The following is a 47029-nucleotide window of genomic DNA, read 5'->3' as shown; positions in this document are numbered from 1 at the left end:
GCACAAGTTGCTCTATGCTCCCATCGACGAGCGGGGCTGGCCCATCGATGTGCGGGTGGGGCGTCATTCCTCGACCTTCCAGAAGATGCTTGAATTCTATTCACTGGAAGCTCCTGACCGCGCTGTCATTATCTCAGGGGTGCCGGGATATACGGAGGTTATAGAGAACACATTGGGGACATATTTCCATGATCCAAAGCAAGCTCCGCCTGAGAAGGTCTTCTACGATTAGTGAAAAGATAATTGGTTTTCGGAATGGCACCACTACTAAACAAGGAGGGAAAGAGTATGAATTCCAGGATGCTCAGGATAGTAACAACTGTGGTCCTTGCTATTTTCCTCACCAGTACACTGGCGTCTGCATGCACCACCATTATGGTGGGGAAAAAAGCATCTGTTGACGGATCTGTCATGGTAACTCATACGTGCGACGGCTGGTATGATAACCGTGTCAGGGTCATCCCCGGCGAAACTCATAAAGCAGGAGAAATGACTCCTGTCTATAAAGAAATATGCCATGGAACCCGACCAGACAAACCCCTGGTCGAGGTTGGAGAAATTCCTCAGCTCGAAGAAACGTACACCTATTTCCACGTAGGGTATCCCTTCATGAATGAACATCAGCTCATCATAGGCGAAGATACCTGGAGCGGACGGGATGAGAACTTCTGTGACGCTGGCTGGATGATGATCGAGCAGCTTGAGGTCTTCGCACTTCAGCGCGCCAAAACAGCCCGGGAAGCGATCCAGGTTATGGGCGATCTTGCTGAAAAGTACGGCTATGGCGATGGCGGCGAGACTTTGACCGTTATCGACAAAAATGAAGCCTGGATGTTCGATATTTGCGGCCCCGGTCCCCTTTGGACCCCTGAAAGCGGCAAGCCCGGCGCCATATGGGTTGCCCAGCGCGTGCCCGATGATTGTTTCACCGTAACAGCAAACCGTTCCCGAATTGGCGAAATCCACTGGGATGATAAAGAAAACTTCATATATTCTTCCAGTGTAAAAGATTTCGCGAAAGAAATGGGCTGGTGGAAAGAGGGCGAAAAATTTGTTTTCCACAAAATATACAATCCTGTCCCCTATGGGACTCCTTATTACCAGCAGCGCCGCGAGTGGAGAGTCATCAGCCTTCTTGCCCCCTCCCTCAAGATCGAAGAAGATGCGGCTGAAATGTATCCTCTAATGATAAAACCTGACAAGAAGATTTCTGTAAGGGACCTTATGGCTGTGAAGCGGGATTACCTCGAGGGGACTCGCTTTGATCTCACCCAGGGAATGGCAGCCGGCCCCTTCGGAAACCCCAACCGCTACCCAACTCCTAGTAGTGTACGACCAGAAGACAAACAGAACGTTGACTGGACCCGGGCTATATCTATGTTCCGCTGCTCCTACAGCTTCGTAGCTCAAGCACGGGACTGGCTGCCCGATGCTATTGGCGGCATATTGTGGTTCGGAGAAGACGCTCCTCATTCCACAGTGTACATGCCTATTTACGCTGGCGTAACATCCCTACCAAAGAGCATTACTGAGGGGAAACGGGCAGAATTCGATAGGAACTCCGCATGGTGGGCATTCAACTTTGTTTCCAATTGGGCTGATCTCAAGTTCAGCTATATGATCAAGGATATTAAAGAAGCCCAGAAGGCTTACGAAGACGAGTTCTTCATGTACCAGACAGTTGTAGATGAAGAAGCTGCAGCCCTCTACAAAGAGAGTCCTGAAAAGGCCAAGGCCTACCTCACGAAATACACGAACGACAGCATCAACAAGGTGGTTGACGGCTGGTGGAAATTGAGCTGGAAGCTCGTCGGCAAATATTCTGACGGATATATTACCTACCCCGACGGGAAGCAGGATTCTGTAGGATACCCTACAGAGTGGCTTAAGGCTGTTGGTTTCGGAATAGAGGAATCCGAACCCAAGAAATAGGTTTCTACAGATCAAAAAGGGGCTGCAGGAATGTTCAGCAGTCCCTTTTTGATTCCCCAAATATTATTTCGCTAATTTCACTATTACCCCCAAGGGGGTAGGGAAAGGTTCTTCAGGAGAAGGACCTACAGCCTCTCTGGTTTCGTCGAATTCCATTTCATAGAGAAGGCGGCTGATCTCAAGATCCAATGGATCATCGGTTTCGTAGGGAATAGCGAAGCGCAAATACCCAAACTGTTCGGCAAAATAGCTGAAACTCAGATTGCCTTTTTCTTTCATCATGGCCGCAATCAATTTTGCCAAAAACTCCTCGTCATCGAAAAAAGGAGTGGAACTGGCAAGAACAATCGCTTTAAAGCTGCCTAAAAGCATGGACCTGTTCCTGAAATTGCAAAGAGACACCCCTGCCCGAATGGCAAAATCTCCTTCTGTTTGACGGGCTACAAGATCCTCCATGGATTGAGAATAACCGAACACTGCCGTAAATCCTAAAGACAATCCTTTTCCCCGCCCTGGAATGATCATACAATCCCGAAGGAATGGCCCGGCAAAGCCAATGCGTGGGCTGGAGAGGCAAAAAAGTTCACTTCCAAGGGACAAGGAAAGAGATGCCAGAGCAACAAGTTCACCGCTATAAAGATGGTTCACCGATACGGGCCGATAATCCATCCCCATTGGCAGCCACGACGCGATATCCAAATCAAGATTAACGTTCCAGTATGGAAGGTTCTTCATCGTTCACATACCCCCTTCCCGAGAAACAATTTGTATAATATAACGCACTAGCCTTGTCTCCACAAGCGCTGAATTACTGGTCTGCTATACTTAAAAAAATCTTTTGAAATAGGAGGACCTAGATGGCTTACGAATCATCTTTTCTTGAGAAAGAATCTGTTATTCGACTGATTCCGAAGCTATCTTTCCCCGCCATGGCAGGAATGATCGCCCAGGCTCTTTATAATGTCGTGGATGCGATCTTCGTTGGGCGGGGCGTTGGGATGCTGGCCGTTGCCGGAATATCCATCGCTTTCCCCATTCAAATGATCATTATGGCAACAGCTCAAGTTATTGGAGTTGGCAGTGCCTCTATTATCTCACGAAGTCTCGGTGAAAAAAATAGGGACAAAGCAGAAAAAACTTTAGGGAATCTTATGGGCGCAACACTAGTTTTTAGTGCTATAGTGGCAACTCTTGGACTTTATTTTCTGGAACCGGTCCTTCGGATTTTCGGAGCTACAGATGCTATTCTGCCCTTTGCAGCCGCTTATATGAAAATATTGTTTCTGGGATCTGTCTTTTTTGCCTTTTCCATAGCCTGCAACAATGCTGTTCGCGCTGAAGGTAAAGCTTCCTTCGCCATGATAACCATGCTCATTTCCGCAGGGGTTAACATTGTTCTTGATCCCATATTCATCTTCGGGTTTGGAATGGGCATTCAAGGAGCCGCTATTGCTACTGTCATCGCTCAGACATCTTCTGCCCTATGGCTAGGCTGGTATTACATTAGAGGGAAAAGCGAAGTTCCCTTCCTGTTCAAAAACATGCGGCCTAACTATAAGATTCTATACGAAGTGACAGCAATAGGCCTGTCCGCATTCCTCAGACAGGGAGCCGCAAGTATCTCACTGGTGGTCATCAACCGCCAGCTTGTCTTCTGGGGTGGCGATGCTGCCATAGCTGCCATGGGGATACTCCTTCGAATAACCCAGTTTGCTGTCATGCCTGTTTTCGGCCTTGTCCAAGGGCTTCTTCCCATAGTAGGGTACAACTACGGCGCAAGACTTTTTTGCAGGGTTACTACAGCCATGAAGCTTTCTATTGCTATCTCATCAGCCATCTGTACCCTAACGGGATCTCTTCTCTTTTTTGCTCCCCAGCTACTGATCCCTCTATTCACTAACAATCGGGAGGTTCTGCCTCTTGGAATCAGCGCTTCCAGATATATGGCCATCGGCTTTCCCCTTATAGGGTTTCAGGTCATGGCTTCAGGTTTGTACCAGGCCATTGGCAAGACTGTTCCCGCCCTCTTTTTATCCTTGCTTCGGCAAGTATTGATCCTTATCCCCCTCGTTCTTTTCCTTCCGTATTTTTACGGATTGCTTGGGATATGGACAGCTTTTCCCATTTCTGACATACTAGCCGCTATAATAACGCTGGTTCTTTACAGAAAGGATATAAAAAGGCTTTCAACTCTCTGCGCGGAAAAGGCACAGCTGAATAAAGGAGAATAGATTCCATGCTTGAAGCTGCAGTAACATGGCTTGTAATAACAATTGGCAAACTCGGATATTTAGGCATAGTTTGCCTCATGTTCCTTGAGTCTTCCTTTTTTCCCTTCCCCAGTGAAGTCGTAATCCCCCCTGCCGGGTATTTAGCCTTTCTAGGGGAAATGAACCTTTTTCTTGTAATTTTTATGGGAATTCTGGGAAGCATTCTCGGGGCGCTCTTTAATTACTGGATTTCTCTCCGATTTGGACGGCCATTCTTTCAGAAGTATGGACGATATTTCTTTATCAGCGAATCAACCCTGGATAAGGCTGATGGGTTTTTTGCCCAACATGGCCACATCAGCACTCTTATCGGCCGCCTGCTGCCGGGGATACGACAGTATATATCCCTCCCCGCAGGTCTTTCTCGTATGCCCCTTTTTCCTTTTTGCCTTTTCACAGCCATTGGCTCTGGCCTTTGGGTTGCTGTTCTCGCCTTTGTAGGATATTGGGTTGGGAATAATAAAGAGCTAGTCTCCCAATATCTTCATAATGTCACTATTCTGGCTATTATTCTCTGCCTTCTATTGGGGGGGCTTTATGTCTTCCGTGTGAAGCAGAAAAAATCCCGGTAGGCAAGAATACGCCCCAGTACAGGGACTACTCGTCACTTAATGCAAGAGTTGCCACAAGAAGATGAGTATACATCGCAGGAACCTGTTGAACGCTTTGAGCAAAAGCTTCGCCTATACCACGAGCCATTTCATAATATTCTTTATTGCCCGTTCTCTTATTGAAGCGCAACAGATTCATCATGGCAACGGAATTTCCTGAAACCATAACGCCATCTTCCCCACTCCACGGTCTGAAGAAAAGAAGCTCATCTAAGCCCGAGTTCATAAAATATCCGCCCCGTTTCGGGTCGTAAAAAATATCATTCATGGAACGAAGAAGCCTCATCCCTTTCTCACCATAGCCCTCCTCCCCTGTTGCTTCTTCCAGCTCTAAAAGAGCTCTGATGAAGAAGGCATAATCGTTGAGCAACCCCGGAATATGGCCTTTGCCGCCAGCCACAGAGTGGTAAACTTCTTTTTCTTGATAAACAGCCTTTTCCAGAAGAAAATCAACTGCAATTCGGGCAGCTTCTATGAATTGCCTTTCTTCAAAGATCCGCCCAGCAAAGGCCAGGGCCTCAATCATCAAGGCGTTCCAGTCCGTTAGAATCTTTCTGTCACAGTGAGGCCGTACTCGCCTGTTTCTCGCTTCAAAGAGCAGGGCTCGGGATTTTTGTAGGCTTTGATCCAGTTTTTGAAGCTCAATATTATATGTGGCGGCAAGTTCTTCAAGTGAAGCCGAGAGAGCCAGGACATTGCCTTCCCCATGAATGTCATAGGCCTGTAAAAAAAGCTGACGGTCCTCTGAAGGCACCAGCCTGCGGATCTCCTCTTCTGTCCACACATAAAAACGTCCTTCCACTCCTTCACTATCGGCATCCTCCGCTGCAAAGAACACTCCTTCCGGGGATCGCAGGTCTCGCAGAACATAAGCGGCTATTTCAAAGGCTATTTTCTTGTATATATCCCTGCCTGTCATTTCCCAGGCCGCTGTATAGGCCTTGAGAAGAAGAGCCTGATCGTAAAGCATTTTCTCGAAATGGGGAATCTTCCACTCTCTATCTGTAGAATATCGGGCAAATCCGCCTCCCACATGATCCCGTATGCCCCCCACAGCCATACAGTCAAGTGTTTTCTCAACCATTTTGATGGCCTTTTCCTCTTTAAAAATCTTGCCGTATTCAAGTAAGAAAAGAAGAACGGGGGGCATTGGAAACTTTGGAGCTTTCGAAAAACCACCCCACAAAGGATCAAAGTTTCGGCTCAATTCCTGAAAAGCCTTCTTTGCTGAGTTTCTGTCAGGGCATGTCCCCTTTTGATTAGCCATCCCTTTTTCAAGGGCATTCATAATGCTTTCCGCAGACGTAAGCACATCCTCTTTTTGCATCAGCCAGAGCCATTTGACCCGGGGAACCATGTCCATAAGGCCGGGGATCCGGCCCGAAGTTTCTTTAGGGATATAACTTGCGGCAAAGAAAGGTTTCCCATTGGGTGTGAGAAAAAGGTTCAATGGCCAGCCGCCGCTCCCGTTCATAATCAGGCTTACTGCCATACAGACATGGTCAATATCAGGGCGTTCTTCCCTATCGACCTTTATGGAAACGCAGGCATCATTCAGAAGCTGAGCCACTTCTTCATCGCTGAAGCACTCTTTTTCCATCACGTGACACCAATGGCAGGTGGAATATCCTATGCTGAGGAAAATAGGCTTATTTTCTTCCAGTGCCTTTGCAAAAGCCTCTTTACCCCAGGGATGCCAATCTACAGGATTATGGGCATGTTGGAGAAGGTATGGGCTTTTTTCAGTAATTAATCTGTTCTCCTTATTTTTCATCACAACACCTCTATTGGTTCAACAAACGACAAGACTACTGTCAAAATAAGCTCAACGTCACGTATGCGGCAAAAATAGCCGCAAGGACTGACAGAATCAATCCTCCTCGAAACCACGAAAAAAGGGCTGCCGTACCAATGCCCGCTAACGTAGGCATCATCATTTCAGAAGATGATTCTACTATTCCCCTCACAATAAGGACACCGAGGGCCGTGTAGGGAATAGCGAAGAGAATTTTTCTCATAAAAGGGGATACCCTCTTTTCAGAAAGGGCCAAAAAGGGGCACAGCCTGGGAATATAGGTCACCAAAAGCATCCCGGCAATAAGAGGCAAAGAACTTTTCATATCTTATCTCCTTCACAGGAGTCTTTTAAAAGGAAAGGCCCTGCAGTGGAGCCTATGATGATGGCTGTAATAAGTTTCCAGCCATCTGGAAAAAACTTCAAAGCGTCAAGGGCAATATAAGTGAAACCAGATAGGGCAGCGAGAGTAAGGGCTGCCATTGACTTTTTGATTTCTGGCGTAAGTATGGCTGTGAACATGGCATAGAGACCAACTCCAAGGCTGATTTGGACTGTTTCGGGCAAAATTGTTCCCACCACATAGCCTGTCGCTGTTCCCCCTATCCACGCTCCGTGGGAAATTCCATTTAACGCCAGCAAAAATGCAGAGGTAAGCTTGCCCTCTTGCAAAGACGCTACCGAAAATGTTTCATCTGTAATGCCAAAGGCTATAATGGGCAGCCATTTCTTATTTATATTATTGAGACGGGCAGCCAGGGAGGCGCTCATCACCATATGACGCAGATTCAAAAGAAATGTGGCTAAAACAATGTCTCCTGTGGCTATGCCTGCCCTCAGTAGATCAAGAGCCATAAACTGGCTCGCTCCAGCAAACACGAGGATGGAAAAGAGGCAGTTCTCCCCAAAAGGCACCCCTACATTACGGGCTAAAAGCCCAAAGGCCATGCCGATAGGAAAGTATCCTATCACGATAGGGAATCCTGCCTTAAGCCCATCATAAAGGCCTTTTTCTTGTAGTTTGTTCATCTCAAGGAGCCTCTAAAAAAGAGAGAGGATGTCCTCTATTTTGTCGAAGGTGCGCCATGCCCCTGAGATTTCAAGTTCACGAGCTGAGAAATTACCCGTTGTCAAACCTATACCCCGTACTCCTGCGGCCACTGATGTCATCATGTCGAGGTCAGTATCCCCTACATAGAACACTTCTTCGGCTCCTGCGCCTAGAAGTTCCATGCTCTTGTTCAAGATGTCCGGAGCAGGCTTTGGATGTTCCACATCCTGAATGCCTATAATATGCTCAAAAAAAGCATCCAGCTTCTGAGACTCTACTACCGGACGGGCATTCTGACGATTCGATGCCACTGCGAGGCGGATTCCTTTATCACGCAGGGATTCTAAAAGAGGGAACGTGCCAGGGAAGACCCGAATTCCAGCATATTCCTGCTCAACAAAAAAACTTCGGTACTCTGTAAGCCATTCCTCTTTAAACTCACCCCAGAGGTGTAACCATGAATCTCGAATGGGCATCCCTATGGTCTTCAAGACTTCTTCTCTCGTAACATTACGCAACCCATGTTCCCTTGCAAGACGATTCGTGCTATTGGTAATGGCATAGCTGCTGTCTGCCAGGGTCATATCGAAGTCAAAAATAACAGCTTTTACCACGTTCATTCCACCTTACGTTAAAGAATTCTTTTACATAACATAAGAAATCTTTTTGATTTCAGAGCATACTACCCTAACCTAAGGGAAAAATCAAAAATTTTCTTTATCTCTCAGACTTTGTTTACTATTATAGGCTTAAGTTTTCTATAAGGGGGGACTTCTAATGTCATACAAAAAAATAAAACCATTAAGAGCACTTTTTATAGGATTTGGCCATGTGGGCCAGCAAATTGCCAGAATCCTCACCAGAGAAAGGGATAATTTTCCAGGTCTTGCCTCCCTTGACCTCAAGACCATCGCCATTATTGGGAGGTCGAAAGGCAACCTGGTCAATGAAAAAGGAGGAGTGGACCTCCGAAAAGCCCTCGACGAAGTTGAAGAGATGAAAACATTTTCCTCGTCGAACCCTGACAGAAGAGACATTTCCGCACTAGAAGCCGCACGCTCCCTTGACTATGACGTTCTCATCGAGCTTTCCAACCTCTCAATCGAAAACCGGGGGGAACCGGCAATAAGCCATATTCGATCAGCGCTGGAAAGAGGGCGCCATGCTATAACGGCCAACAAGGGACCTGTGGCCTTTGCCTACAGCGAACTCAAGGGTCTTGCGGAAAAAATGGAAACTTCACTCCTTTACGAAACTACAGTTATGGATGGAGCTCCAGTCTTTAACATGGCACGTTGCTGCCTGAAAGGGTGCACTGTCAAAGGAATTGAAGGGATTCTTAATTCTACTACTAATTTTGTTCTTTCCAGGATGGAAGAGGGACAATGCATGGATGATGCCGTAAAAGAAGCTCAGAAGATAGGCATAGCGGAAGCTGATCCAAATTACGATCTGGAAGGATGGGATTCGTCAGCAAAGATCTCAATTCTTGCCAACGCCCTCATGGGAGCATCCATATCCCCCTTCCACGTAGACAGAAAAGGCATTGCTGGTCTGAGCACTGAGGATGTTGAAAAGACTCTGAATTCAGGAAAAAGGCTAAAACTCATCTGCAAGGCCTGGCTCGCGGGGAAGGATGTGAGAGCAAGTGTCAAATTAGAAGAGATTCCTTCGAGACACCATTTTAACCTGGTAATGGGAAGCGGATCTGTAATCACCATCGAAACGGATCTCATGGGACCCATAGTATTAACCCAGCAAAATCCCACTCTTTATGATACTGCCTATGGCGTATTGAGTGATCTTATGACTCTATCGTCCACCATGGAAACCGGTGTTCAAACAGACAGCATTAACTCTTTACTGTAGAATAAGAATGGTCTTAGCGAATTATTCTGGGAGGGTCATCTATGGTAAGTTTGCCCCGTATTGTTCTGTATCAGAGAATCTCAGAACTTGAAAGGGAATTATATACTGATGCTCAAAGGGAACTTTGTACGTTCTTCGTCCCCACAAGTAGAGACAGAAAAATATTGCAAGACTTCCTTCTTCCGAAAAGCACGGCAGGGGACAGTTCTCCTATTATCTGGAGATGGGAAGACCTGACCCGCCACCTTGAAATACTTCTCGCGGCCAGTTGCGAGGGGTTGCGTTTTCGACGCCAGATCGACCCACCCGACCACTGGCTTATCGTTCGATATATTTTACATGGCTTCCTGGATGGACACCCTGAGAAAGAGCAGCTGCCTCCCGGAATTCGTCAGCCCGGATTTATTTCTACCCTGGGGGATCAATTCCGCGAATTGCTTCGAGAGGCTATCTCTCCTGAAATTCTGGGGAGATCCCTCGGCTGCGGCGCTTGCCAAAAAAATAATTGTACAAAAACTGCCGCCCCTGAAGGCATTTTATGCCGGCTGTTTCATCTTTACGTTGAATATCTGGAAACCTGGCATCTTATGGACAGCGCCCAAGTCCCCCTCATAGCCCTTGAGCTTCTTCAGAAAGGAGAGCCATCCCTCCTTCAGTGGATAAGGAGCCGCCGCTTCATATTTGTCGGCTTTCTCAGTTTCAGTTCAAGCCAAATGGCCCTTCTTTCTTATATGTCTTCAATAGGGGTGTCTATCACTTTATATTCTCCCAACACCGGTATCGATGACTTTTACACTACAGTGGACCAATTCCCATCAGCTCTAGTGGAGGGAACCCGATCTTCGGGCCCCTTCAAGGCACTCCGCATAGTAGCTGGCTCACCTCGAATGGAAATGGAGACTCTGGCTCGGGAACTGGTCCTCTGGAAAAACAAGAAGGGCTATCTGTCAGGCCAGGAGATTCTACCTGCCGAAACTCCGTGGCAAAATATTGGCATGGTTTTTGACGCTCCTCTTTTACCTCTCGCAGAAGAGGTACTGCAGCGATATCGCATCCCTTATTCAATAAATGAGGGCCTCACGGTGGGACAAACTGCACTCTGGGATATAGCCCGTCGGATCTGGAATGCCGGTGAACATGGATGGCCTCTCGGAGAAACCTGGGATATCCTTCGCGAACCCTGTCTGGCAGGAAGGGAGATAGCAACTTCACCACCCGCTGATATCTTCACTCTTAATGAGAAAGGGTGGATCGGTTTCTTGGAGCACGTAGCTCCTGAACGAGGGTTAGACTCTTTTAAAAAGATGTGCCTTTTTGTAAAGACCATAAAAAAAGGCGGCACTCCCGTGGAAATACTATCTGCTCTTTATTCCCTGGCTGCAGAAAATCCCTCGTGGGGGAAAGAGCTTTCTCTCTGGGCTATGGACCACCCAGAGTTTGACGAATCTATCCGCCGTCTTCAGGCAGCATTGCGAGAGACAGAACATAAGGTTGAAAGTCTTGGAGAGCTTCAAGACCGTATTGGACCTGCGGGGCAGGTTCGGTTCTCCGGTTCTGAAGCCGTCTCCTTTCTACATCACTGGACATCTATGGCTACTATATGGCTTCCACCGGCAATAAAAGGGGCCCTTTCTCTGTTTATAGGAACTCCTCCAGTTCTTGAAAAAAACTCTCTCTGGATCATGCCAAACATCACTGCTTCCATCTGGCCGGGGAAAATGAGCGAATCCTCCCTTCTTCCCGACAGGCATAAATTGGCGCTGCATGACTTAACAGGTACGGAACGAGGGCACCTCCCCCTTTTAAAAGAAAAAAGAGATCAGAGAGAAGCTCTGTTCAGACGTCTCGTTGCCTGTGGAGAAGACCTGCTTATTCTCTCCTCTCCTTCAACAGATGCCCTAGGAAAACCCCTTCCACCCTCTCCATTCTTAGGAAAAGGGGTTTCTGAGAACTGGATATCCTTCCCTGACGACATGGCTCCTCTGGAGAGGTCACTCAGTCATCTCCTTCCTCAAAACGAAGAAACCATGGTGCAACATGTGGAGATAGGGGAAGACGCTTCGCCCTATGGAGGGATATTACGAGAACTGCCTACGTTCAGAGGTGATGCACCTGAACCATTGAAAGGACATTTGAGCGCTCTGGACGATTATGAAAGTTGCCCCTTCCGCTTCGTCAACTTGAACGTGCTTAAAATAGAAGAGCCAGCCGAACCTGGACTGGATGTACGAAAATGCGGCAGCACCCTTCACCTTCTCTGGGAAAGGGTGTGGCAAGCCTATGAGCAGACGTCTCGCCCTCTTTCTTTATTGGCCCGACAGTATTGGGAAGAAACCCTGGAGGAAAGTTACCCTGAATTGCTGAGAGTTCCCCAACTTGCCAGACATAAGGAGTTACTTTTACAACAAGTGACAGGGCTGGCTGATCTTCAGCAATCCATGGAAAACAACGGCCTGGCAGGGCTCCGGCTTAAACAGTTCAGGGAATTGGATCTGCCTATTCTAATAGTGGACGGGGTTTCTTTCACTGGAAAGGCCGACCGCATTGAATACCTTCATGACGGAAGAATTCTTATTTTTGACTACAAGCTGGGAAAAAGTAACGGACGGAACAAAAGCTTACAGCTGGCGGCCTATGCCCTGGCCCTGCTGGAAGGGAAAGGGAAGAAAACGCACCTTCCGGTAACCGGCGTATCAGGGGGCTTATACCTTTGTCATGGCGATACTTCTGTGGCAGGAGCCATTGAAGGGAAAGACCTCCAGAATATAACCGGGGGGAAAAATGGCCGAAGCAACAATGCTCTGGAAACGCTCTTCCTTGAAGCGCAAGGGGCTCTTGAACGCATGGCTGCAAGTCTGAAGACCGGCGTTTTCCCGCCCTCCTATGGTTCGGAAACCTGTCGCCACTGTTCTCTTAATCTTATGTGCAGAAAAAGCGAACTTGGGGGCCAAGGTGAAAATGACGAAAATGAATAGTGCTTTTACTCAGCTTCTAAAAGAAAGAACTCAGCCAGGCCAATTCAAGGCCATTACTGCTGATGCGCCTCTTGTGGCAGTGAGTGCGGGAGCCGGAACGGGAAAAACCTGGACCCTCGCCTGGCGTTTTATATGGATCCTCGTCACAGGAAGGGCCGACACAAACGAAATCCTTACTCTCACCTTTACAGAAAAGGCTGCTCTGGAAATGGCGGAACGAATAAAAAATCTGCTCTTACAACTCGCCATGGAACTACCGTCCCAAAAGGTTTTTTTTCAAAAGGCGGCAGATCGTATCGATGAGGGATATATTTCTACCATCCACTCTTTTTCTATGAGGGTTTTGAAGGAGTGCGGCCTGGCAACGGAGCTGGATCCGGAATCGGGAACCATTGCTCCTCCCCAAGAAAGTCTCTTCTGGAAAGAAGCGGAAGAGGCCCTTGACCGATGGGATGGAAACTGGTTTGCCAAAAGCTCCTCCCACCTATGGGCCCAGCGGATCGCCAAGCTTTTCTCAGATCCTCTCTTTATGGATAGTGTCAATACTTTCGGACCAAATGCAACAGTGGAACTGGCTAAGAGCTCCCTCGCTCTTTTTGCCAGCCAGGGGCAAACTCCAAAAGACCTATGGCAGTGGGGCTCAGACCTTTTTTCTAGAGATCAGGACGCTGTTGACACAGCCAGATTAACGCTCTTTAGGCGATGGGAAGATGAATGGCATCGCTTTCTTCAACCTGAATCGGGCATCTTTTACAACCTGAACGAGCTGGGAGGGACTGGTAAACTATGCGGCAATGTCAGAAATCTCATAACCCGATGGCAGCAGCAGCCTTCTAAAGAGAATCTGCCGCACTTTATCCAAAGCCTTATAGAGGGGTTAAAGGGTGCCAGTGGAAAACTTGCTAACGAAATAGCCTTTCATCTGAAAGAACCTGTTTCCCAATATCGCAACCGCCTCATAAAAGAAGAACCTTGGATAACTGTCTTCACTCAGGGATTTGATGAAAAGGAACAGGCATATCGAAGCTGTCTTCTTGGTTTTTCCGCCATTCTCTGGCAATTATGGGATGAATTCCGACGAAGAAAGAACCGTCTCTCTTTCGACGACATGATTCGCTATGCCATGGAAGCCCTGGAACACAGTCCTTCATACGCAGAGCGTTTTAAAGAGATCCTTGTGGATGAGTTTCAGGACACCAACCCTCTCCAGGACCGTCTTATCCAGGCAGTACGAAGCCATAGCCAGCGCCTTTTCATTGTAGGGGACCTGAAACAATCAATCTATCGATTTCGCCATGCAGACCTCTCTCTCTTCGGTTCATACATCAAAAAAGCTAAATACGGTCATGGAGACTATATCCTCCTCGACACAAGCTTCAGAAGCAAAGAAATTCTTGTTCATGAGGTAAACGATCTTTTTTCTTCAGTCTGGAAAGATGGTCTAGGGCAGGAATTGCCCCTTCCCTTCGAGTCCCTGGAAGTCCCTCACTATCTTTCTACCCATGAGCTCCGTCAGCAATGTACCGTAGATCCCTTCCTCACCTATCTCGAAGGAGGCAAGGAAGGCGAAAAGATACGTGAAGCACGGCTTCGCCAGATTAGGCGGCTCGCCCTTCTTTTCTCTCAATATTACGAAGAAAAGCGAACAGTCTGGGACAAACAGAAAGAGTGTCTCCGTCCAGTGCAGTGGAAGGACATGGCCATACTTGTGCCATCCCGTACAAGCTGGTTCCCTCTTCTAGAAAAGATATTTTTTGAGGAATTTCAGCTTCCCATATACTTTGAAGGAAGTACAAGCTACTTTTCAAGAAGCGAAATACAGGATCTCATAGCTCTTCTCAACTTCCTTGATGACCCCGGAAAGGAACTGTACCTTATGAGCTTTCTCTCTTCACCCTTATCCTCTCTTTCTCTGGAAGAAGTCAGGGATCTTGCCCTCGATGCACCTAAAGGATACCGCCTCCAGGCTTTTCAGGAAAAATGGCCTCATCTTGCGCGGCAAATAGATGACTGGCGTTTGATGGCCCATTTCCTCGGGCCGTCTGCCGTTCTGGCATCCTTTCTTGAGAAAAGCGACTCCTTCCTTAGAGCTTTCCCGGCGTGGAAAAGACGCGGCGTGGCAGCCAACATGCGAAAAGCTATCGATATGGCCCGAGAGTTTGAGGAAGCTATTGGCACAAGCCTTCCCGGCTGCGCCTCTTATCTGAGGGAGGCCATGGAAAGACAGGAGAAGTTCGCGGAACCCGATGTTTCCAACGAGAAAGAAAACGTCATCAGAGTAATGACCGTCCATGGCTCCAAAGGACTGGAATTCCCGGTGCTGGCTGTTCTCGGTCTCGAAAGAACCAGCAGTGCAGGAGAGAAAGGAAGCCTTATGCCATCCCCCAAAATGGGCGTTGCCCTCAGCCGTATTCCGGGCGAAAGAAACTCTGGGCAAGCTCCCCTGGCCTGGTCCCTCTCACGCCTTTTTGAAGAACAGGAAGAGTATGAGGAGTGGCAGCGTCTTTTTTACGTGGCATGCACCCGAGCTCGAGATAGCCTCATCTTGTGCGGCCATCTTCCATGGAGAAGGGACGGATATTCACCGGGGGATCGTTCTTGGCTGAAAATGCTGCTGTCTTGGAATCCCGAACTGCTTCCATTGACAGACGAACCGGCTGCTAAGGCAGGAGGGCCCAAAGAAGAGAGAGAGCGCTCTCATAAATACAGCAGTGTTCCCCTCCCTTCTTCTGAACATCAGTATCTGGCAAGAATCAGCGCCACATCCTTTGCTCTTTTTCAATACTGCCCATACGCCTACCGCATGAAACACCGGCAGGGCCATGAACTGGTCTGGGAGCAGCCTGGAGAATATCCCTCAGAGGGCGGCGCAGATGTGGGAAGTCTGGTCCACTATCTGCTCTCACAATGGGATTTTGCATCTAAACCTCTTGAGTCTTTCTTTCCTGAAGAGGAGAATTGGGATACTTTCACAGAAACACTGCCGGGGAAACTCAGGGCCGTATGGAAACGCCCTCGAGTACCCTCACATATCTACTCCTGGCTCCTCACTTTTCAGCAAGGAGCCATCGTCGGCAGAATCCTTAAAAATAACCTGACCGTCAAGAAGGAGGTCCCCTTCCGAGCAGATTTAGTCAACGGCCCGACCATGGTTGGAGCCATTGATCTTCTGTGGCACGAAAATGACATGCTGTTTATTCGGGATTTTAAAATAACCACTATTTCCCAGGTTCCAGAAAACCTTTACAGAGACCAGTTAGCCTTTTATGCCCTGGCCATGAAAAAGACCCTTTCTGTGCCGCGAATCTCTCTCGGCTTCTGGCATCTGCGGGAAGGAACAGAAGAACTTCTTTCTTCTTTAGAAAGAGAGGACTGGGATCAGATCGAAGGAGAGGTCAGAAAAATGGCCCGACAGGCCCTATCCGGTCCCTTTAAACCTGTTAAAGGCCGCTGTTCTTTTTGCCCTTTCAAAGGGGAGTGCACATGGCTCCATGCATAGGCTGCTATAGGTTTTCCCAGCTCTTGAATCCCTTGCCCAGAACTTCTGATGCATCATTGACAGACATAAAGGCTTTGGGATCCTTTGCGGCCAGAAAGTGTTTCAATGTTACCATTTGCCGGGGCTCTAGCAGAGCCAGCAACACTGTTCTCTCCTGCCCCGAGAAACCGCCCTCTCCCTGGAGCAACGTAACTCCCCTGCCAAGATCCTTCGTGATGAACTCAGAAATTTCATGGGGATAATTCGTAATGATAAACACCTGCTTGCGCCGGTCAAAAGAACGGGACGTATTATCCACCACTATACCGTAAACATAAAGCGCGACTACTCCATAGATTGAAGCCTGAATGCCGACAATGAAGGCAGAAAAACCCAGTATTAACGTATTAACACAAATAGAAAACTGCCCCATTTCAATTCCGTAACGCTTACGTAACGCCATTCCCGGAATATCTATGCCGCCGGTAGATCCACCTGCTCTGAAGATAATACCCGTTCCGAGTCCCTTGATAACACCTGCAAGAACCGCCGCCATAAACTTATCCTCCAAGTTTAGCTGAGGTATAAACTCAAAGACCTTAACTAAAAAAGCAATAAGGGAAACAGAGTAGCCTGTCCAGATGACAAAACGAGGTGATAGTTCCCGCCATGCCCAGGCCATCAGGGCGCCGTTAGCTGTGAGAAGCACCCATGCCGGAGAAATTCCCCATATGTAGTTGGAAAGAACAGAAAGTCCCGCTACGCCGAGGTCGGGGAAACGATTTGGCATTACAAAAACCACCATGGCAAAAGCTATAAGCACATCTCCCGCCGTAACGGCAAGAAAGGTTCGCCACTCTTTTCGAATACCGAAAACTAAACGAAAAAAAGATTCTTTTAGAAATCCTTGAAAAAAGCCTTTCAATCACCATATCCTCCTTACTCTTTCATTTATTCTAGAAATGAGCAATCACTGTAACGCAGTGTCTTTGCAAAAGCAATAGACTTCCATATTTGATATAATAATAGGGTTGCAACAACAGAATAGAAAGGATGTGAGGCCGTGTTCATACCCCTGGAAGGTCAGGGAATAATTTCCGCAGAAAGAATCGTCGCCATTGTTCGCCACGGGGACGAAACGGCCATTTACATGAAAGACGGATCTGTAACCGCCACCGGCTTTAAACCAGAAACCCTGTCTAGACGATACCGTTCTTTCGTAAAAGAATCAAGGCGCAAAGCTTCTGAATTTAAGCAAAAGCTCCAAGGAGGAGGTCCCATATATGACAACATCGGCTAAACAGTACACGGCTAAAGATATTCAGGTGCTCGAAGGCTTGCAAGCGGTTCGGAAACGCCCTGGAATGTACATTGGAGACACAGGGCCCAGAGGCCTTCATCATCTCGTGTACGAAGTCGTCGACAACTCGATTGACGAAGCCATTGCCGGCTATTGCGATAAAATCTCTGTCGTAATCTATGAGGATGAAAGTGTTTCAGTAGCGGATAACGGGCGAGGCATCCCCACCGAACCCCATCCTTCAAGCGGCCGTCCTGCCTCTGAAGTGGTACTTACTATTCTTCATGCTGGGGGCAAATTCGACAATCAGGCCTACAAAGTGTCTGGCGGCCTGCATGGAGTGGGAGTTTCTGTGGTCAATGCCCTCTCAGAATGGCTCGAAATCACTATTCAAAGGAATGGTCTGTCCCGTACTCAGCGTTTTGAGCGGGGAGTACCCGTTACAGACCTTTCTGAGGGTGAACCTTCAACCAAGACAGGAACATATGTGAGGTTTCATCCAGATACAACAATCTTCGAAGAAGTAAGGTTTTCAGCAGATATTTTATCGGGCCGTCTGAGGGAAATGGCTTTTTTAAACCCAGGTCTTGCCATAACTCTGGAAGACCACCGCTCTGGCAAATGTGTAGAATTCCACTACGAAGGCGGTATTAAAACCTTTATAGAATACCTGAACAAGGGGAAGACCCCTCTCTTTCCAGAACCAATCGTAATTGCCGGTGAAAAAGACGGCGCTTCTGTCGAAATAGGGATTCAATACAATGACGGCTACCTGGAGCGCATATTTGCTTTCGCCAACATGATCCATACTATTGAGGGCGGAACCCACGTCGCAGGCTTTAGAACTGCTTTGACCCGCGCTGTCAACGAAGTTGCCCGTCGGGCCAAGATCCTTCGGGAAAAAGACGAGAATCTTTCTGGCGAAGACCTTAAGGAAGGGTTGACCTGCGTTCTCTCTATTAAGTTGTCCAATCCCCAATTTGAGGGACAGACCAAAACGAAGCTGGGGAACAGCGAGATTAAGGGCATCACGGACTCTGTCGTTTACGAGGGCCTCCTCGCTTATCTGGATGAACATCAGGAAGTTCTGAAGCCGGTGGTGGAAAAGGCCATTCGAGCCCGACAGGCAAGGGATGCCGCAAAGAAAGCAAGAGAGCTGGTGCGAAAGACAGCCATGACCGGAATGAACCTTCCAGGCAAACTTGCTGACTGCTCAAGCAGAGATCCTCACGTCTGCGAAGTGTACATCGTTGAGGGAGATTCTGCTGGAGGCAGTGCCAAACAGGGACGGGACAGAGGTTTTCAGGCCATCCTTCCTTTACGGGGAAAGATACTGAACGTAGAGAAAGCCCGTTTTGATAAAGTGCTGAGCAATAACGAGATCAGAACTATCATTCAGGCTCTGGGATGTGGAATAGGAGAAGATTTTGACCACAGCAAGCTACGCTACAACAAAATAATCATCATGACAGACGCTGACGTTGACGGAGCCCACATCAGCACGCTTTTGCTCACCTTCTTCTACCGTTACATGCAAGACCTTATTGATAAAGGGCATCTCTATCTTGCCCAGCCTCCCCTGTATCGCGTACAGCGAGGGAAGAATGTCACCTACTGTTATAGCGAGAAGGAACTGCGGGACATTGTCGATTCCACTCCTGACTCAAGAAGAGCCTCAGTGCAGAGATATAAGGGTTTAGGCGAAATGAACCCCGACCAGCTCTGGGAAACGACCATGGATCCCCAGAACAGGGTCCTCAAGCGGATAGAAGTTGAGGATGCAATGCTGGCGGATGAATACTTCAGTATTCTCATGGGCGACAAGGTTGAGCCCCGCCGCGATTTTATTGCTGCCCATGCTCACGAGGTAAGGAACCTCGACATCTAATATTATGAAATGATTATGGTCAACAAAGGGGCGCTCTGAACAGAGCGCCCCTTTGTTTTTATTTATTCAGCAGCGCCTCAATGGATTGTTTCTTCCAGAAACCTCATGAAATTACCACCTATGATCTTTACAACCTCTTCTTCACTGTATCCGCGGGCCAGCAGCTCCGCCGTAAATTCTACACATTGGCCATATCCTTTGATGCAATCATAGTTAAGGTGGGGGCCAGGTTTTGAGAAATCCCTCATCTCATCGCAAAAGTCAAAGCCAAGCCCTATATGTTCTATCCCTACAAGGTTTCGAATATGGTCAACATGGTCAGCGAGATCTTTTTCATTGAGAAGTTTTTTTTCGGGGTCTCCAACAAAGGAACTGCACACATTCATCCCCAGAACGCCTCCGCGGGAAGCAAGCCTTTGTATAAAGGCATCAGGAAGATTGCGCATGGTGAAAGTGAGATTTCGGCAATTTGAGTGGGAAGCCATGACTGGCCCCTCGTAAAAGGCAAAAAGATCTTCCACTCCCTCATCGTTGAGGTGGCTGATATCAATGTACATTCCCAAGTCTACGGCCTTACTCACTACTTTGAGCCCAAAATCTGTCAGGCCGCCTTTTCTGCCTTCCTGGACGGGGCTGAAAAAACATCCGTCAGCAGCATAATTTCTGCGGCTCCACGTAAGGCCTGCCCCACGAACCCCCAATTCATAAAAGATTCGCAACAGGGAGAGGTCGTTCCCTATAGGTTCAAGACCCTCAAAAGAAAGAAGAATGGCAAGCTCACCCTTTTTATGAGCCTCTTTGATCTCCTTTGTATTGCGGCAAATAGAGAAAAGCCCAGGACTCTCCTCGATTTCTGAATAAAGGGCGCTTACAAGATCAAGGGCCCGGCGAAGGCCCATCTCTGGCAGAAACTCATCTGGGATAAAAAGGGATGAAATAACAAGCCCCACACCACCCGCCCGCAATGAGGGGAGATAGTCTTTTTCTATCACGTGGGTTTTTCCTTCCTGTCGTTTTGCCAAAACAAGGGGAAGCAAATCGAAGTGGGCATCCACAACAAAATTATGCTTATGGAGTTTTTCTGCCTGCTTTAAACAAAAAGTCATATCTTTTTTTGGGCAATCGTTCATAAATAATGCCTCCGTTTTATAGGTACATGACTAGGGATGCGAAGTGTTTTTCCCTTAAATTATAGCCCCTCTCGCAAACATTGTTGTATAGTATGTTTATATTATGTTCATTATGGAGGTGCGTCATGCAATTAATCAATGACCCATCACTCTTCAAAGGTCAGCCCCATGTTCGAGGTTTTATGCTTTTTGAAGACACGGATCTCCCTGAAGAGATAACATCATACAGTCATTTAGCCTCTCAGTGGCGCAAAAAAGGTTTTCTTCAGTTCGTCCCAAAGGTAAAAGAACCTGAACAGTGGATTGCCGTTATCGGGTTAGGAAAAAGACCTGATAAGAAATCGGCACAAAACTCCCTCTGCCGGAACATGACCGCTGAATTCGTAAGAAAAGGAACGGCTATGCAGCTCTCATCTTTCATTCTCGACTTGCCGGAAAAGCCGGATGCCTGGGTAAGCAGAGCCATAGCAGAAGGAGCAGTTCTTGGAAATTACCGCTTTACCAAATATCGCACCACCGATCCTTCCCCGGCTGCTCAATGTGAACGTTTTTGCCTTTGCAATGGCGACGCCAGGGCCATGGACCACGGAAGACTTGCGGCAGAAGCTCAGGTTTACGCCCGCAATCTGGCAAATGAGCCTGGGAACGTTATTTCCCCCCTTACTATGGCTTCCTTTGCTAAAGAGATAGCGACACGTCACGGCATGGAGATTACCGTATTTGATGAGCATGAGATTCAGGAAAAAGGTCTTCACGCTCTTTGGCATGTTGGAAAAGGGTCTAAGACTCCCCCGCGACTTGTTCATATGGAGTACAGGCCAAAAGAAAGACCCCTGGGGAAAATTGCCCTTGTGGGGAAATGTGTCACCTTTGATAGCGGGGGACTTTCTCTTAAAACAAGTGAAGGCATTATGACCATGAAGGGCGATAAGTCCGGCGCCTGCAACCTATTAGGCATAATGAACATTCTGCCTGAACTGAACTGCCCTTACGAAGTACACGGACTTTTTGGCGCAGTAGAGAACATGCCCGACGGAAATGCCTATAGGCCTGACGATATTATTAAAGCAATGAATGGCAAAACTATCGAAATAAAGAACACCGATGCTGAGGGGCGTGTTACCCTTGCCGACATGCTGGCCTACACTTCCACTCTCAAACCCGATGGAATAATAGACATGGCAACTCTCACAGGAGCAGCCACTGTAGCCTTAGGCAACTATACTGCCGCCCTGATTTCCGACTGGGATGATTTGAGCGCGGATATTTTAGAAGCCGCAGAAAAGGCCGGAGAAAGATTTCACCGCTTCACTATGGATGATGAAAAACTTAGGGAGCAAATAAACACACCCAATGCCGATGTGGCAAACACTGGCGGCCGAGGCGGCGGAGCCATAACTGCCGGAATGTTCTTAAGAGAATTCGTTGATCCCCAAATCCCCTGGGTCCATATGGATATCGCCTCTGTAGATTACTACGACAAGGATTTTGATTGCTATGCCTTTGGCGCTTCAGCCTTCTCTCTCAGAACATGTCTTGAATATCTTATGAAACCTGTCTTTAAATAAAAAAAGACGTGTATTCTTTCAGGGAATGACGCATGTTCCCGTCTCGCCCTCTCGTGGGCTCTGAGCAGATCATGGAGTTGAGAACCGCTTCTTCCGCGGCTTCCACCACAGCCCTGAAGACCATGTCCATATTATTTTCGTTGAACATCTCAAGAGCGCAGACCGGGGCCGTTTCATAGTGAAAAAATCGATTGGCGGTAGAAAAAGCTAAAGCTATTTCCCCGCTTCCATTTCCTATATAGGTTCCCGTTCGTGTAATCCCGACGGAAGAACGGCGGCACAGTCGTTTCAGCTGCCGTTCTGTCATGGGGATATCTGTGGCAATAACAACAATGACAGAGCCCCGATCTTCCTGGGGCGGTTCAATAGAGGCTATCTTCTGCCCTACTTTACGGCCATCCACCAGCAAATCTCCCATTTCTCCAAAGTTGGAAAGAACAAGAACGCCAAGGGTAAAAGCCGCCCTCTCAACCTGGATGATTCTGGAAGCAGTACCTATGCCCCCTTTCAATTGATAACAGGACATGCCGCATCCAGCCCCCGCAGCCCCTTCTTCAAACTCCTTGTTTGCGTTGGCTATAGCTGTCAGTACATGTTCTTTTCGTACGTGAAGTCCCTGGATGTCGTTAAGAAAACCATCGTTACACTCACAGACCACAGGATTCACCGTGCCGGTTTCCCGGCCGATATCACGGTTATCTTTTAGCATATAACGAACGAGAGCTTCAGAGACGGTGCCGGTATTTAATGTATTGGTGAGGAGAATTGGCGTTTCGATAGTGCCCATTTCCTCTATTTGAATGAGTCCCACTGACTTCCCAAAACCATTGATAATGTGACACGCAGCAAAAAGCTTTTCTCTAAATAAATTCCCTTCATGGGGTATCACCGCTGTAACCCCTGTATTTATGCCTTCTCCCCTAAGGGTGCAGTGCCCTACCTTTACTCCCGATACGTCTGTAATGGAATTGAGGGCTCCCCGTTTCATATGACCTACATGAATGCCATAATCGGCGATACGCTTCTGACCGAGCATCTCTTTCCTCCCCTTTCCAGGCAAAATGGCGAATGTAGTACTCGCACCAGATGGGTACCACGTTTATAATCATTAACAGATATTATAATATATTGTTATAGAGGTGATCTCTTTGAAAATCTATATCAGCGTAGATATGGAAGGCGCCACTGGAATAGTAAGCTCTCTTCATGTAGTGGATAGTGCCCCGGTGGAATATGCTTTTGGGTGCAAAATGCAGCTCCATGACCTGCGAGCGGTAATAGATGGAGCCCTGGAGGCAGGAGCTACAGAAATCATTGTAAACGATTCTCATGAGCGTATGATCAATGTGGACGTTTCTTCACTCCCAGAAAAAGTCCGCCTTGTTTCAGGAAGCCCTAAAGCCCTCGGCATGATTGAGGGAACTGAGGGCTGCGATGGCATCTTCTTTGTAGGGTATCATGCCATGGCTGGAACGTCCGGCGCTATTCTAGACCACACCCTTTCAGTCAACACAGTCTTCAATGTCAAGCTCAACGGCACACCTGTGGGAGAAACAGGGCTCAACGCCGCTGTCTGCGCGGAAAAGAACATTCCTATAGCCCTCGTTACGGGGGATAAAGCCGTTTGTAGGGAAGCTCAGAAGCTTCTTGGTGAAGATATTACAATCTGTACTGTAAAGGAAGGGCGATCGAATAGCTGCGGCATTCTCTTGCCCCCCTGCGAAACATATCCTCTTTTAAAAAATGCGGCTAAAGAAGCCGTATCGTCCATTCGTGCCCGCAAGGCCCCTGTTCTGAAGATCTCTTTGCCCTACTCCCTCGAACTTACATTTAAACATACTCGCCAATGTGACGAAGTATCCTATATTCCGGGAGTCAATCGCATTGATGGACGAACTGTGATGATGAAAGGTGAATCCATGGAAGAAATGAGGCGATGGATAAGTGCGGCAACATCCCTGGCAGAGTCTGTCAGACTTTAACCTTACTTTTTTCGTTTCAATTCAGATTGTCCGGCTTCCTATAGAACTGACACTCTGCCGCGGGCACTCATTTTTAACACTTTAGTTCTCTGGTGTGACGATGGGCTCCTTTCCTAGTCTCTGGAATAGCAGTTCATACAAATTATCAACGTCTTTTTTTCTCAGACACTGGATAAGCCTTTCGTGGCTTTCCACACTGGCTTTCATCTGCCATTCTTTATAAAGCCACCTGTGAAAAGAACATCCAATCTGGTAGGAAAGGTTTCTAAGCATCTTTTTGGTCCAGTAGCAGTCATCTTTTGCCAGTGAATGAAGATGCATATGAAAGGCCATTTCTTTTTCGGCAAATTCAAAACCTTTCTCATCACCCTGAAGAGAGCTCTCCATTATCATTCGCAATTCTTTATTCAGGGCCTCTGCCCGGTCTAGCTCTTCGTCGCTAGGCCCTCCAAGGGCAATTATAGATTCGAAAAGGCTATGTTCAAGGAGGGTGCGCAATTTGTTGATTTCGAAAAATTCCTGTTCACGAAAGTCAGCAACAAACCATCCTCTGTATTTAACAGAGACGATCAACCCTTGCTCTTCCAGCTCCTTCAAAGCTTCACGAATCGGCGCTCTGCTTATTCCCAATATTCGTGAAAGCTCTCTCTCACTTACTTGATCGCCGCAACACAAGGTCCTGTTTTTAAAGATCTTATCCCTGATATGGGAAATGACAAGGCCTTTTAGCGGTTTCCCTGCATTGGAAAGACTGTTCTTCTCTTTTACCATGATCCCTTCCTCCATTTTATTTGGCCAGAAAAGGATAGATCCGCAGTATGACAGACTTGCCCGCCTGCCCCTAGAAACCATCCCAGACAGCGGGCAAGTCCTGTCGCCTTATCAGAAATATCTTTTTAAACGCAGCCTTAAATTTCGAGAAAATAGACCTTACAGTAACATTGACTTTTTTTATTACCTGACAGTTTCAAGCACTGTTCTATATACCAGTTCAAGGCGCTCTTCCGGTGTAGAAGGATCTATAACGCAGCCTGGCCCCAAAATTACTCCTTTTCCACCGCTACGACCAGCTACTTCTCGAACTTCCGCGACCACTTCTTCATTATTTTTGCTAAGCCATTTTTCACCCCAGCTCAGTCCTCCAACAAAGACCTTGTCGCTATAACCACGAACTTCCTCCATGGAGGGACCATCGTCCCGGTCGTGCCAGCTAAGAGCCTGAACGGGATAATCCTGTACCTCCCGAATCATAGCGTTCGCACCGTGGAGATGCAAGACATTGAACCAGGTGGAATTCTTAACGCCATTCAATACCTCTAAGTCATATTTTTTTACGAAGGCATCATGGGTTTTATCATCAATAAGATTCTTTGTGGACATTTGAGTGGCGAAGAAAAGGCCGTCAGTTCCAAGAGCAACTGTAGCTTTTACAAACTCAATAGTTGTCGCCGTAATGATTTCAAGAGCTTTCCTGACCCTTTGGGGATCTTCAGCAATATGCTTTACCAAAAGCTGTGGGCTGCTCAACTTGACAGCAGTTGTCATGGGGCTGAAAACCGTCTGTAAAAAGGGAAGTTTTTCGTCCATCATTTCGAAAAGGATGCGCTGGGCTTCCAGAACTATGGCATATTCACCGGCAGTTCCTGAAACATAACGAATGTTGTCCCAATCAGAAACCTTTTCGATCACGGGCTTTTGCGCCACAGGGGCGTCTACAAAACCGGGAAAAACATTAAGATCCATCCCGTAGTCAATAGTGGAGTACATTCCAAAAGGCATGAACTTAATGAAATCCAAATCATACTTCTTCTGATAGGCAAGGCTGAGCTCAGCCAGACGTCGAGGATGGCGATCCCTGTTGGGAAAATGCATCCACATACTATAAGGAAGTCTATCTGTTTCCTTGAAAGCAAGCGTACTTTCAATGCGCTGCCTGTGTGTCATTGGCATTCTATAAAACCTCCTGCATTAAATTAAAATTTAGAATCTGCAAATAAAGAATTTTCACCTTACTGGTTCATATCAAGCACAAACTGTACAAAAAGAGCAGCCCCGTAAGGAAGAGCTTCTTCCGGAAAGACAAAATTGCCGTTATGGTAAACAGGATCAGGCTCATTCGGTTTCCTTATTCCCAGGCGGGCGAAAACCCCCTCTGGAACGATTTCGAGATATCTGGAAAAATCCTCAGAACCCATGGCAGGAATATCAATGTGTTTCACCCTATCTGATCCCACCACTTTTTCCGCGCTTCCACGAACTATCTCTGTAACCCTGGGGGAGTTTGCCAATGGCGGAACACCATAATGGTAATCAAGCTCTGCCTTACATTTGTAAGTAGAAGCTATATTTTGAACGACGTCTAAAATACGCTTTTCTATGGAGTTTCTCGTCTCTGCGCTCTGACAGCGGACAGACCCGGAAAATTCTACTGCTTCGGGGATAATGTTCTTTGCCGTTCCTCCATGGATCTCACACACAGAGATCACCACGCTGTCTATGGCATCTATCTGCCGGGTAATGATGCTCTGGATTGCCATCACAGAATTCGAAGCTGCCAGAATAGGATCGCAGCCAATTCGGTGAGGATAGGCACCATGAGCGCTTTTCCCAGTTATCCTAACAGTGAAGAAATCAGAAGAGGCCATGGCAGGCCCTCCTCTAAGGGCTATTTCTCCCACATCATAGGATGGGTGCCCATGGAGGCCCAGAATATGGTCCACCTTGGGATTCTCCAGAACGCCCTGCTCGATCATATACTTCGCTCCACCAAGATTTTCTTCTGCTGGCTGAAAGAGAAGCTTCACCGTTCCTGAAAAATGTCCTTTCAGGGATACCAGCACTTTGGCAGCTCCCAGCAGCATTGCCGTATGGCAATCATGACCGCAGGCATGCATAACGCCCGGAACAACAGATTTATCTGGCACATCAGCTGTTTCCTGAATTGGAAGGGCATCCATGTCGGCGCGAAGAGCTGTAACGATCTCTCCACCAGACTTTTCTCCCTTTATGATCCCAAGCACTCCCACATTTTTTTCAAGGGGGATCATCTCTATTCCCATGGTCGACAGCTCAGATTTTACAAATGCCGTAGTTTCATATTCCTCCATCCCCAGCTCGGGATGTTTATGGATTTTGCGTTTTACATCGACTATATACTCTTTTATATCGAGAGTTTTTTGAAGTATTTCTGAAATCAACACTACCCCGCCTTTCTAAAAATACTGTGTTTCCTCATATGGCAAGGTTCTCTTTGCGCTGCCTAATTACAAAACCTGAAGATGTTTTGGATAATGGTTTATGATTTCACGGCCTGACTCTGTCAGCATGACCAGGTCTTCAATACGAACCCCGAACTTGCCTTTAAGATAGATACCGGGCTCAATGCTGAAGCAATTTCCTTCTACCAGGGGAACATGGTTGCCCTGGGAAATATAGGGAGCTTCATGTCCGTCCATGCCTATACCATGTCCCAATCGATGGTTAAAAGAATCCCCATAGCCGTATTCTGTTATGATGTCCCGGGCGGTCTTGTCTATTTCGCTTGGAATCGCGCCGACAGCCACCTTTTCCTCTGCCGCCAGCTGAGCCTCAAGAACTATTTCATATACTTTCCGCTGCTCTTCTGTGGGGGCTCCTACAAAAAAAGTCCTCGTCATATCATGGCTGTAGCCATCATACCATCCGCCACAATCCACCAGCACAATGTCATTCTCCTCAATGGCACGGTTATTGTCCCTTCCATAATGAGGCTTTGAGCTGTTGACTCCCGTAGCAACACCAGGGACTCGCGGGTTTCCGCCATGAGATTCGTGGAAGTTCATAATAAATTTTATGATTTCGTCTTCATAGAGACCCGGACGAAGATAAACCGCAAGGGATTCCATCATCTTATCGTTCATAGCTGACGCTCTTCTCATGAGCTCTAACTCTTCTTTGCTTTTTATGGAACGCATGGGAAAAAGAAGGGAAAAACCATTGACACACTGTACATTAAGTCCCTCTACTGCTTCAATCATGTCACCGGCTTCAATGCCCCTCGTAAATGCGATTCTCAGATGTCCGTCCAGCCCTACAAGCTGAAGCCCCCGTCTGAAAGCACCCTGAAACCAGTCAACGTCATTCCACTCCAATATGTGCATTTCTTCCCTGACACTCTCTACATCATCCCTATGAAGAGACGGGCAGAGGAAGAAACTTTCTCCTTCTTTGGAAATTAATGCGCCTTTCAAGCGGGAATCAGACCGAAAATCAAGGCCGGTTATATACTTCAGGTCGGAAGATGGGGCAAGAAAAACTGCATCAAGTTTTTGCTCATTCAGTATTTCAACCAATTTTTGAAAACGCTCTTTATGTAGCATAGATTCCTCCCCCTTATCCAAAATTTCGGCGCTAGCGAAGTTCTGGAATGAATTATGTATTAGCGGCATGGGTATTGGGCAGCCTGCGTTATAACCACAGCAGCCCCGTTCCCTTGTAGGCGGCCCCGTCCTTGAGAATATCTCTTCTCTGGGACGGGGCCAGTAAAAACCTGTGAGTTCGCTTAGTCTTTCAAAGAAAGGTTGCCCAAATAGTTGATCTGGCCATCGGCGAGATCTTCAACTCCAACAAGGTCTCTTCTTACACCGTAAAGCTCGCTTGGTACGGCAAGGGGGACGATTGGATGAAGCTCGTTCAATCCATCCCATACATTCTGAAGAAGTACAATTCGATCAGCTTCATCAACGGTTGTGTTGACCTTTTCAAGAAGAGCGTTCATATCTGGATCATTCAGACGGGCCCAGTTTGCAGAACCGATGCTGCCGGCATGGAAAAGAGTCAGCCAGTAATCTCCGGCGTTACGGCTCGTCTGCATTCCCCACTGGCTTACGTACAGGGCATGCTCGTTACCGTTCATTTTCGTATTGAATGCCCCTGCTTCGAAGATCTGAATGTTCGTTTTGATTCCCACCTGGGCAAGCATAGACTGAATGACTGTGGCTCCATTTACTCTGTCCTGGAAGTTGCTTGTCCAGAAATCAAGGGTCAGTCCGTCAGGATATCCAGCCTCAGCAAGAAGGGCCTTGGCCTTGGCGGGATCAAAGGGATAAGGCGCAGCGTTCGCAGGGGTGAAGGTGCTTGCGGGCACCAGCGGACCATCAGGCTGTACCGCGTTGTTCTGGTATACAACTGCGCAATAGGCTTCTTTATTAATGGCATACTCTATGGCAAGACGCACCCTTGGATCATCAAGAGGCTTCTTATCTGTGTTCATGCCAAGATATTGAAGTCGAAGGCCCGGGGACGCAACAACCCTAACTTTTTCAGATTCGTTCAGACGCTGATACTCACTTGGAGGAACAGCATAGATCATGTCAACTTTGCCGGTTTCAAGGGCGATCACTCTGCTGCTGTCATCTGGCAGGACAAGAATGTTAAAGTTTTTGAAGCCGGGCTTCTTTCCGTGGTAGTCTTCAAAGGCAGTGAGTTCAATGCGCTCACCCTTGACCCAGCTCTTGAATTTGAAGGGGCCGGTCCCCACAGGGTTTCTGAAGTAGTCGGCACCGCCCTCTTCAACGGCCTTCTTATTGAAGATACTCGCATAGGGGTGTTTCATCGACTCAAGCCATCCGCCTACGGGACCAACGGTCCTCACGATGACAGTGTGCTTATCAATGATCTCGAAGCCTTCTGTGTCAATCTTTTTGCCTTTGGACCCAGCGTGCACAGAATCAGGGGAAGCGGCACGAGTCAAAGAGAAAACGACGTCCTCGGCTGTGAACTCTTCACCATTATGGAACTTCACACCTTTTTTAAGATAGAATTTGTACGTGTGGTCGTCCAGGACTTCCCAGCGTTCGGCAAGAACGGGCACAAGCTGCTTTGTTTTTCCATCCACTGTTACCAAAGGCTCATTGATATGCTTGGCAACGGCAAAGGACATGGTGTCCGTCGCCTGATGGGGATCAAGGCTCTTGGCATCCCCGGGAAGGCCGAGTGTGAATGTTTCCATCACTGCGGCGAAACCAGTTGTTGCGATTAACGTTAATACCGCTACTGCTAACAATAACCGTAAACAAAATTTTCCTTTCACTTTCCGTCACTCCTTATACGAAAATATGTGTGATGCCTTTAAATAAAAGAATTACCACATTGAACACTCCCCAGCCTTCTTTTTACTGGGAGATATCAATCAAACTTGTCAGCGCCTTCGTCATCAATGGACGCGGAAGAATTGCCTCCTCCGCGGAAACGATCAAATAGCCTCGCGCGCCCAAAGGCGAGAGCCTGTTCAAAGGTGTTCTGGTCGGGGCAATAGATCCGCATAAGGGTTTTTTTCGTCCCCTTAAGGAATATCACTTGAAGACCAGCCACCGGTTCGAGAGCATGTATGCGCCCCCAGGGAACCATTCTTGTTACACTTTTTGCGGCATTCAGAACTGGCTCAATAGGAAAAGGACGCCAATGCATGCTTTCTCTAAACGAACCCGGGCCCTTTCTTATGCTTTCGCAAAAAACACCCTCGCTATCAAAGCGAAACAAGGCTACATAACGATTTTGAAAGATCAGAAAACTGATAACCAGAAATGCCCCAATTATAAAAAGGGCAAGAAAACTGGCGAAGCCGACTGCAGCACTGATCTGGATTCGATTCAACGTTTTGCCAAACAACAGTTGCAAAAAGATCAAAAATACAAATGATCCTGCCCATAGGATTGCCAAAACCATCCCCAGATCCATCAGGATAAGGGGATTTGTTCCAATGGGAACCCCTGCAAACCATCTGAGCGTTTCGCTGCTTTCAGCAGAACCCTGTTGCTGTGGCTTCCTTGTCATTGTCAACTGTTATTTTTTAAATTTCTGGCAAAATGACAGGAAACGAAATGACCGGGATCAATTTCTGTAAGTTTCGGGGTCTCGTTCATACAAATCTCCTGTCGATATGCGCACCGGGGCGCAAACCTGCACCCTGGCAACGGATTGATGGGACTGGGAACGTCTCCCTCAAGGAGGATCCTGTCCTTTTTCCCATCCAGGTCAATAACGGGAACCGCCGAAAGCAGCGCCTGGGTATAAGGGTGAAGGGGATCCTTGAAAAGGATAGTATTGCCCGCCTTCTCCACCACCTGCCCCAAATACATGACTGCCACTTCATCTGAGACATATCGCACCACGCTGAGGTTATGGGAAATAAAGAGGTAAGTATAACCTCGCTCCTTTTTAAGGTCTCCCAGCAAATTCAGTATTTGAGCCTGGATACAGACATCAAGGGCCGATACCGGCTCGTCAAGAACGATAAACTCCGGGTCAAGGGCAAGGGCACGAGCTACACCGATACGCTGACGACGCCCCCCGTCAAGTTCGTGAGGAAACGATGTTGTGAGACGTTCGGCCAAACCGACAGTATCCATAAGCTCCTTCACCTTATTGTCAACTTCTTTTCGGCTGCCGCATGCCTTATTGATCAGCAAGGGTTCCGCAATAAGCTGTGAAACCGACATCCTGGGATTCAGTGAAGAAAAAGGATCCTGAAATACTATCTGGGCCTGCTTGTGAAACTCTCTTTTTTGAGCATTATTGAATTTCAGAGCGTCCTGCCCCTTGAAGAGAACTTCGCCGCCAGTGGCTTCGATTAGACCGATAACAACCCGCCCAAGAGTAGACTTTCCACACCCTGACTCACCCACCAAACCAAGGGTCTGGCCTTTAGTTATGGTAAGGGTTATATCGTCAACGGCATGTAAAAGTCCTTTGCTAACATTGAAATATTTTTTCAAATTCCTTATGTCAAGAAGAGTTTCGGACGTCTGTATTTGCTTTGTCATTGCCTTGTCCCCCCATTCATCCCCAAGGGGAAGAAACAATCCACAAAATGATTTGGCTCATACTCTTTCATCCCGCACGCCTTTTCATGGCAAATATCCTGGGCATAGGGGCAACGGGGAGAAAACCGGCATCCTTTGGGCAAATCCGTAGGATCCGGCATGAGCCCAGATATAACGGCGAGCTTTCCACCTGGCTCGCTATCTAGTTTGGGTACGGCATTAAAAAGTCCTTGCGTATATGGATGCATGGGCTTGCTATAAAGCTGTCGAATATCAGAGTATTCCACCAGACGCCCCGCATACATAATGGCCACCTCGTCGCAGATTTCCGCCACGATGCCAAGGTCATGAGTAATGAGCAGCAAAGAAGTATTGACGATTTTCTGAAGATTCTTTATCAGATCAAGAACCTGGGCCTGAATAGTCACATCCAGAGCTGTCGTAGGCTCATCGGCGATCAGAAGGGTTGGTTCACAGGCAAGGGCGATGGCGATCCCCACCCGCTGGCGCATGCCTCCGGAAAACTGATGAGGGTATTCCTTTCCCCTCTCCGGGCGAATTCCCACAAGAGCCAACATCTCATGAGCCCGTTTCCGCACCGCTTCTCCCTTAAAGTCAGAGTGAAGTGAGATCATTTCCATAATCTGCTCTTCCACTGTCATAATAGGATTGAGAGAAGTCATGGGATCCTGAAAAATCATGGCAATCTTGCTTCCCCGAATATCCCTTTTCTCAGCCTCTGTCATCTTCATGACGTCTTGCCCATCAAAAAATATCTCGCCATTGGTAATCTCTCCCGGAGGGGACTGAATCAGCTGGAGTACGGCAAGGGCTGTTGTTGTTTTACCTGCTCCAGTTTCACCCACAAACCCAAGGGCCTTTCCTCTACGAAGAGAAAGATTTAAATTGTTCACTGCATGCACTATTCCGGAGTCTGTGTTAAAACGTACGGAAAGATTGCGAATATCCAGTAAAGGAATGTTGTTCTTATCGCCCATTCTTATCCTCCTTACCGTTTCTGTTTAGGATCAAGAGCATCGCGCAGCCCATCGCCTATGCAGTTCAAAGCAACAATAGTGATCATTATCGCCAAACCGGGGAAGATGCTTAGATAGGCGCTGTTCCTCAAATACGGACGAGCTGTCGAAAGCATTCCGCCCCATTCAGGGTATGGAGGCTGAATCCCCAGACCAAGGAAACTTAGAGTTGCCGCGAAAAGTATGGCATTTGCAACGCTAAGGGTCGATTGAACAATAAGGGGAGCCATGCAGTTTGGCAAAATATACATCATAATAATGCGGAAGTGGCTAGCCCCCATGGCTCTTGCGGCTTCAATATATTCCATGCCCTTTATTGAAAGCACCGACGCTCTCATGAGACGGGCAAACCTTGGTATAGACGTAATTCCCACAGCTACCATAAGGTTGAACAGGCCTGGCCCAAGGGCTGATGAGATTACAATCGCCAATAGTATGGTGGGAATAGCAAGCTGAACGTCCATTATGCGCATTAAGATGTTGTCTATTCTCCCTCCAAAATAACCAGCTATAGCTCCTATGGCGCCGCCTGCAATTAAAGAGATGGAAACCGCTATCAGGCCAACCTGCAGCGAAATTCTGGAACCATATATCAACCGGCTAAAAACATCCCGGCCAAACTCATCTGTTCCAAGAAAATGTTCCGCGGAGGGAGGCTTGCGGATCATCATGTAATCCTGATCAGCATATCCGTAAGGTGCAATTTGTTCTGCGAATATGGCCATGAATATAAGCACCAAAAGAACAGCAAGCCCAATCATCGCAAGATAATTTCTGCGCAACCGGATAAAAGTATATCTCCACATTGTGTTGTTTTTCATAGAGTTGCTTTTTGATGACGACATTGCAATTCTCCCCTCTATCTCACATGGATCCGAGGATCAACAAAAGCGTAAAGAATGTCCACAGCAAGATTGATCAGGCAGAAGGCAACGGAAATAAATAGCACCCCGCCCTGAATAATAGGGTAATCTCGCATGTTGATGGCCTCCAGCATGAGCCTTCCTACGCCAGAGATGGAAAAAATCGCTTCTGTAATAATCGATCCGCCTAGAAGCATGCCGAATTGCATACTGATGATGGTGAGGATCGGGATCATGGCATTGGGCAAAGCATGGCGGAAAATTACCACGCTCTGTTTCTGCCCCTTTGCTTGAGCTGTACGAATGTAATCAGAGTGTATGACTTCCAGCATGCTGGAACGGGTTATTCTGGCGATAATCGCAACAGCCGAACCAGAAAGGGTAATAATTGGAAGAACCATTTCGCTAACAGTGCTGAACCCCATGGAAGGAAGCCATCCGAGGTGCACTGAAAAGGCCAGAATGAAAAGAAGCCCTGTCCAAAAAGTAGGCATTGAAACCCCTAAAAGGGTCAACAGCGTTGTAAGACTATCGAGAAGGGAATACTGGCGTATAGCACAGATCACTCCCAAGGGAATCCCCACCAGGGTGCTGAAGGCAACTGCCCAGAAGGCTAGTTTCATTGTTACAGGAATACGCGAAGCCAGCTCAGAAGAAACTGAGCTTTTCATAACATAGGAATAGCCAAGGTCAGCATGGAACACGGCATTATAAATATAACGACCTAACTGGACCACGTAGGGCGCGTCCAGCCCATGCTCTGCATTGAAGGCCGCGATGGTCTCTGCGGTTACCTCCTGGCCAAGAGCAATCCTGGCCGGATCACCCGGGGTAAAGTAAAGGATAGTAAAGAGAATAACCATAACGCTTAAAATAACTGGAACAAGCAATAAAATCCTTCGAATCACATACTTAAGCAAAGGCGCTCCCCTCCTTACAAAATATAATTTTCGTCTAGGAAGAAATTACATTTTTTCTCTATAACTTTATCTGCTGGCGAAGCAGTCTTATAAGCCCTTCGCGAGAGCGTTTTGTGAAAAACAACACGATTATATGAAAACCTTCCTATTCGTAAAGGAGATATCTCCTTGGGCGAAACGGGTTTTATAAAACGATAGGCAAACTACATAAGGAAGGCTAAAAAGAATTCAACTAGAACCCCTTTACATGGGGCAGGGAACCAACGAAACAAACTACATGATGTTCGGCTACTAATTTTTCAAAGTTCACCTGCGACAGAAGCAATCTTCGAATCTTTTTGATAGAACTGGTCGCAATCTGCCTTTAACACACCGTGGTTTTCTAATATCCAGCATATAAAAAAGGTAATCTTCTGATGGTCGACCGGTCGACCATCAGAAGATTACCACCAAATTTTACGCTAGTCAATCTACATTTCTTTTTTTGATGAGCCCCTGTAGGTTAGAATGCCATGGGGCTACGCCTTATCCGGAGCATTTTCCCATAACCACTTATTAACATCTTCTCTACTCTCTATTTCACCTTTGGCAGCTGCCTGGCGCAACCCTGTTTTTAGCAACCCCACCAAAGGTCCTTCCTCAATCCCCAATACTCGTTTCAATTCTTTTCCATCTGGGAGAAAATCAATACATTTAAGCCTCAACACAACACGATTGTACGTTAACAGATTGTCTCGCCATACATCTGTAGGCTTTCCCGAAGACGATAAGAACGCATGGGAAAGGTCAAAAAGTTTTCTTACTATATCTTCTCCCAGAGAATCGTATACAGCTATTGCTCTGTCCAAGGGAAGAGGCTCAAGAAAAAGAGGGAGATTCTTAATGAGAACAACAATTTCTTCTCTGCTGGCAGAAGGCCACGACCAACTCACAAACAATTCGTTTACAAAATCATAATTCAAATGCTGAAACAATGCGGCCACCTGAACAGACTTGTCTCTCCTCTGTTCCTGGGCAGACTGGAGCGAGAGGAAGGAATGGAGAAGACAGTCCCCCTCATAAACACTACCGGCCTCCAGACGCTGCCCCCAGAGCTTTTCAAGAAAGGGGAAGAAAACAGCCATTAAGCCATGGCTTCTTACAAATCGGAAAAAAAGAAAACCGTCCCCATCAAATGCCCTCGCAACTTCATGGCCTATACGCTCTTGAGATACGCCCGTAATATGAGAAGCAAAATTTTCAACGGCAAGTGAGGAATCACCATCGATCCTTAATCCATGAGTAGAAGCAAAGCGGCATAAACGAAGAGCGCGTATGGGATCATCCTTTAGGCGATGAAGGGGATTGCCGTTAAATCGGAGAATCCCTTTTCTTAAGTCTGAAAAACCATCAAAGGGATCGTAAATATGGCCCCTACTGTCAAGTGCCATGGCATTTACTGTAAAATCTCGCCGTGCCAAATCCTCCTCAACAGGCTTGTTTCTCAGAGGAAACACGTCAAAAGCCTCCCTATTGAAAGATATGACAGCCGTTCGCTTCTGGGCTTTTCCTACAATAACCGCCCCTGGGAAAACTCTCTGAATCTCCTTTTCTCCGCCAGAAACTGCTAAATCCACATCTGAAACAGACTGTCGTCCTAAAAGATAATCACGAACTGCCCCACCGACAACCCAGGCCTTAATCCCTTCTTTTTCAAAAAAACGAAGGAGTTCCAACGCATTAAATAAAGACACCTCGTTACCCCCCTCCTCCAGCGGCATCGCTAGAAAAAGAAAGACTCTCTTGCACTAAAAGAAGACAATGCTATCTTATTTGAATATTGGAAAAACAACATTAAAAATCTCCCCAAAATGGTGCCAGGTCTTGAAATTGTACACTAATGCACATTTTCAAGACCTGGCACCATAATACGAACCGATATTCCGCCTAGCGGATAACTTTCCTTGACTTCTCCCCCTTTATTCTCTTATATAACTAGTGCCGGATCTAAATTTTCAGCATAAATAATGAAGCTTAATATTAATAGAAAGAAGAGGTGTCACCCCTATGTCTTCCCTGTATAAACGTGTTGATTACCAAGCGCTGATTAACTTCTCTGCCGATGTGCTGCAGAGGATAGGATACCCGAGAAACAAAGCTGAAATTACAGCTAAAGTACTTGTAGAAGCAGACGCACGAGGAGTTGCGTCTCATGGTGTAACCCGCCTCAAGGTCTACAAAAACGAATTGGAAAGCGGCCATGTAAAGCCTCTGGCAGACCCTGAGATTGTTTTCGAAACTCCCATATCAGCCGTTATTGACGGTCACTATGGCATCGGATCCCATATTTCTCAATTTGCCATGGAAATTTGTCTTGAAAAAACCCGTAAAAATGGTACTTGTTATGTTTCTGTTCGTAACTCTAATCATTTTGGCATGGCAGGCCTTTGGGCCGAAATGGCTTCCAGGGAAGGGTTCATTGGAAGTGCTTATACCAATACCATCCGATGCGCAGTGCCAGCCCTGGGCCGTCAGCGAATGCTTGGAACCAACCCCATAGCAGTTTCTATACCCACAGATGAAGAAGAACCTTTCCTTCTTGATATGGCAACAACAACAGCAGCTCGTGGAAAACTGGGCGTCTATAAACGTCGGGGTAAAGATCTTCCTGAAGGCTGGATAATAGATGAAGAAGGAGAACCCATCTCTGATGCACAAGCCGCAACAAACCTTCTGGCCGATCCTACACGGGAACTTGGAGGTCAAGTATTTCTTGGCGGTTCTGGCGAAGAAATGGGAGGACATAAAGGGTACGGGATGGGGCTTTTGGTAGAACTTTTATGTGCTCCCCTTTCCATGGGCAGCTGGACCCGTGACGTTTTTCAGACTCCTGACGCTAATGTATGCCACTTCTTCTCCGCATTCCGTCTCGATCTGTTTGGAGATCCAGCACCCATAAGAACCTATGTGGGAAATATTCTTCGCGCCCTTCGAAACAGTGCTCCTCTTCATGGGGAATCTCAGGTATATACCCACGGCCAAAAAGAAGCTGCCCGCCGAAAAATCGCTCTAGAAAAAGGAGTGGAGATAGACGAGGCCACATGGTCTATGCTCAACGGCCTCGCTAGAGACTTCAATTTCGCTTCTTTAGAAGAACGGTGAGGGCATGAACATTTCAGTTTCCTTCACTTATCCTGATTTTGAGGGTATTTCTATCCCTGAAGAAAATCTTGTGGCTATATTAAGTCCCGCTTGTCCTCCGAAACCCTTTGAAGACGATATGGATGCCATCAATCGAGGTTTAGATTCTCCAATAGGGGCTCCTCGGTTAGAAGAATGTGTAAGAGCTGAACAGAAGATACTGATCCTTGCAGATGACAACACACGTAACACTCCAGCACATATTATTATTCCGGAAGTCATCAAACGGCTTAAAAAAGCGGGAATCCAATCCAAGAATATTTCTATTATGGTTGCCCTTGGAACCCATCGCCCAATGACAGAAGAGGAACTGAAGAAAAAGTTCGGTTCACAGATTCTTCAGAATTTCACAATCCTGCAACATGCCTGGAACGACCCTGATCAGCTTATAGAACTTCCTCCCACAGAAAACGGGACAGAAATATGGGTGAATAAAGCCCTTCTCAAGGCAGATTTTGTTATAGGGATAGGGCACATTACCCCCCATCGGGTGGTTGGCTTTTCAGGGGGTGCAAAAATTGTCCAGCCAGGTGTGTCAGGCGGAATTACCACGGGGCAAACTCACTGGGTAAGCGCCCTTTACGACGGCGAAGATTTTATAGGAAAGATCGACACCCCTGTCCGCAGGGAAATGAACGCCGTAGGGCTGGCTGCGGGTTTGAAATATATCGTTAACGTAGTAATGGACGGAAACGAAGAGGTCTATCGCTGCGTTGCCGGTGATCCTATAGAAGCCCACAAGGAGGGGTGCTCGGCCTCGAAAGAAATTTATGGGGCTCCGCTCCCATGTTTGGGAGACATAGTTATTGCAGAGTCTTTCCCGGCTGATGCTGAACTCTGGCAAGCGGCAAAAGGCATCTATTCCGGAGATTTGGCATTAAAAAAAGACGGAATTTTAATCCTTGTTACACCTTGCCCCGATGGTGTAGCACAGGGACATCCGGAACTCACAGAAATCGGGTATCTTCCCTTCAAAGAAATTAAACAAATGGTTGATGAGAAAGAAATTGACGATCTTACGCTGGCCGCCCACATTTCCCATGTAGGACGTGTCGTTTGTGATAAGGGGAGGGGGATACTTGTTTCTCGCGGAATCGATAAGGAAACCACAGAAAAGTTGGGGCTCCTTTGGGCTTCCACCCCTCAGAAAGCATTAGAAATGGCCTTTGAGCTTAAAGGTTCTGACGCTCGGATCGTGGTGTTAAAAAATGGAGGAGACATATTGCCTCTACTCAATGATTAAGAATGAAAAACAAAAGAAAGAAGAGGATACTTATGAGTACTGTCCTTAACACTATTGGAAGATGCGGTCTCGTACCTGTTATAAAACTCGACAGGTCAGAAGATGCCCTTCCCCTGGGTGAGGCCCTCATCAAAGGAGGGCTTCCTGTAGCAGAAGTAACCTTCCGCACAGATGCCGCAGAAGAATCTATAGAACAACTTACTTCCCATCTCCCTAACCTTCTTGTTGGAGCAGGAACCATACTTACAGTTGATCAGGTCAAAAAAGCAGTAGATGCCGGGGCAAAGTTTATTGTCTCTCCTGGTTTTAATCCTACAATAGTGGACTACTGCATTGAGCATAAGATACCTATTACGCCAGGCGTCAATTCTCCATCTCAAGTTGAAATGGGGCTTGAACGGGGGCTTTCTGTGCTTAAGTTCTTTCCGGCAGAAGCATCTGGTGGAGTCTCTATGCTCAAGGCTATGGCTGGGCCATACAAAGACGTTAAATTTATTCCCACAGGAGGCATCAATGCAGAAAACCTCAACACCTATCTAACATTGCCCATGGTTCACGCCTGTGGCGGCAGCTGGATGGTAAAAAGCGATCTTGTAGCGGCTGGCGCCTTTAACCAAATTGTCACACTTGTACGGGAAGCAGTATTTACGATGCACAATTTTTCTCTGATACATATAGGCATCAATGAAAACTCTGACGAAGAAGCTTTACAGTGTGCCCAGATATTTGAAAAACTCTTTAATATGTCTGTGAAAAATGGCAACAGCTCTGTTTTTGCTGGGAAGTCTTTCGAGATCATGAAGTCCCCATATCTTGGCAGCAAGGGACACATTGCCATTAAAACAAACAGTGTGGAAAGAGCGGCAGCCTATCTGAAGACTTTTGGCGTAAAGACCCTTCCTGAAACAGAAAAGAGAAAAGACGGCAAGCTCAAGGTGGCTTATCTTGACCTTGAAATCTCTGGTTTTGCTATCCATTTGGTAGAGTAAAAGGTCTTCTTTATAACTGTTTCGCAACACTCTCTGATGACAAATAACTGACACGTTATTTGACAGGCGTATAAATTTCAGATATCATATGCAACAATTTGCGTACCACAATTAAGGAAGGGAGGAGCCACCATGCAAAGTAACAGCAGAACAATCGCAATTATGGTTCAGAACAGCATGATGATGTGCATGTGCGGCGGCCCTCCTGACGTGGTCGACGCAGCTTAGTGCTGTCGTCCATTGACTTTCAGGCCGGGGCCTTCTTACAGAGGGCTCCGGCTTTTTTTGTTGTCATCTTAAGATTAGCTTTATATCAGGAGATGAAGTATATGATCAGCATCCAGAACCTCTATAAGTCCTACCCTTGCGAGGGGGGCGATTTTGAAGCGCTACGAAACATTAGTATTAACATTCAATCAGGAGAGATCTTTGGAATCATCGGCTTGAGTGGAGCCGGGAAATCCACATTGCTCCGCACTCTCAATCGACTGGAAGAACCCAGTTCTGGCTCCATATGCATTGGGGATACTGACATTACGCAGCTTTCTACACCTGAGCTTAGAAAGCTGCGCCGACGCGTAGGTATGATCTTCCAACACTTTAATCTTCTTGCATCCCGCACTGTTTTTCAAAATGTCGCCTTTCCTCTAGAGATAGAAAAATGGGAAACGGACGCCATTTCTAAAAGAGTAACGGAGGTACTCGATCTCGTGGATCTTTCAGACAAGGCTCAAAGCTACCCTTCCCAGCTCAGTGGAGGGCAAAAACAGAGAGTTGGAATTGCCCGGGCCTTGGCCAACAACCCCAGCTTGCTTCTTTGCGATGAAGCCACCAGTGCCCTTGACCCTAAAACGACTCAGTCAATTTTGGCCCTTCTCGATGAAATTAACCGGAAACTCGGCATTACTATTGTTCTTGTCACCCACGAAATGGGAGTCATTCGCCAAATTTGTCATCGGGTCGCCGTCTTAGAACACGGACAGGTTGTAGAACTGGGAGCTGTAAAGGATGTTTTTATGAAACCCCAGTCAAAAACAGCTCGAGAGTTTTTATGCCATCTCCCAAGGACAACCTATGATTTTGAAAACCTCCCTCAGGAAAAAGGCAAGCCTGTAGCAATCTTTGCCTTCAATGGTGAAATGGCAGAACAGCCCGTCATATCCCAGGCCATTAAAAAAAGTGGCGCTGAGATCAATATTCTTTCTGGAGAAATCGACCACCTGCATAGCAGCCGCATTGGCAATCTCACGGTTCAGCTAAAAGGCAGCCCCGCAGAGATCAGCACGGCCCTTTCCTTTATTAGATCCAAAAACGTAGAAGTGGATGTGGTCTGGAATGGATAAGTTGGTTGCACTTATAAATCTTCTGGCAGCTCCAACCCTCGAAACGGTCTATATGGTCATGTTCTCAACCTTTTTTGCAACGCTGCTCGGATTCCCCATAGGAATTGCCCTTGTTGTAACAGAAAAGGGCGGATTGGTTGAGAATGAAGCGATATACAGAATTCTCGACGGCATTGTAAATGTCTGCCGCTCTTTCCCCTTTATTATTCTCATGATCGTTCTCTTCCCCTTCTCGCGCCTGATCGTGGGAACTACTATCGGCACCACTGCCTCTATTGTTCCCCTCTCTATTGGAGCCGCTCCCTTTGTGGGACGAGTTGTAGAAAGCGCCTTAAAGGAAGTGGAAAAAGGGCTTATCGAAGCAGCCGTGTCTATGGGAACCAATCCAAAGGACATTATTTTAAAAGTTATGGTACCAGAAGCACTCCCTTCTCTTATTCTTGGAGAAACCTTAACCGTTATCAATATCATCGGCTATTCGGCCATGGCCGGTGCTATTGGAGGCGGCGGACTGGGCGACCTGGCCATTCGCTACGGTTTTCACCGCTTTCAGACAGACGTTCTTATAGCGGCTGTCATCGTTATTATCATGCTGGTTCAAGTAATTCAGGTCATCGGGAACAAAACAGCTCTCTATGTCGCCCGTAATCGCTGATCAGCACACTGCGCGCAGAAAAAACGAGCTACATTGCACAGAAATATGAACTGGAGGAATGAAAAATGAAAAGAACTGTAGGTCTTTTACTCTCTCTCACAATACTCGCCATATGGGCAGCTTTTATTCCTAATGCGGCAGCGGCAGAAGAAGTGATCAAAATCGGGGCAACCCCTGTCCCTCATGCTGAAATATTAAAGGTCATCAAAGAAGACATTGCCAAAGAAGGGATCAAACTCGAGATCATAGAGTTTACTGACTATGTAAAGCCCAACCTGGCGCTGAATGATAAGGAAATAGATGCCAACTATTACCAGCACCTTCCCTATCTGGAAAACTTTAACGCTAATCACCGTACCAAACTTGCGGCTATAGGGACTGTTCATGTAGAAGCCATGGGGTTGTTCTCTGAAAAGGTGAAGCATATTGACGAGCTGAAAGAAAAATCCCTTATCGCTGTCCCCAGTGATAGTGTGAATGGTGGGCGCGCCCTGCTCCTTCTGCAGGCTAACGGTCTTATCACCCTTTCAGACAAGGCGGGATTGGAAGCCACAGAGAGAGACATCGTGGAAAATCCCAAAAAGCTCCGCTTCAAATCCATTGAAGCAGCTCAGCTGCCGAGGATACTTCCCGACGTGGATGGCGCTGTCATCAATGGAAACTATGCGTTGGAGGCAGGATTTAATCCCACAGAGGATGCTGTGTTGCTGGAAGGCAGCGAATCTCCTTATGCGAATATAGTTGTAGTTCATGAAGATTCGAAGGATGACGAAAAGTTTGCCATTCTGATGAAACATCTAAATTCTGAGAAAGTGGCCCAATTTATTCTTTCAACATATAACGGCGGAGTTACCCCTGCTTTTTAGGGGGATGCGGATAGTACAAAAGGAGGCTGCCGGTGAATGACAGCCTCCTTCTGTATACCAATGCACAATTTCAAGACCTGGCACCAATTACCATTCGGCGATGGTGCCATCTTCTAGCCTCCATACAGGGTTTTTCCAATTCATATTTTCATCGGTCTTCTGACGAACCACTTCTTCATTAATGGAAACCCCCAGGCCTGGGCCTTTAAGCAGTTTTATATAACCATTTTCATATTCAAAGAGTGCCGGGTTTTCGAGATAGTCAAGCAGGTCCGCACCTACATTGTAATGGATGTTCAGGCTTTGTTCCTGAATGATTGCGTTTGGCGTACAGAAATCAACTTGCAGGCACGCAGCCAGGGCTATGGGGCCCAGAGGGCAATGGGGGGCCAGAGCCACATCGTAGGCTTCTGCCATAGCGGCTATTTTGCGCACTTCCCAGATTCCGCCGGCGTGACTGAGGTCAGGCTGAATAATATCTACCGCCCCATCGGTGAGAAGAGTTTTGAAATCCCAGCGCCCAAAGTTCCGTTCCCCTGTGGCAATGGGCATAGTCGCATGACGGCGCAGTTCCACAAAGGCCTCGCGATTCTCTACCAGTACCGGCTCCTCAACGAACATGAGCCGGTAGGGTTCAAGCTCTTTCATGAGAATTCTAGCCATAGCCTTATGTACCCGTCCATGAAAGTCAAGGGCTATGTCTATTTTTTGTCCTAATGCGTCTCTAATAGCCTGAACCCTGGCGAGTACTTCATCCACCTTTTCATAAGAGTCGATCCAGCCCAACTCTTCGGTGGCATTCATCTTTATTGCCGTCATGCCAGCGTCATACTTCGCTTTGGCTTCGGCTGCCACGTCAGAAGGCCTGTCCCCACCGATCCACGAGTAAACTCTGATCTTCTGACGTACTGCGCCGCCAAGCATTTTATAAACGGGCAAACCGTAGATTTTTCCGGTAATGTCCCATAGGGCCTGTTCTATACCGGAAATCGCGCTCATGAGTACGGGGCCGCCGCGATAAAAGCCACCCCGGTAGAGAACCTGCCAGATATCCTCAATTTCTGTAGCATCCCGGCCGATAAGATATTCTTCCATCTCCCGAACAGCAGCTGCCACTGTAGTGGCTCTTCCTTCAACTACTGGCTCTCCCCATCCCACCACTCCATCATCAGTAACAACTTTTAAGAAAAGCCATCGCGGTGGAACTTTAAAAAGATCGAGACTTGCTATGCGGCTCATAAGAGGTCTCCTCTATTAGCGCTGTACGCGCCCGCTGGCATCGCCGCCAGCCAGAGTCAAAGCATCTTTCACCGTAACCCTATTGAAATCTCCATAAATAGTATGTTTCAGTGCTGAGGCCGCCACCGCGAACTCCAAAGCCTCCTGAGGCGTTTCGAAGTTATTGAGACCATATATCAGACCAGATCCAAAAGAATCGCCGCCGCCGATACGGTCTACTATATGGCGGATTTCGTACTTTTTGCTGACGTGGACTTCTCCTCGTTCAGCAAGGATAGCTGACCAGTTGTTCCAATCCGCGCTGATACTTTCTCGCAGGCTTACGGCCAGATATCTCACTCTGGGGAACTGTGCGAGCATTTTCTGGCTCAGGGCCCTATATTTATCTATATCCAGGGATCCCGAGGTCACATCCACATCGGCTTCGATGCCCAGACATTTCTGGCAGTCCTCCTCGTTAGCGATAACAAGATCCACATAGTTCATGAGCTCAGGCATAACCTCAAGGGGAGTTTTGCCCCATTTCCACAACTTATTGCGATAGTTGAGGTCGCATGAAACAGTAATGGCTTTTTCTTTACATTTTTTGAGGGCTTCAAGGGTTACATCGGCAGTCCCTTCGGCAATGGCGGGGGTAATGCCAGTAACATGAAACCACTTGGCCCCATCGAGTATGGTATCCCAATCAAAATCTCCGGGTTTTACCTCGGCAATAGCTGAATGGGCCCGATCATAGATAACCCTGGAAGGGCGCATGCATGAACCGGTTTCTGTGTAGTATATGCCAAGGCGCTCTCCGCTCTTCCGTATAAAGCGAGTATCGACACCAAAACCTCTCAATTCATGAATAACACCATCGCCAATAGGGTTGTCAGGAACAGCTGTTACAAAAGCCGCATCTTCACCATAATTAGATAAGGCAACGGCCACATTAGCTTCGGCACCGCCAAAAGTAGCCACAAATTGCGGTGTCTGGAGAATTTTTTCGCGGCCTGGAGGAGTAAGCCTCATCATAATTTCACCAAAGGTAATAAACTTTGCCATAACCGAACGCATCCTTTCTATTTCAAACCAGCCCGAATTCGGGTAATTTCATGTAATACTTTCTCTACTGCCTCTCGAACAGCCTCGTAACTGCCATCTGTACCCGCAGGCTTAGTGAGAGCACTTCCCAAACCAACAGCAAAGGCTCCGGCCTTGAACCATTCCTCCATATTCTCGAGAGAAACACCGCCAATAGGCATTATATTGGCATAAGGAACCGGTCCGTGTACGGCTTTGATGAATTTGGGGCCAAGTACGCTGCCAGGAAAGGCTTTCACTACGTCAACACCAAGTTCCAACGCATGCATGAGTTCTGTAACTGTCCCTATACCTGGCATTGCAGGCAAGCCATAACGGTTGCAAGTGTAAACAACGTCATCGCTAAGACTTTGGGACACAATAAACTCTGCGCCATTGGCAATACACATTCTGGCTGTAGCTTCATCCACAACGGTTCCCGCCCCAACAAAACATCCCTGTCCTCTATGGCGCTCGGCAGAAGTGCGCATAATGTCGAGAGACCCGGGAAAGGTCATGGAAACTTCAACGGCTTTCATCCCCGCGTCAAACATGGCGTCTGCCATGGCAATTCCTTTTTCCACACTTTCTGTACGGATAATACCCACGACACCTTGTTCTTCTATAGCTGAAAGAATTTCATATTTTCTAATGCGGATCATTACCATCCCTCCTTAGTAGTTTCTAAATGACGTCGATTGATTCGAAGGGAAATTTTTGCAGTTTCCTGCGCCAGTTTCCGTCCCACCAACGCAGCCTGTTTATCATCAAAACGATAGGCTGGTGCGGAAACGCTTACTGCTCCCAGGGGGAATCCATTTCTGTCAACAATAGGTGCAGCCACGCAGCGAATTCCTTCTTCGTTCTCCTGGTTTTCTTCGCTATACCCTCGCGTTTTATATATTTTTAATAGATTCAATAACTCTTTAGGATCGGTGATCGTATTCGCTGTCCTACTTTCAAGGGGTGTTCTTTCTAAATAGATTTCAACTTGGCCTGCAGGAAGAGCCGAAAGTATCGCTTTCCCCCCAGCAGTGCTATAGAGAGGAAGTTCCGCTCCCACCTTCGATCTCATCAACAGCGGACTTGGACTCTCAAGTTTTTCCAAGTAATAGGCTCGCCCGCTTTCGAAAACAAAAAGATGGATCGTCTCGCCTGAATAATCTCTCATAATCTCTAGGATGTCACGAGACATTTCCAGCAGTCCTGACCGCTTATTGTAGCTTGCAGACCACTTCACCACCGCTGGCCCTATTTGATAGCGCCCATAGGGATCTTTTATGAGAATATTGCTATCGACAAAGGTTGCGAGAATTCGATATGCTGTTGTTTTCGAAAGTTTTGTGGCATTCGCTATTTCTGTTAACCCGACAGGTTCAGGCCTATTAGAAAGATCTTCTAGTACGGCAATCGCTTTTTGAAGAACCTGCACCCTGTTTTTCTCAGACATGCACTATCACCTCTCCACCCCTCATCTTACATTAAAGAGGGCAGCCACAACACGATTTGTGGAACATATGTTACGAGCATCACAACGATAAAAAGAGCTACGTACATGGGAACAAGAGATCGAACCAATGATATCAGGGACACTTTTGATATGGAGTTTGTCACATAAAGGACTGTCCCTACCGGCGGTGTGATTAGCCCGACACAAAGGTTCGTTACCATAATGACGCCAAAGTGTATATCGTCAATCCCGTAACTTCTGCATACAGGAAGGAGAATCGGAACAAGAAGAAAAAGAGCTGGGGTCAAGTCAATAACCATCCCCACAAGGAAAAGCAGAATGTTCAGGATAAGAAGAAACATGAGCTTGTTTTTGGTAATGCTCATAATCACTTCGGTAAGAAGCTGGGGAACCTGGGCCACAGCGAGAAACCACGTCAACGCCATAGCTGATGCGCACACCAACATGACTACTCCTGTATTAAGGGAAGCACCTTTGAGTATTTCCGGATAGTCAGACCATCTCACATCA

The 47029-nt window shown here is 47.2% G+C and carries 40 protein-coding genes and 1 pseudogene (1 of these 41 running past the window's edge); 17 read left to right on the top strand and 24 right to left on the bottom strand.

What is annotated here, in order from left to right; translation table 11 throughout:
• Together BUC50_RS06365 and BUC50_RS06360 are read left to right on the top strand one after the other, a co-directional pair.
• Window positions 1-232, top strand: a pseudogene (locus tag BUC50_RS06365) (succinylglutamate desuccinylase); the annotation flags it as partial.
• A gap of 56 nt (window positions 233-288) precedes the next feature.
• On the top strand, window positions 289-1932 hold the full coding sequence (locus BUC50_RS06360; protein WP_273015071.1) for a dipeptidase: 1644 nt from the start codon (window positions 289-291) through the stop codon (window positions 1930-1932).
• A 63-nt stretch (window positions 1933-1995) separates the two neighbouring features.
• On the opposite strand, the gene BUC50_RS06355 is transcribed toward BUC50_RS06360, so the two are convergent.
• Entirely contained in the window at window positions 1996-2667 is a 672-nt protein-coding gene (locus BUC50_RS06355) for a hypothetical protein (RefSeq protein ID WP_213700134.1), read from the bottom strand.
• Between the two features lie 122 nt (window positions 2668-2789).
• On the opposite strand from BUC50_RS06355, the gene BUC50_RS06350 reads away from it, so the two are divergent.
• Entirely contained in the window at window positions 2790-4163 is a 1374-nt protein-coding gene (locus BUC50_RS06350) for an MATE family efflux transporter (protein WP_273015070.1), read from the top strand.
• A 5-nt stretch (window positions 4164-4168) separates the two neighbouring features.
• Complete coding sequence (locus tag BUC50_RS06345) at window positions 4169-4774, top strand: DedA family protein (RefSeq protein WP_213700136.1); 606 nt, start codon at window positions 4169-4171, stop codon at window positions 4772-4774.
• Window positions 4775-4799: 25 nt separating this feature from the next.
• Here the strand turns inward: BUC50_RS06345 and BUC50_RS06340 are convergent, their stop codons facing one another.
• The 4 genes from BUC50_RS06340 to BUC50_RS06325 are packed head-to-tail and all read right to left on the bottom strand — an operon-like array spanning window position 4800 to window position 8279.
• Window positions 4800-6587, bottom strand: a complete 1788-nt coding sequence (locus tag BUC50_RS06340) for a thioredoxin domain-containing protein (protein ID WP_286677251.1) — start codon at window positions 6585-6587, stop codon at window positions 4800-4802.
• A 40-nt stretch (window positions 6588-6627) separates the two neighbouring features.
• Window positions 6628-6933, bottom strand: a complete 306-nt coding sequence (locus BUC50_RS06335; protein WP_213700138.1) for an AzlD domain-containing protein — start codon at window positions 6931-6933, stop codon at window positions 6628-6630.
• The gene (locus BUC50_RS06330; protein WP_213700139.1) at window positions 6930-7637 is read right to left on the bottom strand and encodes an AzlC family ABC transporter permease; all 708 of its coding nucleotides are present in this window, start codon (window positions 7635-7637) and stop codon (window positions 6930-6932) included. The genes BUC50_RS06335 and BUC50_RS06330 overlap by 4 nt, the downstream gene beginning before the upstream one ends.
• A 12-nt stretch (window positions 7638-7649) precedes the next feature.
• Window positions 7650-8279, bottom strand: coding sequence for an HAD family hydrolase (locus BUC50_RS06325; protein WP_273015009.1), 630 nt, complete (start codon window positions 8277-8279; stop codon window positions 7650-7652).
• Window positions 8280-8436: 157 nt separating this feature from the next.
• On the opposite strand from BUC50_RS06325, the gene BUC50_RS06320 reads away from it, so the two are divergent.
• The 3 genes from BUC50_RS06320 to BUC50_RS06310 are packed head-to-tail and all read left to right on the top strand — an operon-like array spanning window position 8437 to window position 16002.
• Window positions 8437-9528, top strand: a complete 1092-nt coding sequence (locus BUC50_RS06320) for a homoserine dehydrogenase (RefSeq protein ID WP_213700140.1) — start codon at window positions 8437-8439, stop codon at window positions 9526-9528.
• A 41-nt stretch (window positions 9529-9569) separates the two neighbouring features.
• On the top strand, window positions 9570-12503 hold the full coding sequence (locus tag BUC50_RS06315) for a PD-(D/E)XK nuclease family protein (protein ID WP_286677250.1): 2934 nt from the start codon (window positions 9570-9572) through the stop codon (window positions 12501-12503).
• The gene (locus BUC50_RS06310) at window positions 12487-16002 is read left to right on the top strand and encodes a UvrD-helicase domain-containing protein (protein ID WP_041459383.1); all 3516 of its coding nucleotides are present in this window, start codon (window positions 12487-12489) and stop codon (window positions 16000-16002) included. Before BUC50_RS06315 ends, BUC50_RS06310 begins: the two co-directional genes overlap by 17 nt.
• Window positions 16003-16006: 4 nt before the next feature.
• On the opposite strand, the gene BUC50_RS06305 is transcribed toward BUC50_RS06310, so the two are convergent.
• Window positions 16007-16906 carry a YitT family protein gene (locus BUC50_RS06305; protein WP_013049023.1) on the bottom strand — a complete coding sequence of 300 codons (900 nt, stop codon included), beginning with the start codon at window positions 16904-16906 and terminating at the stop codon, window positions 16007-16009.
• A gap of 138 nt (window positions 16907-17044) precedes the next feature.
• On the opposite strand from BUC50_RS06305, the gene BUC50_RS06300 reads away from it, so the two are divergent.
• Both BUC50_RS06300 and gyrB read left to right on the top strand, forming a co-directional pair.
• Window positions 17045-17281, top strand: a complete 237-nt coding sequence (locus tag BUC50_RS06300; protein ID WP_013049024.1) for a hypothetical protein — start codon at window positions 17045-17047, stop codon at window positions 17279-17281.
• A complete protein-coding gene (gyrB, locus tag BUC50_RS06295) occupies window positions 17265-19169 on the top strand; it encodes a DNA topoisomerase (ATP-hydrolyzing) subunit B (protein WP_013049025.1) in 1905 nt (634 codons plus the stop codon). Before BUC50_RS06300 ends, gyrB begins: the two co-directional genes overlap by 17 nt.
• A 77-nt stretch (window positions 19170-19246) precedes the next feature.
• Here gyrB and BUC50_RS06290 read toward each other — a convergent pair whose 3' ends face one another.
• Window positions 19247-20299 carry a dipeptidase gene (locus tag BUC50_RS06290; protein ID WP_273313009.1) on the bottom strand — a complete coding sequence of 351 codons (1053 nt, stop codon included), beginning with the start codon at window positions 20297-20299 and terminating at the stop codon, window positions 19247-19249.
• 125 nt (window positions 20300-20424) lie between these two features.
• Between BUC50_RS06290 and BUC50_RS06285 the strand changes: the two genes are divergently transcribed.
• Window positions 20425-21867, top strand: coding sequence for a leucyl aminopeptidase family protein (locus BUC50_RS06285; RefSeq protein ID WP_013049027.1), 1443 nt, complete (start codon window positions 20425-20427; stop codon window positions 21865-21867).
• On the opposite strand, the gene BUC50_RS06280 is transcribed toward BUC50_RS06285, so the two are convergent.
• Window positions 21860-22903, bottom strand: coding sequence for a DmpA family aminopeptidase (locus BUC50_RS06280; RefSeq protein ID WP_213700048.1), 1044 nt, complete (start codon window positions 22901-22903; stop codon window positions 21860-21862). The genes BUC50_RS06285 and BUC50_RS06280 overlap by 8 nt on opposite strands.
• Before the next feature lie 112 nt (window positions 22904-23015).
• On the opposite strand from BUC50_RS06280, the gene BUC50_RS06275 reads away from it, so the two are divergent.
• Window positions 23016-23849 carry a M55 family metallopeptidase gene (locus tag BUC50_RS06275; protein ID WP_013049029.1) on the top strand — a complete coding sequence of 278 codons (834 nt, stop codon included), beginning with the start codon at window positions 23016-23018 and terminating at the stop codon, window positions 23847-23849.
• 81 nt (window positions 23850-23930) lie between these two features.
• On the opposite strand, the gene BUC50_RS06270 is transcribed toward BUC50_RS06275, so the two are convergent.
• From BUC50_RS06270 to BUC50_RS06220, 11 genes are all read right to left on the bottom strand, one after another.
• Window positions 23931-24620: a GntR family transcriptional regulator gene (locus BUC50_RS06270; protein ID WP_013049030.1), complete on the bottom strand. Its 690-nt coding sequence runs from the start codon at window positions 24618-24620 to the stop codon at window positions 23931-23933.
• Window positions 24621-24803: 183 nt separating this feature from the next.
• Window positions 24804-25799, bottom strand: coding sequence for a uroporphyrinogen decarboxylase family protein (locus BUC50_RS06265; RefSeq protein ID WP_013049031.1), 996 nt, complete (start codon window positions 25797-25799; stop codon window positions 24804-24806).
• 59 nt (window positions 25800-25858) lie between these two features.
• Window positions 25859-27049: a M20 metallopeptidase family protein gene (locus BUC50_RS06260; RefSeq protein WP_244392404.1), complete on the bottom strand. Its 1191-nt coding sequence runs from the start codon at window positions 27047-27049 to the stop codon at window positions 25859-25861.
• A 63-nt stretch (window positions 27050-27112) separates the two neighbouring features.
• Window positions 27113-28207 (bottom strand): M24 family metallopeptidase, encoded by a 1095-nt coding sequence (locus BUC50_RS06255; RefSeq protein WP_213700051.1) that lies wholly within the window; start codon window positions 28205-28207, stop codon window positions 27113-27115.
• A gap of 182 nt (window positions 28208-28389) precedes the next feature.
• Complete coding sequence (locus BUC50_RS06250) at window positions 28390-29919, bottom strand: ABC transporter substrate-binding protein (protein ID WP_013049034.1); 1530 nt, start codon at window positions 29917-29919, stop codon at window positions 28390-28392.
• 95 nt (window positions 29920-30014) lie between these two features.
• Window positions 30015-30662, bottom strand: coding sequence for a hypothetical protein (locus BUC50_RS06245; RefSeq protein WP_286677249.1), 648 nt, complete (start codon window positions 30660-30662; stop codon window positions 30015-30017).
• A 2-nt stretch (window positions 30663-30664) separates the two neighbouring features.
• The gene (locus tag BUC50_RS06240) at window positions 30665-31651 is read right to left on the bottom strand and encodes an ABC transporter ATP-binding protein (RefSeq protein WP_013049036.1); all 987 of its coding nucleotides are present in this window, start codon (window positions 31649-31651) and stop codon (window positions 30665-30667) included.
• Entirely contained in the window at window positions 31648-32649 is a 1002-nt protein-coding gene (locus tag BUC50_RS06235) for an ABC transporter ATP-binding protein (protein WP_013049037.1), read from the bottom strand. Before BUC50_RS06235 ends, BUC50_RS06240 begins: the two co-directional genes overlap by 4 nt.
• A gap of 11 nt (window positions 32650-32660) precedes the next feature.
• Window positions 32661-33533: an ABC transporter permease gene (locus BUC50_RS06230; RefSeq protein ID WP_013049038.1), complete on the bottom strand. Its 873-nt coding sequence runs from the start codon at window positions 33531-33533 to the stop codon at window positions 32661-32663.
• 14 nt (window positions 33534-33547) lie between these two features.
• Complete coding sequence (locus BUC50_RS06225) at window positions 33548-34471, bottom strand: ABC transporter permease (protein WP_013049039.1); 924 nt, start codon at window positions 34469-34471, stop codon at window positions 33548-33550.
• A 518-nt stretch (window positions 34472-34989) separates the two neighbouring features.
• A complete protein-coding gene (locus BUC50_RS06220; RefSeq protein ID WP_013049040.1) occupies window positions 34990-36204 on the bottom strand; it encodes a tRNA nucleotidyltransferase/poly(A) polymerase family protein in 1215 nt (404 codons plus the stop codon).
• Window positions 36205-36517: 313 nt separating this feature from the next.
• On the opposite strand from BUC50_RS06220, the gene BUC50_RS06215 reads away from it, so the two are divergent.
• The 6 genes from BUC50_RS06215 to BUC50_RS06190 all read left to right on the top strand — a co-directional run bounded on the left by BUC50_RS06215 (window position 36518) and on the right by BUC50_RS06190 (window position 42747).
• Window positions 36518-37612, top strand: a complete 1095-nt coding sequence (locus BUC50_RS06215) for an Ldh family oxidoreductase (protein WP_013049041.1) — start codon at window positions 36518-36520, stop codon at window positions 37610-37612.
• 4 nt (window positions 37613-37616) lie between these two features.
• Window positions 37617-38894 carry a nickel-dependent lactate racemase family protein gene (locus BUC50_RS06210; RefSeq protein ID WP_013049042.1) on the top strand — a complete coding sequence of 426 codons (1278 nt, stop codon included), beginning with the start codon at window positions 37617-37619 and terminating at the stop codon, window positions 38892-38894.
• A 32-nt stretch (window positions 38895-38926) separates the two neighbouring features.
• Window positions 38927-39883, top strand: coding sequence for a bifunctional 4-hydroxy-2-oxoglutarate aldolase/2-dehydro-3-deoxy-phosphogluconate aldolase (locus BUC50_RS06205; RefSeq protein WP_213700056.1), 957 nt, complete (start codon window positions 38927-38929; stop codon window positions 39881-39883).
• Between the two features lie 329 nt (window positions 39884-40212).
• On the top strand, window positions 40213-41226 hold the full coding sequence (locus BUC50_RS06200; RefSeq protein WP_286677248.1) for a methionine ABC transporter ATP-binding protein: 1014 nt from the start codon (window positions 40213-40215) through the stop codon (window positions 41224-41226).
• Window positions 41219-41881 (top strand): methionine ABC transporter permease, encoded by a 663-nt coding sequence (locus BUC50_RS06195; protein WP_013049046.1) that lies wholly within the window; start codon window positions 41219-41221, stop codon window positions 41879-41881. The genes BUC50_RS06200 and BUC50_RS06195 overlap by 8 nt, the downstream gene beginning before the upstream one ends.
• A gap of 65 nt (window positions 41882-41946) precedes the next feature.
• A complete protein-coding gene (locus tag BUC50_RS06190; RefSeq protein ID WP_213700059.1) occupies window positions 41947-42747 on the top strand; it encodes a MetQ/NlpA family ABC transporter substrate-binding protein in 801 nt (266 codons plus the stop codon).
• Window positions 42748-42834: 87 nt separating this feature from the next.
• Here BUC50_RS06190 and dgoD read toward each other — a convergent pair whose 3' ends face one another.
• The 5 genes in view from dgoD to BUC50_RS06165 are tightly spaced (at most 26 nt apart) and all read right to left on the bottom strand, a layout consistent with a single transcriptional unit that may run on beyond the window.
• Complete coding sequence (gene dgoD, locus BUC50_RS06185) at window positions 42835-43986, bottom strand: galactonate dehydratase (RefSeq protein WP_013049048.1); 1152 nt, start codon at window positions 43984-43986, stop codon at window positions 42835-42837.
• A gap of 15 nt (window positions 43987-44001) precedes the next feature.
• A complete protein-coding gene (locus BUC50_RS06180) occupies window positions 44002-45030 on the bottom strand; it encodes a sugar kinase (protein WP_013049049.1) in 1029 nt (342 codons plus the stop codon).
• 17 nt (window positions 45031-45047) lie between these two features.
• Entirely contained in the window at window positions 45048-45710 is a 663-nt protein-coding gene (eda, locus tag BUC50_RS06175; RefSeq protein ID WP_013049050.1) for a bifunctional 4-hydroxy-2-oxoglutarate aldolase/2-dehydro-3-deoxy-phosphogluconate aldolase, read from the bottom strand.
• On the bottom strand, window positions 45710-46498 hold the full coding sequence (locus BUC50_RS06170) for an IclR family transcriptional regulator (RefSeq protein WP_013049051.1): 789 nt from the start codon (window positions 46496-46498) through the stop codon (window positions 45710-45712). Before BUC50_RS06170 ends, eda begins: the two co-directional genes overlap by 1 nt.
• Before the next feature lie 26 nt (window positions 46499-46524).
• Window positions 46525-47029 carry the 3' portion of a TRAP transporter large permease gene (locus BUC50_RS06165; protein WP_286677247.1) on the bottom strand. 770 nt of this gene lie beyond the right edge of the window, so 505 of the gene's 1275 nt are visible here — the last part of the coding sequence; the start codon falls outside the window, past its right edge; the stop codon is at window positions 46525-46527.

Origin of the sequence: Aminobacterium sp. EBM-42 (assembly GCF_001896635.1) — a bacterium.
Classification (GTDB): Bacteria; Synergistota; Synergistia; order Synergistales; family Aminobacteriaceae; genus Aminobacterium; species Aminobacterium colombiense.
The sequence above is the reverse complement of the archived record's forward strand: the minus strand, read 5'-3'. Positions and strand labels throughout refer to the sequence as shown.

Coding starts and splice junctions, on each gene's coding strand:
- BUC50_RS06360 (WP_273015071.1), top strand. CDS start 289: ATGAATTCCAGGATGCTCAGGATAGTAACAACTGTGGTCCTTGCTATT.
- BUC50_RS06355 (WP_213700134.1), bottom strand. CDS start 2,667: ATGAAGAACCTTCCATACTGGAACGTTAATCTTGATTTGGATATCGCG.
- BUC50_RS06350 (WP_273015070.1), top strand. CDS start 2,790: ATGGCTTACGAATCATCTTTTCTTGAGAAAGAATCTGTTATTCGACTG.
- BUC50_RS06345 (WP_213700136.1), top strand. CDS start 4,169: ATGCTTGAAGCTGCAGTAACATGGCTTGTAATAACAATTGGCAAACTC.
- BUC50_RS06340 (WP_286677251.1), bottom strand. CDS start 6,587: ATGAAAAATAAGGAGAACAGATTAATTACTGAAAAAAGCCCATACCTT.
- BUC50_RS06335 (WP_213700138.1), bottom strand. CDS start 6,933: ATGAAAAGTTCTTTGCCTCTTATTGCCGGGATGCTTTTGGTGACCTAT.
- BUC50_RS06330 (WP_213700139.1), bottom strand. CDS start 7,637: ATGAACAAACTACAAGAAAAAGGCCTTTATGATGGGCTTAAGGCAGGA.
- BUC50_RS06325 (WP_273015009.1), bottom strand. CDS start 8,279: ATGAACGTGGTAAAAGCTGTTATTTTTGACTTCGATATGACCCTGGCA.
- BUC50_RS06320 (WP_213700140.1), top strand. CDS start 8,437: ATGTCATACAAAAAAATAAAACCATTAAGAGCACTTTTTATAGGATTT.
- BUC50_RS06315 (WP_286677250.1), top strand. CDS start 9,570: ATGGTAAGTTTGCCCCGTATTGTTCTGTATCAGAGAATCTCAGAACTT.
- BUC50_RS06310 (WP_041459383.1), top strand. CDS start 12,487: ATGACGAAAATGAATAGTGCTTTTACTCAGCTTCTAAAAGAAAGAACT.
- gyrB (WP_013049025.1), top strand. CDS start 17,265: ATGACAACATCGGCTAAACAGTACACGGCTAAAGATATTCAGGTGCTC.
- BUC50_RS06290 (WP_273313009.1), bottom strand. CDS start 20,299: ATGAACGATTGCCCAAAAAAAGATATGACTTTTTGTTTAAAGCAGGCA.
- BUC50_RS06285 (WP_013049027.1), top strand. CDS start 20,425: ATGCAATTAATCAATGACCCATCACTCTTCAAAGGTCAGCCCCATGTT.
- BUC50_RS06280 (WP_213700048.1), bottom strand. CDS start 22,903: ATGCTCGGTCAGAAGCGTATCGCCGATTATGGCATTCATGTAGGTCAT.
- BUC50_RS06270 (WP_013049030.1), bottom strand. CDS start 24,620: ATGGTAAAAGAGAAGAACAGTCTTTCCAATGCAGGGAAACCGCTAAAA.
- BUC50_RS06265 (WP_013049031.1), bottom strand. CDS start 25,799: ATGCCAATGACACACAGGCAGCGCATTGAAAGTACGCTTGCTTTCAAG.
- BUC50_RS06255 (WP_213700051.1), bottom strand. CDS start 28,207: ATGCTACATAAAGAGCGTTTTCAAAAATTGGTTGAAATACTGAATGAG.
- BUC50_RS06245 (WP_286677249.1), bottom strand. CDS start 30,662: ATGACAAGGAAGCCACAGCAACAGGGTTCTGCTGAAAGCAGCGAAACG.
- BUC50_RS06240 (WP_013049036.1), bottom strand. CDS start 31,651: ATGACAAAGCAAATACAGACGTCCGAAACTCTTCTTGACATAAGGAAT.
- BUC50_RS06235 (WP_013049037.1), bottom strand. CDS start 32,649: ATGGGCGATAAGAACAACATTCCTTTACTGGATATTCGCAATCTTTCC.
- BUC50_RS06230 (WP_013049038.1), bottom strand. CDS start 33,533: ATGTCGTCATCAAAAAGCAACTCTATGAAAAACAACACAATGTGGAGA.
- BUC50_RS06215 (WP_013049041.1), top strand. CDS start 36,518: ATGTCTTCCCTGTATAAACGTGTTGATTACCAAGCGCTGATTAACTTC.
- BUC50_RS06210 (WP_013049042.1), top strand. CDS start 37,617: ATGAACATTTCAGTTTCCTTCACTTATCCTGATTTTGAGGGTATTTCT.
- BUC50_RS06205 (WP_213700056.1), top strand. CDS start 38,927: ATGAGTACTGTCCTTAACACTATTGGAAGATGCGGTCTCGTACCTGTT.
- BUC50_RS06200 (WP_286677248.1), top strand. CDS start 40,213: ATGATCAGCATCCAGAACCTCTATAAGTCCTACCCTTGCGAGGGGGGC.
- BUC50_RS06195 (WP_013049046.1), top strand. CDS start 41,219: ATGGATAAGTTGGTTGCACTTATAAATCTTCTGGCAGCTCCAACCCTC.
- BUC50_RS06190 (WP_213700059.1), top strand. CDS start 41,947: ATGAAAAGAACTGTAGGTCTTTTACTCTCTCTCACAATACTCGCCATA.
- dgoD (WP_013049048.1), bottom strand. CDS start 43,986: ATGAGCCGCATAGCAAGTCTCGATCTTTTTAAAGTTCCACCGCGATGG.
- BUC50_RS06180 (WP_013049049.1), bottom strand. CDS start 45,030: ATGGCAAAGTTTATTACCTTTGGTGAAATTATGATGAGGCTTACTCCT.
- eda (WP_013049050.1), bottom strand. CDS start 45,710: ATGATCCGCATTAGAAAATATGAAATTCTTTCAGCTATAGAAGAACAA.
- BUC50_RS06170 (WP_013049051.1), bottom strand. CDS start 46,498: ATGTCTGAGAAAAACAGGGTGCAGGTTCTTCAAAAAGCGATTGCCGTA.